Source organism: Roseateles sp. P2_H4 (assembly GCF_056403315.1).
Genome location: NZ_JBFUFR010000048.1, coordinates 1 through 44,715, shown reverse-complemented (window position 1 = coordinate 44,715; position 44,715 = coordinate 1). Strand labels below are relative to the sequence as shown.

General features: G+C 69.9%; 47 protein-coding genes. 24 read left to right on the top strand and 23 right to left on the bottom strand.

Translation table 11 applies throughout. The annotated features are described in order from the left end of the window. From AC1DW3_RS26520 to AC1DW3_RS26505, 4 genes are all read right to left on the bottom strand, one after another. Positions 1-453 (bottom strand): hypothetical protein (locus tag AC1DW3_RS26520; RefSeq protein ID WP_477936540.1); only part of this gene is annotated, 453 nt, incomplete at its 3' end. A 4-nt stretch (positions 454-457) separates the two neighbouring features. Beyond that, on the bottom strand, positions 458-2,272 hold the full coding sequence (gene sctC, locus AC1DW3_RS26515; protein WP_477936538.1) for a type III secretion system outer membrane ring subunit SctC: 1,815 nt from the start codon (positions 2,270-2,272) through the stop codon (positions 458-460). Then, positions 2,269-4,248 carry an FHIPEP family type III secretion protein gene (locus AC1DW3_RS26510; protein WP_477936537.1) on the bottom strand — a complete coding sequence of 660 codons (1,980 nt, stop codon included), beginning with the start codon at positions 4,246-4,248 and terminating at the stop codon, positions 2,269-2,271. The genes sctC and AC1DW3_RS26510 overlap by 4 nt, the downstream gene beginning before the upstream one ends. Next, positions 4,245-4,937 carry a lytic transglycosylase domain-containing protein gene (locus AC1DW3_RS26505; RefSeq protein ID WP_477936535.1) on the bottom strand — a complete coding sequence of 231 codons (693 nt, stop codon included), beginning with the start codon at positions 4,935-4,937 and terminating at the stop codon, positions 4,245-4,247. The genes AC1DW3_RS26510 and AC1DW3_RS26505 overlap by 4 nt, the downstream gene beginning before the upstream one ends. A 378-nt stretch (positions 4,938-5,315) precedes the next feature. Between AC1DW3_RS26505 and AC1DW3_RS26500 the strand changes: the two genes are divergently transcribed. From AC1DW3_RS26500 to AC1DW3_RS26460, 9 genes are all read left to right on the top strand, one after another. After that, positions 5,316-6,533, top strand: a complete 1,218-nt coding sequence (locus AC1DW3_RS26500; RefSeq protein ID WP_477936533.1) for an EscU/YscU/HrcU family type III secretion system export apparatus switch protein — start codon at positions 5,316-5,318, stop codon at positions 6,531-6,533. 4 nt (positions 6,534-6,537) lie between these two features. Beyond that, positions 6,538-6,831 (top strand): flagellar biosynthetic protein FliO, encoded by a 294-nt coding sequence (locus AC1DW3_RS26495; RefSeq protein ID WP_477936531.1) that lies wholly within the window; start codon positions 6,538-6,540, stop codon positions 6,829-6,831. After that, the gene (locus AC1DW3_RS26490; protein ID WP_477936529.1) at positions 6,828-7,457 is read left to right on the top strand and encodes a GNAT family N-acetyltransferase; all 630 of its coding nucleotides are present in this window, start codon (positions 6,828-6,830) and stop codon (positions 7,455-7,457) included. Before AC1DW3_RS26495 ends, AC1DW3_RS26490 begins: the two co-directional genes overlap by 4 nt. Continuing rightward, the gene (locus tag AC1DW3_RS26485; protein ID WP_477936527.1) at positions 7,454-8,149 is read left to right on the top strand and encodes a hypothetical protein; all 696 of its coding nucleotides are present in this window, start codon (positions 7,454-7,456) and stop codon (positions 8,147-8,149) included. The genes AC1DW3_RS26490 and AC1DW3_RS26485 overlap by 4 nt, the downstream gene beginning before the upstream one ends. Positions 8,150-8,310: 161 nt before the next feature. Continuing rightward, positions 8,311-9,033: a hypothetical protein gene (locus AC1DW3_RS26480; RefSeq protein ID WP_477936525.1), complete on the top strand. Its 723-nt coding sequence runs from the start codon at positions 8,311-8,313 to the stop codon at positions 9,031-9,033. Between the two features lie 143 nt (positions 9,034-9,176). Then, entirely contained in the window at positions 9,177-10,139 is a 963-nt protein-coding gene (locus AC1DW3_RS26475) for a TolB-like translocation protein (RefSeq protein ID WP_477936523.1), read from the top strand. 67 nt (positions 10,140-10,206) lie between these two features. Further along, complete coding sequence (locus tag AC1DW3_RS26470; protein WP_477936521.1) at positions 10,207-11,268, top strand: TolB family protein; 1,062 nt, start codon at positions 10,207-10,209, stop codon at positions 11,266-11,268. A 52-nt stretch (positions 11,269-11,320) separates the two neighbouring features. Continuing rightward, complete coding sequence (locus tag AC1DW3_RS26465) at positions 11,321-12,934, top strand: hypothetical protein (RefSeq protein ID WP_477936519.1); 1,614 nt, start codon at positions 11,321-11,323, stop codon at positions 12,932-12,934. A gap of 19 nt (positions 12,935-12,953) precedes the next feature. After that, positions 12,954-13,649, top strand: coding sequence for a DUF6683 family protein (locus tag AC1DW3_RS26460; protein WP_477936517.1), 696 nt, complete (start codon positions 12,954-12,956; stop codon positions 13,647-13,649). On the opposite strand, the gene AC1DW3_RS26455 is transcribed toward AC1DW3_RS26460, so the two are convergent. From AC1DW3_RS26455 to AC1DW3_RS26430, 6 genes are all read right to left on the bottom strand, one after another. After that, complete coding sequence (locus AC1DW3_RS26455; protein ID WP_477936515.1) at positions 13,646-14,446, bottom strand: hypothetical protein; 801 nt, start codon at positions 14,444-14,446, stop codon at positions 13,646-13,648. The genes AC1DW3_RS26460 and AC1DW3_RS26455 overlap by 4 nt on opposite strands. Position 14,447: 1 nt before the next feature. Beyond that, positions 14,448-16,061, bottom strand: a complete 1,614-nt coding sequence (locus AC1DW3_RS26450) for a TIGR02594 family protein (protein ID WP_477936514.1) — start codon at positions 16,059-16,061, stop codon at positions 14,448-14,450. Between the two features lie 126 nt (positions 16,062-16,187). Next, positions 16,188-16,748 (bottom strand): hypothetical protein, encoded by a 561-nt coding sequence (locus AC1DW3_RS26445; protein ID WP_477936512.1) that lies wholly within the window; start codon positions 16,746-16,748, stop codon positions 16,188-16,190. Positions 16,749-16,753: 5 nt separating this feature from the next. Beyond that, complete coding sequence (locus AC1DW3_RS26440; protein ID WP_477936510.1) at positions 16,754-17,407, bottom strand: hypothetical protein; 654 nt, start codon at positions 17,405-17,407, stop codon at positions 16,754-16,756. A 64-nt stretch (positions 17,408-17,471) separates the two neighbouring features. Continuing rightward, positions 17,472-18,590, bottom strand: coding sequence for a hypothetical protein (locus AC1DW3_RS26435; protein WP_477936508.1), 1,119 nt, complete (start codon positions 18,588-18,590; stop codon positions 17,472-17,474). 12 nt (positions 18,591-18,602) lie between these two features. Continuing rightward, positions 18,603-19,376, bottom strand: coding sequence for a DUF1521 domain-containing protein (locus AC1DW3_RS26430; RefSeq protein ID WP_477936506.1), 774 nt, complete (start codon positions 19,374-19,376; stop codon positions 18,603-18,605). Positions 19,377-19,509: 133 nt separating this feature from the next. On the opposite strand from AC1DW3_RS26430, the gene AC1DW3_RS26425 reads away from it, so the two are divergent. Continuing rightward, positions 19,510-20,031 carry a DUF1697 domain-containing protein gene (locus AC1DW3_RS26425; RefSeq protein ID WP_477936504.1) on the top strand — a complete coding sequence of 174 codons (522 nt, stop codon included), beginning with the start codon at positions 19,510-19,512 and terminating at the stop codon, positions 20,029-20,031. Positions 20,032-20,042: 11 nt separating this feature from the next. After that, entirely contained in the window at positions 20,043-20,450 is a 408-nt protein-coding gene (locus AC1DW3_RS26420) for a VOC family protein (RefSeq protein WP_477936502.1), read from the top strand. Between the two features lie 4 nt (positions 20,451-20,454). On the opposite strand, the gene AC1DW3_RS26415 is transcribed toward AC1DW3_RS26420, so the two are convergent. Next, complete coding sequence (locus AC1DW3_RS26415; RefSeq protein ID WP_477936500.1) at positions 20,455-21,135, bottom strand: PEP-CTERM sorting domain-containing protein; 681 nt, start codon at positions 21,133-21,135, stop codon at positions 20,455-20,457. A gap of 190 nt (positions 21,136-21,325) precedes the next feature. Here AC1DW3_RS26415 and AC1DW3_RS26410 point away from each other — a divergent pair, with 190 nt between their 5' ends. Continuing rightward, entirely contained in the window at positions 21,326-22,165 is an 840-nt protein-coding gene (locus tag AC1DW3_RS26410) for an alpha/beta fold hydrolase (protein ID WP_477936498.1), read from the top strand. Here the strand turns inward: AC1DW3_RS26410 and AC1DW3_RS26405 are convergent. Both AC1DW3_RS26405 and AC1DW3_RS26400 read right to left on the bottom strand, forming a co-directional pair. After that, complete coding sequence (locus AC1DW3_RS26405; RefSeq protein WP_477936544.1) at positions 22,135-23,436, bottom strand: ABC transporter ATP-binding protein; 1,302 nt, start codon at positions 23,434-23,436, stop codon at positions 22,135-22,137. The two genes, AC1DW3_RS26410 and AC1DW3_RS26405, sit on opposite strands and share 31 nt — an antisense overlap. After that, positions 23,433-25,160: an ABC transporter permease gene (locus AC1DW3_RS26400; RefSeq protein WP_477936496.1), complete on the bottom strand. Its 1,728-nt coding sequence runs from the start codon at positions 25,158-25,160 to the stop codon at positions 23,433-23,435. The genes AC1DW3_RS26405 and AC1DW3_RS26400 overlap by 4 nt, the downstream gene beginning before the upstream one ends. Before the next feature lie 284 nt (positions 25,161-25,444). Here AC1DW3_RS26400 and AC1DW3_RS26395 point away from each other — a divergent pair, with 284 nt between their 5' ends. Further along, positions 25,445-25,657: a hypothetical protein gene (locus AC1DW3_RS26395; protein WP_477936494.1), complete on the top strand. Its 213-nt coding sequence runs from the start codon at positions 25,445-25,447 to the stop codon at positions 25,655-25,657. A gap of 93 nt (positions 25,658-25,750) precedes the next feature. Here the strand turns inward: AC1DW3_RS26395 and ribA are convergent, their stop codons facing one another. Then, positions 25,751-26,356: a GTP cyclohydrolase II gene (ribA, locus tag AC1DW3_RS26390; protein ID WP_477936492.1), complete on the bottom strand. Its 606-nt coding sequence runs from the start codon at positions 26,354-26,356 to the stop codon at positions 25,751-25,753. 96 nt (positions 26,357-26,452) lie between these two features. Between ribA and AC1DW3_RS26385 the strand changes: the two genes are divergently transcribed. Further along, positions 26,453-27,148 (top strand): dienelactone hydrolase family protein, encoded by a 696-nt coding sequence (locus AC1DW3_RS26385; RefSeq protein ID WP_477936490.1) that lies wholly within the window; start codon positions 26,453-26,455, stop codon positions 27,146-27,148. Between the two features lie 30 nt (positions 27,149-27,178). On the opposite strand, the gene AC1DW3_RS26380 is transcribed toward AC1DW3_RS26385, so the two are convergent. Then, entirely contained in the window at positions 27,179-27,709 is a 531-nt protein-coding gene (locus AC1DW3_RS26380; protein WP_477936488.1) for a hypothetical protein, read from the bottom strand. 61 nt (positions 27,710-27,770) lie between these two features. After that, on the bottom strand, positions 27,771-30,881 hold the full coding sequence (locus tag AC1DW3_RS26375; RefSeq protein WP_477936487.1) for a ligand-binding sensor domain-containing protein: 3,111 nt from the start codon (positions 30,879-30,881) through the stop codon (positions 27,771-27,773). Between the two features lie 134 nt (positions 30,882-31,015). Between AC1DW3_RS26375 and AC1DW3_RS26370 the strand changes: the two genes are divergently transcribed. Then, on the top strand, positions 31,016-31,462 hold the full coding sequence (locus AC1DW3_RS26370) for a GFA family protein (RefSeq protein ID WP_477936485.1): 447 nt from the start codon (positions 31,016-31,018) through the stop codon (positions 31,460-31,462). A 264-nt stretch (positions 31,463-31,726) separates the two neighbouring features. Continuing rightward, the gene (locus AC1DW3_RS26365) at positions 31,727-32,062 is read left to right on the top strand and encodes a DUF3592 domain-containing protein (RefSeq protein WP_477936483.1); all 336 of its coding nucleotides are present in this window, start codon (positions 31,727-31,729) and stop codon (positions 32,060-32,062) included. A 30-nt stretch (positions 32,063-32,092) separates the two neighbouring features. On the opposite strand, the gene AC1DW3_RS26360 is transcribed toward AC1DW3_RS26365, so the two are convergent. Further along, positions 32,093-32,563: an Lrp/AsnC ligand binding domain-containing protein gene (locus tag AC1DW3_RS26360; protein WP_119039690.1), complete on the bottom strand. Its 471-nt coding sequence runs from the start codon at positions 32,561-32,563 to the stop codon at positions 32,093-32,095. A gap of 89 nt (positions 32,564-32,652) precedes the next feature. Between AC1DW3_RS26360 and AC1DW3_RS26355 the strand changes: the two genes are divergently transcribed. The 3 genes from AC1DW3_RS26355 (at position 32,653) to AC1DW3_RS26345 (ending at position 37,622) form a co-directional block, all read left to right on the top strand. Next, the gene (locus AC1DW3_RS26355; protein ID WP_477936481.1) at positions 32,653-36,210 is read left to right on the top strand and encodes an L-glutamate gamma-semialdehyde dehydrogenase; all 3,558 of its coding nucleotides are present in this window, start codon (positions 32,653-32,655) and stop codon (positions 36,208-36,210) included. Positions 36,211-36,305: 95 nt separating this feature from the next. After that, positions 36,306-37,175 carry a hypothetical protein gene (locus AC1DW3_RS26350; protein ID WP_477936479.1) on the top strand — a complete coding sequence of 290 codons (870 nt, stop codon included), beginning with the start codon at positions 36,306-36,308 and terminating at the stop codon, positions 37,173-37,175. A gap of 84 nt (positions 37,176-37,259) precedes the next feature. Continuing rightward, positions 37,260-37,622: a hypothetical protein gene (locus tag AC1DW3_RS26345; RefSeq protein WP_477936477.1), complete on the top strand. Its 363-nt coding sequence runs from the start codon at positions 37,260-37,262 to the stop codon at positions 37,620-37,622. Here the strand turns inward: AC1DW3_RS26345 and AC1DW3_RS26340 are convergent. The 4 genes from AC1DW3_RS26340 to AC1DW3_RS26325 form a co-directional block, all read right to left on the bottom strand. Next, positions 37,613-38,035, bottom strand: a complete 423-nt coding sequence (locus tag AC1DW3_RS26340) for a hypothetical protein (RefSeq protein WP_477936475.1) — start codon at positions 38,033-38,035, stop codon at positions 37,613-37,615. The two genes, AC1DW3_RS26345 and AC1DW3_RS26340, sit on opposite strands and share 10 nt — an antisense overlap. After that, positions 38,028-38,315 carry a hypothetical protein gene (locus tag AC1DW3_RS26335; RefSeq protein WP_477936473.1) on the bottom strand — a complete coding sequence of 96 codons (288 nt, stop codon included), beginning with the start codon at positions 38,313-38,315 and terminating at the stop codon, positions 38,028-38,030. The genes AC1DW3_RS26340 and AC1DW3_RS26335 overlap by 8 nt, the downstream gene beginning before the upstream one ends. A gap of 4 nt (positions 38,316-38,319) precedes the next feature. Further along, positions 38,320-38,646 carry a YbjQ family protein gene (locus AC1DW3_RS26330; RefSeq protein WP_477936471.1) on the bottom strand — a complete coding sequence of 109 codons (327 nt, stop codon included), beginning with the start codon at positions 38,644-38,646 and terminating at the stop codon, positions 38,320-38,322. A 74-nt stretch (positions 38,647-38,720) separates the two neighbouring features. After that, complete coding sequence (locus AC1DW3_RS26325) at positions 38,721-39,266, bottom strand: GNAT family N-acetyltransferase (RefSeq protein ID WP_477936469.1); 546 nt, start codon at positions 39,264-39,266, stop codon at positions 38,721-38,723. 43 nt (positions 39,267-39,309) lie between these two features. Here AC1DW3_RS26325 and AC1DW3_RS26320 point away from each other — a divergent pair, with 43 nt between their 5' ends. Next, positions 39,310-39,489 (top strand): oxidoreductase-like domain-containing protein, encoded by a 180-nt coding sequence (locus AC1DW3_RS26320; RefSeq protein ID WP_477936467.1) that lies wholly within the window; start codon positions 39,310-39,312, stop codon positions 39,487-39,489. Here the strand turns inward: AC1DW3_RS26320 and AC1DW3_RS26315 are convergent. Then, entirely contained in the window at positions 39,486-40,313 is an 828-nt protein-coding gene (locus tag AC1DW3_RS26315) for a hypothetical protein (RefSeq protein ID WP_477936465.1), read from the bottom strand. The genes AC1DW3_RS26320 and AC1DW3_RS26315 overlap by 4 nt on opposite strands. Before the next feature lie 70 nt (positions 40,314-40,383). On the opposite strand from AC1DW3_RS26315, the gene AC1DW3_RS26310 reads away from it, so the two are divergent. The 4 genes from AC1DW3_RS26310 to AC1DW3_RS26295 all read left to right on the top strand — a co-directional run bounded on the left by AC1DW3_RS26310 (position 40,384) and on the right by AC1DW3_RS26295 (position 43,488). Beyond that, entirely contained in the window at positions 40,384-40,662 is a 279-nt protein-coding gene (locus AC1DW3_RS26310; RefSeq protein WP_477936463.1) for a DUF2277 domain-containing protein, read from the top strand. Between the two features lie 44 nt (positions 40,663-40,706). Then, on the top strand, positions 40,707-41,102 hold the full coding sequence (locus AC1DW3_RS26305; protein ID WP_477936461.1) for an MAPEG family protein: 396 nt from the start codon (positions 40,707-40,709) through the stop codon (positions 41,100-41,102). A 52-nt stretch (positions 41,103-41,154) separates the two neighbouring features. Beyond that, on the top strand, positions 41,155-41,580 hold the full coding sequence (locus AC1DW3_RS26300; protein WP_477936459.1) for a hypothetical protein: 426 nt from the start codon (positions 41,155-41,157) through the stop codon (positions 41,578-41,580). 72 nt (positions 41,581-41,652) lie between these two features. Beyond that, entirely contained in the window at positions 41,653-43,488 is a 1,836-nt protein-coding gene (locus AC1DW3_RS26295; protein WP_477936542.1) for an ABC transporter ATP-binding protein, read from the top strand. A gap of 7 nt (positions 43,489-43,495) precedes the next feature. On the opposite strand, the gene AC1DW3_RS26290 is transcribed toward AC1DW3_RS26295, so the two are convergent. Then, on the bottom strand, positions 43,496-44,497 hold the full coding sequence (locus AC1DW3_RS26290; RefSeq protein WP_477936457.1) for a DUF1444 domain-containing protein: 1,002 nt from the start codon (positions 44,495-44,497) through the stop codon (positions 43,496-43,498). Positions 44,498-44,715: the final 218 nt, after the last annotated feature.

The window sequence follows — 44,715 nt, the reverse complement described above, 5'->3', positions numbered from 1 at the left end:
GAGCATGGGTCGGGGGCGCGGCGGGGCGATGGCGGGGCGCAGCCCCTGGGCGCGTTCGCTGGCGGGCAGCTCGGGGCCGTCGTGCAGCACGGGCTCGGGCCAATAGTCCTGGTCGGCCGGGCCGTAGGCCACCCGTGTGTCGCCCAGCTGCAGCGGCTGGCCCGGCAGCCAGGCGTGGACGGCGGTGCCCGGCAGCAGCGCCTTGTCGTCCAGCACCGCCTGCCCGGCGACGAGCTGCAGGCCGACGCGGCCCGGCGCGGCCGGCACCAGCCGCAGCTGGAAGTCGATGTCGCTGGCGAGCAGGATGTCGGCGAACTGGGTGTCGGCCTGGTTGGACGCGTTCAGCCCGCAGACCAGCAGCTCCTGCTGTGCATCGAGCCGCGCGCGTGCGCCGGCCTGGCGGCCGGCCAGCACGCGCAGTTCGAGCATCGAGGCGGGGAGGTTGGGCTTCATGGCATCACTCCTGCTGGACTGCACCTTCGCCACCCGCCGATCCCGCCGGGGCGGCCGGATTCACGAGAGGCTGGCGGGCCTTCTCCATCACGTCGGCGGCGGCCTTGCTGCTGGCCAGGCGCGGCGTGATGAGGAACATGCGCTCGATGCGCTGGCCGCCCTTGCGCTGGGTCTTGAAGAGATTGCCCAGCAGCGGGATGTCACCCAGCAGCGGCACCTTGTCGACGCCGGCCGTCGAGCTGTCGCGCACCATGCCGCCGATCAGCAGGCTCTCGCCCTCGGAGATCAGCGCCTGGGTGTTGATGCCCGAGCGCTCGACGATGGGCAGGTTGTCCACGCTCTGGCCGGTCAGGCCGCCATCCTCGATCTGCACCAGCAGCTTGATGCGCGCGCTGCCTTCGCCGTCGGCGCCGTCCTTGAACACATGCGGCGTGACGCGCAGCCGCGTGCCGGCGGTGACGTTGAAGAGGTCGACGTCCTCGCGGCCGGCGACGCGGACGTAGTAGGTCGAGCTGTTGTCGAACACCGCCTCGACGTTGGACAGCGTGACGACCTGCGGACTGCTGACGACCTTGGCCGCGCCGTCGCTCTGCAGCGCCGTGATGCGGGCCACGAAGGGGAAGCGGTCGCCGATGACGGCGGAGATGACGCCGCCCTTGGCGCTGGGTGTCGGGTCGACCTGGCCGTTGAGGCGGTTGTCGCTGGCCGTGCCGTTGCCCAGCATCAGGCTGGACAGGCCGTGGTTGTAGCGCCAGTTGATGCCGAGCTCGCGCATGCGGTCGGTGTTGATGTCGATGATGGTGGCCTCGATCTCCAGCGACTGGGGCTCGATGTCCAGCGACTTGATGAGGGCGGCATAGCGGTCCAGCCGCTCCGGCAGGTCGCGCACGATGACGGCGTTCAGGCGCGGGTCGGCCTCGATGCGCGGCGCGAAGTCGGGTGGCGCCGCGGGGTCGGCGGCCTCGGGTGCGGCCTGGCCATAGCCGACCTGCGTGAGGGCGGCGACGAGGGTGTCGGTGCCACGCACATTCGGCGCGGCTTCGTCGACGAGGCCCAGCGTGGTGGTGTTGCGCGCGCCGCCGCCGCGCACGCGCTGGCTGCCCTGGGCGCGCGTCGGGTCGGTGCTCACGGCGGCCGCGCGGGCCTTGCTGGGCTGGCCCGTCAGCGAGCGCAGGATGCTGGCCACGCCGGGCAGCGTGGTCTGCTGGCCGCCGAAGCTCATCGGCACGTCCTGGGCCCAGGCATAGCGCAGGTAGAAGATGCGGTAGTCGGGCAGAGGCTGCTGCTGTTGCGGCGCCCAGGCGCGCATGGCCGCGGCGGCCGTGGCCGGGCGCACCTGGCGCACCAGCTCGTCCACCTGCTGCACGAAGCGCTTGGCGCCGACGGCCAGCAGCGCGCCGTCCTCGCCGAACTTCAGCGTGTTGCGCGCGTCGGGCAGCTGCAGGGCCTGGGCGGCGCGCTGGATCTGGCTGGCCGCCGCGGGGGTGAGCAGATAGCTGCGCGTCTGCGTGTCGCTGGCCGGCGCGATGTAGAGCACGCCGCCGTCGTAATAGCTCAGCAGGTTGTAGGCGCGGCTCAGGTCGCGCAGCAGTTTGGTCGGCGTGCCGTCGAAGCGGCCGTTGACCTGGCCCTGCAAGCCGCTGGCGACGACGGGGATGTCGCTGCCCGAGAACAGCCCCTGCAGGAACTGCTCGATGGGCTGGTCGCGCGCTTCGAGCTTCACGACGCGCAGGCCTTCCGGCAGCGGAGCGGCCGACAGGGGCAGAGCTTGGGCCAGCAGCAGCGTGGCGGCGGCCGCGATCTTGAGGGTGGAGGTCATGCGGCGAGCAGCGCGGCTTGCGGGGGAAGCGCGTCCAGACGGGGTGGGGGCAGATGCAGCAGCGGCGTGAGTCGCAGCGTCGGCAGCAGTTCGTGGAAGGACAGTACGGGGGTGTCGAAGCACTCGTTCTCGATGAGCTTGCGCAAATGCCAGCGCAGGTCGACGGCGCAGACCAGGGCCTGCGGCCGCAGCGCCTGCACCTGGGCCTGCACCTCGAGCGCGAACTGGCGGGCCACGTCGGGCGAGACGGCGAGCTGGGTGACGCCGCCGCTGACATGCAGGTTCTGGCGCAGCAGCGTCTCCAGTTCGGGCGACAGCAGCAGGGCCTGCAGCTCGCCGCTGGCGCAGACGCGGTGGTGGGTCTGGCGGCGCAGCGCGATGCGCGTCATCTCCGTCAGCGCCTGCACGTCCTTCTCGCGCTGGCTGGCATCGGCGAGGGCTTCGAGGATGTCGCGCAGATTGCGGATCGAGACCTCCTCGGCCACGAGGCGGCGCAGCACCTCGGTGACCTTCTGCACCGGCAGGGCGCGCAGCACTTCCTTCACCACGTCGGCCAGCTCGGCCTGGGCGCGGGTCAGCAGTTCGCTGGTTTCCTGGATGCCGATGAAGAGGGCGGCGTTGCGGCGCAGGGCCTGGTGCACCTGCGCGGCCAGGGCTGCGGCGTCACCGACCTGGGCACCTTCCGACAGCGGCACCTCATGGGCGAGCAGCCGCCAGCCGCCGGTGCCCAGGCGGCCGTGCAGGGCCACGCGCGGCAGCGGCAGCCCCTGGTCGAGCTGCAGTTCGTCCAGCGTGGCCTCGATGGCGCGCGTCACGGCCAGACCGCCATCGCCGAGCAGCGACTGAGGCAGCTCCAGCAGCAGCGGCACGGAGGGGCGCAGGCGGGGTTGCGCCGTCTTGAAAGCGGCGGGCTCGGGCTTGCGGCGCGTGGGATTGAACCGGGGCATGCGCCGGGTCAGCCAGTCGCGGCCCCGGGGCATCAGCAGCACGCCGGCCGCGCCGAAGACGACGGCCAGCAGGCCGAACACCAGCGGCGGAAAGCCCGGCACCGTGGCCAGCAGCAGGCAGATGGCGGCGGCCATCAGGTGCACGCGCGGCTTGGCGCCGAGCTGCTTGCGGATGGCGTCGCCGAGGTGGCGGTCGTTCTCGTCGTCGTTGGTGCGCGTCACCAAGAGGCCCGCGGCCATGGCGCCGAGCAGGGCCGGGATCTGCGCCACCATGCCCTCGCCGATGGACAGGATGGAGTAGCGGTGCACCGCGTCGCCCAGGCTCAGGTCCTGCTGCAGCACGCCGATGGCCAGGCCACCCAGCAGGTTGATGAGGATGATGATGATGCCGGCGATGGCGTCGCCCTTGACGAACTTCATCGCGCCGTCGAGGCTGCCGTGCAGCTTGCTTTCCAGCTCCAGCGTGCGGCGGCGGCGCTTGGCCTCGTCCTTGTCGATGAGGCCGGAGCGCAGGTCCGAATCGATGGACAGCTGCTTGCCCGGCATGGCGTCCAGCGAGAAGCGCGCCGCCACCTCGGCCACGCGTTCGGCGCCCTTGGCGATGACGATGAACTGCACCACCGTGATGATGAGGAAGACCACCAGGCCCACCACGAGGTTGCCGCCGGCCACCAGCTTGCCGAAGGTCGCGATGATGTGGCCGCCGTCGGCATGCAGCAGGATCAGCCGCGTGGTGGCGATGGACAGTGCCAGCCGGAACAGCGTCGTCATCAAGAGCACGCTGGGGAAGACCGAGAACTCCAGTGGCCCGGTCACGTAGACGGCGATCAGGATCAGCACCAGCCCGGAGGCGATGTTGACGGCCACCAGCATGTCGATCAGCCACAGCGGCAGCGGCAGCACCATCAGCGCGACGATGGCCACGATGCCGGCGACGAGGAAGAGGTCGCTGAAGCGGGCGATCAGGCCCTCGCGCGGCTGGTCGGCCGCGGCGAAGTAGCCCGAGAGGCCGTCGGGACGGCTGCTCATGCCTGCACCCCGAAGCGGCGCCGCAGTTCGGCATACACGGCCATCACATTGCGCACATAGGCCTGGGTCTCGGCAAAGGGCGGCACGCGGCGGCCATGGCGCTCGACCGCGCCTTCGCCGGCGTTGTAGGCGGCCAGCACCAGGCGCAGGTCGTTGCCGAAGCGGGTCTGCAGCTGCTTCAGGTACTTGGCCGACGCCTCGAGGTTGGCCTGCGGTGTCAGCAGTTCGCGCTCCGCTTCGGCCAGCCCCAGGCCGCGGCCGGTGGCGGGCATGACCTGCATCAAGCCCCSCGCACCGGCCGGGGAGATGGCCTGGCTCTGGTGGCGCGACTCGATGTGGGCCACGGCATGCAGCAGCAGCGGGTCGATGTCGTGGCGCTGCGCCACCTCGGCCATCAGCGGCGCCAGCGCCCGGATGCGGGCCTGGCCGGCGGCGTCACGGGACGATGCGGGCCGGGTCACGGCGGCGGGCGGCGCCTGCGGCGCGGGTGTGGCAGGCAGCACCTCGACGGGCATGACCTCAGGCTCGGGCGGATCGACCAGCGCCGTGCGAGTCCTCACCAGGGTGGCCAGGCACAGCCTCTCGGTCAGCGCAAAGCCGCTGGCGCCCGCGGCCGGCGCGCTGTCCAGCAGCGCTTCGGCGGAGGGAGAGGAAGAGGGGCAGTTCGGCGCGGCGGCGAAAGCCCCCATCAGCGGGGCTGCGCCTAACGCACCGGTCGCCATGACCTGGCAGATCCGTTGGAGTCCGAACACTTGTCTTCCCTGCTTTTTGAACCGGGCGGACTATGGGGGCAAGCCTTGCCTGCTTGTTGACCATTGCAAGCAGACGTAACTGACTGACCCGTAGACATTGCTCCTTTGTATGTAGACCAGTGCCCCCCACGTTTACGCGTGGAAACATCTGCTGCACCGCCGCAATCCGAGACCGGGCATCGTTCGGTCCCGCCATGCCAACCACCCTGTGGACGACGTGGTGAATGGCCCCCTAGAAGTAGGGCTGGCCTCGGCACTGAAAACAAGTTTTCACAAACCCCGTTTGCACCCCCTAGAAATAGGTGTTATGGACCCATGGCCGACGACAGCGGCGACAAGACCGAGCAACCCACACAGAAGCGCCTGCTGGACGCCCGCAAGAAGGGCGACATCGCCAAGGGCAAGGAGCTGACGACCACGCTGACGCTGCTGGTCTGGCTGGTGATGGGCGCCCTGTGCCTGCGCATGGCCTGCGAGCGCGTCGCGGCCCTGTGCGAGGGCCTGTTCGCGCGCGTGTCGGCGGGCTGGCGCGAGGAGGGCTTCGGCCATGTCGCCGTGCTGCTGGGCTGGCAAAGCGTCGAGCTGACGGTGCTGCTGGTGGCCCTGCTCGTCATTCCGGTGGCGGTGCTGGGCACCCTGGTGGAGTTCCTGCAAGCCGGGCCCGTGCTCGCCTTCGAGAAGGTCGCTCCCAAGCTCGAGCATCTCAACCCGGCCGAGGGCATCAAGCGCATGTTCTCCATGGACAACCTGGTCGAGCTGCTCAAGGGCATCTTCAAGACGGCGCTGCTGCTCGGCATCGGCTGGGCGGTGGCGCGGCTGCTGCTGCCCGACGCGATGCGGCTGGCCTCGGGCACGGACCGGCCGGTCCAGCATTTCGGCGGCCTGGTCTGGGAGGGCACGGTCAAGGTGCTGGCGTGGACGGTGGGCGTGTTCGCCGGCGTGGCCTTCCTGGACACCGTGTGGACGCGTCACCGCTTCACCAAGAAGCTGCGCATGAGCATGCGCGACATCAAGCAGGAGATGAAGGACAGCGAGGGCGACCCGCAGCTCAAGCAGCAGCGCAAGCAGGCCCACGCCGAATGGAGCCAGCGCAACCAGCAGGCCGCGGCGCGCGGCGCCAATGCGCTGGTCGTCAACCCCACGCATGTGGCCATCGCCATCGACTTCGAGCCGGGCCGCTGCCCGGTGCCCACCGTCAGCGCCAAGGGCGAGGACCATGTCGCCCGCGCCATGCGCGAGGCCGCCGAGGACGCCGGCGTGCCCATCGTGCGCAATGTGCCGTTGGCGCGCGAACTGCTGGCGCGCTGCGAGGAGGGCGAGGTCATTCCGCCCGATCTGTTCGACGTGCTGGCCGAGGTCATCGTCTGGGCCGAGGGCGTGCGCGAGCAGCTGAAGTGGGAGGCCGCCCGCGCCGACCCGCATCGCCGCAGTGAGACACCCGCCGAGCCGCCGCGCGCGCGGCAGGCACCCGGTGAAGACCTGACGCGCCATCCCGACGTGGACCCGCGCGTCGTGCCCGCTGGAGCCCACTGACGCCATGCAGGCCCTGATGCTCAACCTCGCCAGCACCGTGGCCGCCCTGGCCTTCGTGCTGCTGCTCGCCTGGGTGCTGATCCGCGGCTGGCGGCGCCTGCAGAACCTGGGGGGCCGCGGCCCGGCCGACGATGGCCAGGCCCTGCGCTTCGTGCGCGCCCTGCCGGTCGGTGCGCGCGAGCGTGTCGTGCTGCTCGACCATGCCGGCGAGCGCTGGATGCTGGGCGTCACGGCGGGGGGCATCAGTGTGCTGGCGCGCTGGCCGGTTACCGACGCGACGGCGGAGCGCCAGCCATGACGCCGTTTTCCCACCGCAGTGACAAGCTGCTGCTGCGCGAATTCGTCCCGGGCGACGCCGCCGACGTCATGCGCCTGCACGCCGACCCGCGGGTGCGCGCCCTGCTGCCCGACGAGCAGCCCCTGCACGAGGCGCGCTGGGCCGAAGCCTTTGCCGATTGCCTCACCGGCTTCTACCGCCGCCACCCGGGCCTGGGCATCTGGCGCTGCGCCGTGCCGTCGGGGCGAACGGAGAGCTTCGCCGGCTGGTTCAGCCTCATGCCCCTGCAGGCTGGCCCCGGTGTCGACGTGCGGCCTGGCGACGTCGAACTCGGCAGCCGCCTGCGGCCCGAGCACTGGGGCAGTGGCCTCAGCCTCGGCGGCGGCGAGGTGCTGCTGCGCCATGCCTTCGAGACGCTGGCGCTGCCCACGGTCTGGGGCGTTTGCCACCCCGACAACCGCGGCGCGCGCGTCTGCCTGGAGGCCCTGGGCTTCACGCCGCGCAGCCGCGCGCTCTACGAGGGTCAGCCCTCGGATTTCCACGCCCTGGATGCGACGACCTGGTCGGCCGTCCAGACCCTCAGCCGCCGCGAACGCCTGCGCCAGGTCCGGCGCGCCGGCGGCACTTCAACCCTCGCCACGCCATGACCACTTCCGCCTCACCCAACCCCTGGCAATCCGCCCTCGGCCGTCGTCTGGCGCAGGCCCTGGAGCAGTCGCGGTTTGCGCACGCCCCGCTGGCCGATGACGCTGCTGAACGCGACGCCAATGCCACGCGCTGGCGCCTGCCTTCGCGCGTTGCCGAGCCCGTTGCGGCAGCGGCCGCGTTGAACGAGATGCTGGGTCTGGCCAGCCAGGCCGGGCTGGTGACGCGCTGCCTGCAGCACTACCGCAACCAGCTGGCCGCGGGTCGTGCCGAGGACGACCTGGGCGTGGCCCTGGCCGCCTATCTGGGCGCCTGCCGCCAGGCCTTCGATCACGAGGCGCTGACGCCGCAGCGTTGGCTGTCCATCACGCAATGGGTCAAGGCCTGGGTCATCGACGAGCTGCCCTGGGAGGATGCATCCCTGTTGCAGCGCCAGGATGCCTTCGAGCGTTTCGCCGTACTGACCGTGGCGTTAGGCGAATGGACGGTGCAGGCCAGCCGCCAGGGCACGGCGCAACAGGCATCGGCCACCTGGATGGCCCGCAACAGCCTGCGTGGGCAACTGGGCCTGGACCTGCCGGCCCTGTGCGCGCTGCTGCGCCAGCTGGACGGCGCGACTGCGGCCAACCCTAGCGCGCCGGGCGCAGAAATAGGAGCAGCCGCATATAGGCAGCCCAAGCAGGACCCCGTTTAATGAAACCTGTCAGCGCCGCAGAGTTTGGTTCGAAACCTTAGCGACAAGACACGCAGCGGATCCGGTGTTTTTCAGTCGCCACCTGATCCAGATGCCTCGCAAATTCAATCAATCACTGCGGCAGGGTTTGCCGCAAACCCCTCACATTTTTGGAGATCGACATGGGATCAGCAGTTAGCAGCATTTTCGGCGGCGGTGGCTCGGGTGGCATCCTGGGTGCCCTGGGCGGCATCGTCGGCGGCATCTTCGGTGGCCCGATCGGCGCCATGATCGGCCAGGCCATCGGCGGCATGCTGCAGCAAGCCGTCGGCAACGCCTTCAACGGCGCCGTCGACAACATGGTCAAGGAACACGGCATGCCCAAGTTCCTGGGCGACGAAGTCAAGGCGCGGGCCGGCGAAGTGCTCGGCGGCATCGGCAACGGCAGCCCGAGCCACGAAGCGCAGCAGATCGCCCATGACCGTTTCGGCGGCGCGATCAACCGCTTCGAGCAGAACCTCACCGACACGCTGACGGGCCTGATGTCCGATGCGATCGGCAAGAAGGGCACCGCTGGCAAGACGTCCGCCAAGGGCTGGATCCAGGCGATCGCCGAAGCCATGGGCAAGGCCCTGGGCGACAAGGCCAAGGAAATGGTCAAGCTGTCCGACGAGATCAGCAGCCTGGCCGGCTCGGGTGCTGAAACGACGGCCCAGATGCAGGGCAAGAAGGGCGAGGAACTCGGCCAGCTGCAGTCCAAGAAGCAAGACCAGGCTCAGGAATTCAACATGAAGATGACCGAATTCCAGGCCACCAGCCAGGAATACAACATGCTGAACAACGTGTTCTCGACCGCCATCAAGTCGATCGGCGAATCGATGTCCTCGATGGCCCGCAAGCAGTAAACCTGCTGCGTTCCCGGGAAGCCGCGCTGGAAATGCCAGCGCGGCTTTTTGCCCATCGAACGCAGCGCCCCGACGTGTCGATCTTGCTAACCGCCCTTCTCCCCCCTCCAGGACCGCGCCGTCGGCCAGGGATGCTGGTGTGCGTGGGGCTGGCATTGGTCGCCCAGCTCGGATGCGCCGGCGACGCCGCGGCGGCAAGGCTGGGCAGCCTGTTGATCACCCTGCCCGACAGCGAACTGCCCCAGGTCGTGAACCTGGACAACCCCGAACGCCTGACCGTCCACGCCGACAGGAATGCCGGCGACGCGCGCTTCTACGGCGGCAACAGCCACTACTTCAAGATCCGGAACATCGGCTTCAAGCAGGACGCCTTCACGGTGTACTCATCGGCCACCGGGCAGGTCGAATACCTTGCCAGGAGCGTCCCCAGGGTCTCGGAAGCCCAGCCCTCACCCACCGCTGCCGGCGTGTTTTCCTTCGTCTTCCTCGACACCGCCGGCGACACCGGCCTCTTCGCCGTCGTGGACCTGTCCCTGGAGCAGCGCGTCCTGGCCAGCTACAAGGGCCAGGTGGGCAAATACCTCCACTGGTGGATGCCGGATGGTTCGATCAGGCGCCTTCACGCGCACACCGGCGAGCTGTCGACCTGGCGCGGCAATCTCCAGGGCGCCAACGAGCGTATCGAATGGCAGACGACAGGAGCGATCCCCCCGCCGCTGCCCGGCGTCATCTTCGGCATGGCGTCCCTGTCCCCCACTGGCGATGAGCTGGTGCTCTCCACCGTGGATGTCCGCACGCGCAGGGTCGACCTGTGGATGACGGACTTGCGTGGCGCCGGTCTGCAGAGGATCACGAAAGACGGCTTTGTTTCCTTCGTGACCTGGGCTCCGGACGGCAAGCATTTCCTGCTTCAGCGCAGCAATGTGTCCTCCATCAACACGAGCTTCCGCGGCCAATGCTCCTACTGGATAGCGCCCGGCAGCGTCCGCGATGCCGCGGGCATCGTTCCCGGCGTGCCGCATCCCGCGCTCAGGCAGGTGTTCTACGGCAGCCAGCAGGCCCCCAACTCGCTGCCATGCGGAAAAGTGGCCGCGTGGATCAAGTAGTCATGGGCGGCGATCCCGCCGCCGTTGCATCAACGCGCGTCCCGCGCATCCATCCATTCCGTTGAACATGAATATCCAGCTCTTCTCTCGGTCGCCCCGGTTGTTGATGAAGCGGGCCTGGCAAGCGGGCCTGGCGATCTGCCTGGCGGCCAGCCTGGCTGCCTGTGGTGGTGGCGGCGGTGGCCCCAGTGACACAACGCCGTCCACGCCGGGCACGCCGCAGGTGCCTCCTCCCGATCCGGTGCACCCGTCCGGCTGGCTATGGCATGACAACTACGCACTGGATTCCTGGGACGGCATGCAGATGGCCTCGCTGGATGGACAGGCGCCGATCCACGTCACCAACAAGAAGCTGGCCCTGACGCCATGGTCCGACGGTCGCCAATTCGTGACGACGGAATGGAATGTCGCGGGGGGCTACACCGATCTGTCGGTGGTCGAGCGGAGCAGCGGCAACACGCTGTACGCACTGCGCGCCGATGGCTACCTGCGCGGCGCGCTGCCATCGCCGACCGACAAGAAGCTGGTCAAGGTGATGCTGGGAACGGACTCGGTGTCCGCCTTCAGCGAATTCATCCTGGATCTCGACACCCGGCGCGCACGCCACCAGATTGCGGCACAGGATTGGTTTGCCTGGATGCCGGATGGCAAGTTCCTGCTTGTGAACCCCGAGGCCGGCACCATCCGGGTCGGCAGCGTGGATTCCAGCGACGAGGTGACGGTGGGGCAGTTCCAGCTGCCGGCCGACCGGCGCATGGGGCCGATCTGGGTCAGCCCCTCGGGCAAGCAGTTCGTCGTGCGCCTGCCGCGCATCAGCGCCACCGGGGAAAGCGATCTCTGGATCGCGAACATCGACGGCTCTGCGCTCGAGCAGCTGACGGATTCGAAGCGGAGCTTTGAAGCGCAGTGGTCACCCGACGGGCGCTATGTCGCCTACGACACCGATTCGAGCCGCGCCTGCACGGGTACGGTGTGTTCCGGCACCTGCCAGCTCTGGTACACGACGCCGGATCTGCGCAAGGTGCAAGGACTGAATGGCACATCGGGCAGCGGCGCGTTCCGCGTCAACGATCGCAACGGTGCTGCCGCGACGCCCCTGGGCTGCCGGCTGGTGGGCTGGACGCCCTGAGGAACGGTGCGCGCCAGCCGGTCTGGCAATGATGGCCGGATATCTCGCCCTCATGGCGGCCGCCTGCAGCGCCGGCCTGGCGCTGGCCGCCACGTCGCAGACTGACCTGGCGGCCAACGCCGCCGCCCTGACCGAACTCGTCAATGCGGTCAGCCTGGACGTGATGTCCGAGGCTGCGCTCGAGGCCTGCGACGACGTCGGCGCGCCGTCCACGCCGCAGATGCGCGCGGCCTGGGTGGCCTGGCGCGACAAGCACCAGCTCGCACCGCTGCGCATGGTGGTGATGGAGCTGAAGCGGCGCCAGGGCAGCAGCGTGCCGCCGTGGACGACCATCACCGAGCCCATGCGCCGCCGCGTGCTGGGCGACCCGGCGCCCGACAGGGTCTGCGCCGGCCTCATCAACGACTGGCAGGGCCCGGCCATGGATGCGTCGGCGCAGTTTCCGCAGGCGCGTGCCGCGGCCATGGCGCTGGTCAAGGCCAAGATGGTGTCGGCCCCGGAGATGCCCGCCGTCGCGCCGGGTGCCGTGCGGGGCCAGTTCTTCCTGCCCAGCCAGATGCCAGCGCTGGCGGCGCAGCAGAAGCACACCTGGAGCGCCATCTCCGATGAGGCCGCCGAGCGTGCGCTGGGCCAGATCTACATCAAGGGCCGCGTCGAGCGCTGGGGGACGGAGAGGGACCGCTTCCAGCTCGCCCAGGAGCAGGGCGACCGGCGCGCCCCGCTGAGCATCAACCTGGGCATCGATGCCGAACCCTGGGTCGGCCGCGAGGTCGTCATGCGCGGCCTGGTCACCTCCTTGAGCGGCGGCTACGTCAAGCTGTCGGCTGCCGCCGTGGTCAGCGACCCCTCGGGCCTGACACCCTCGCCGCTGCCGCAGGTGCCGCTGGAGCGCAAGGAGGTCCTGCTGCAGCGGGTGCTGAAGGCGCCTGGGCAGGGCTTGCCCGAGAAGGACCTGGCGGCTGTCGTCATCCATGGCGAGAGCAACTTCAACAACGGCACGCACTGGGACGAAGACGTGCGCTTCCTGCTGCGCGACGGCACGGTCTACCGCCGCACCGAGATGCCGCCCGACCAGCTCAACGTCGCCGCGTCGCGCCAGCTCGAGCCGCAGCGCTGGGGTCGCTGGCGCGCCAACGGCAAGGGCTATGAGATGCAGGCCCAGGACGACAACGGCCGCCCCGCCGGCGACTGGAAGGCCGAGAAGCATCACGCCGTCAGGCCCTGGCCCAAGGACACGCGGCTGGAGGGCAGTTTCAGCCGCGGCAGCTTCAGCGGCAGCCTGGTGCTGGGCGGCACCTCGGCCACGCGCACCATCCGCTTCACGCGCGACGGCCGCTTCGAGCGCAGCCACAGCTCGTTTTCCGGCTCGGGCACGCTGGCCGCCACGCTGAACAACACCAACATCGCCGCATCGTCGTATGGCGACGGCAAAGGCAGCAGCAGCACCGGCGGCGGCGCGGTGGGCACGCCCTTCGGTACGGCTGGCGCGGTCAGCTCGCGCAAGCAGGACGACGGCGCCAGCCGCCGCGGCCGCTACCAGCTCAGCGGCCATGTGCTGCTGCTGGACTACGACGACGGCCACCAGGAGCGTCTGCTCAGCTTCCCGGTGCACGACGACAACAAGACCGTCTATGTGGGCAGCGGCAGCCTCAGCCTCGACAAATGAACTTCAGGAGATTCAAGTGATGCAACTTTCCCGCACCGTCGTCCTTGCGCTCGCCTGCGTCGCCGCTCCGGCGCTGGCCCAGGTCGCGCCTTCGCTCAGCCTGGCCGACCAGATGCGCGGCATGCTGGGCAAGCCCGCCGCGACCCCGGGCGCGCCCGCCTTCAGCCCCGCGCCGGCGGTCACCTCGGCCAGTGCCCTCGCTGCCCTCAATGCGCCCATCGTCGTCAACGGGCCGGCCCAGGTCCGCCAGTCCGCCACCGAGCTGGCGCAGCGCTTCCCAGCCCAGCACCGTGGCGCGATGACCAAGGCCTACGAGGAATCCTTCGTGTTCTGGCAGAAGCTGGAAACCCAGCTCGGCCTGACGCCCAACGACGTCGCCGCCGGCGTGGCCGCCTTCATCGCCGGCAACTACAGCGCCTTCATGCAGCAGCAGGTGCCGGACGAGGACTTCAAGTCACTGATCCTGCAGATGCAGGGCATGCTGGCGCGCAACCCCGCCTTCACGCAGAGCAGCCCGGCGGCCAGGCGCTCGATGTTCGAGCAGCTCGCCATGGTGGGCACCTTCATGGTCGTTTACCGCGAGCACCTCAACCGCCAGCCCAACGCCAACGAGGAGATCAATTTCCGCAATGCCGCCAAGGCCAACCTGGAAGTGGCGCTGGGGCTGCCGGTGGAGCGCATCCAGATCGGCCGCCAGGGGCTGGTTGCGCGCTAGCGTTCGGGACAGCTGGAAAAGACGTCGCGGCTGGCGTTGAAGCCAGCCATGCGCCAGCCCTGCGGCGTCCATTTCAGGTCCATCGCGCCGGCAAAGTCGATGCGCGCCTCGCCCTTGCGCGACAGCGGCGGCATGTCCAGGCGTGGCGGCGTGTCGCCGGCGATCATGTCGCGGATCTCCAGGCGCTGCGTCGTCGCCGTGATGCGCGGCAGGCAACGCGCCGCGCGGCGCATGACCGACGCAGGCGCCTTGACGATGTCGGGCCCCTCAACGAACTCCAGTTGCGGCAGCGACAGCTGTTGCAGCAGCTCGCCGTCGCCGCGGGCCAGCGCATCGCGCAGCTGGCGCCAGAACTGCGCGAAGGCACCGTCGCGGTCCACCGACGTGGTGCAGCCCTTGGCGGTGGGCGTGAGGGTTGCCGTGGCCGGGATCTTCAGCGCGCCGCAAGCGGCCGGTTCGAAGGCAAGGGTGTAGCCCTCGCTGCCGGCGCGCTTCACGTTCACGCGCTGCTGCTGGCCCAGGGTCTCGTCCTTCCACTCGAAGCGCCAGGTGCCGTCTGCCTGTGCGGTCGGCGCGGCGGCGCTGGAAAAGTCGCATTCACGCGCGCCTGCGGCGATGCTGAAGCTGACCTGCAAAGGAGCGCCCACGGCGTCGCGGCTGAGGCGGAAGCGATGGATGCCGTCGGGGGTGCAGACGAGCTGCGTGGGCGGCGCTGGCAACGCCTGTGCTGCGAGCGGGAACACCAGTGCGAGGAAGGCGAGACGCATGGCCGGCATCATCGCCCAGGGGTCGGGCATTTCAAGGTGCGCGACGCACGCCGATGGCGGACGAGAGCGAACGATCTGAATAGGTCACGCCGTCATAGTTCTCGCCGCGCACGCCCTGGTTGCCGCCGACGACGCGCACCAGGCCGTTGTCCAGCACCTCCGACACGATGGCCACATGGCCCTGGGCAGGGTTGTTGCCGCGCGGGAAGACGATGACGTCGCCCGGCTTCACATGCGCCGCATCCTTGGGCACGGCCTGGCCCCAACTCAGCCAGCTGCGCGCCGCGGCGCTGTTCGTGCCGCGCACGCCGGCCTGCTGCATCGTCCAGTTGACGAAGGACGAGCACCAGGAGGTCTCGTCGTTCTTCGCCTTGAGGCTGGTGGCCTGGTGGTATTCGATGACGCGCGGGTTGTCGCTGCCGCCGCGGATCTCGTGGGTGCCGAGCTCGCCGCGGGCGATCTGCAGATGGCGCGGCACGCCGCCGGTCGCTGCGGGCGCAGCGGCCACGGCAGCAGGCGCCTGCGTCAGCAAGCCCTGGCGCTGCAGCGCGCCTTCGACGGCATTCGTGCGGCGCAGCTGATCGGCGCGGATGACGGCTTGCACCTGGGCCTCGGTGGGTGCGCGGCCGTGCTGCTGGCGCTGCGCGATGTTGGCGAAGCCGCTGCCGGCCAGGCCGCCGCTGTCCAGGCGAAATCGCTGGCCGGTCGAAGCGTTGACGAAGCTGCGAAACCGCAGGTTGGCGATATGGGCCACGTCCAGGGGCTGGCCGCGCAGCGTCTCGAGTTGGCCGACGAAGCGCCCGGCCGCGCTGGGCGACTGGTTGAACAGGTCCAGATAGGCCGAGGCGAGGCGGGCGTCGGCGGGGTCGAGTCCGGCACGGCGTGCGGCGGCTTCGTAGGCGGGGAGATGGTCGCGCAGGGTCTGCAGCTGGCGCCGGTCCGCGTCGGCGGGGCTGGAGGCTGCGTGCTGGTAGGAGAAGGAGCCTCGGTTGTGGGCCGCATTGCCCGGGTCGGTGTGGCCGCCATAGGCTGCCGTGAAGCCGCCATCCGGCCGGCGTGTGCCCTCGGCGGTGCCGATGACGATGGCCGCGGCGGCGTTGGACGCCAGGGCCGGGTTGGTGAACTGCTGCAGATCAAGCCAGGCCTGGCGATGCCCGGCAATGGGAGCTGCCGCCTCCTGGGTCGCCCGGTCCGCTTCAAGGCGCACGCCGAATCGCACGGCGGATTCACCCGTCCCCTGCGGCGCCGGCTTGGGACGGTGGATCAAGTCGCCGATATGCAGCAGGTCGGGGTCCTGGCCACGGCCGTGGCCGGCATGGGCGCCGAGCTTGCCGGCGTTGAACTGCGGGTTGGCGGCCAGCAGCTCCTTCACGCTGACGCCCCAGCGGTCGGCGATGCCGGCCAGGGTTTCGCCGGCGACAACCTGGTGCTCGCGCTCCAGGCCCGGCGTGGCAACGGGAATGACGAGCTGCTGGCCGACCTGCAGCCGGTCGGGGTCGTGGGCACCGCGGCCCATGCGGCCGTCGGCCTGGGCCGCGTCCATGTGATTGGCGCGCATCAGGGCCTCGGCCGACACGCCGTGGCGTTGGGCGATGCCGGTGACGGTGTCGCCGCTCTGGACGCGATAGTTCTGCACTGCGCTCATGGGGATGTCCTTCACCGCCGACGCCGGCGGGTTGACGCCCATTTCAGACGCAACGCGCGCCTCGCGCCAGCTGCGGCTGCCCGCAATTCGGGGCAGCCGCAGCTAGGGTTGGCCGCAGGCGCCGCCTCAGGTGAACATGCCGGTTGCGGACATGTGCAGCCGCCAATGCGCGTCAGCCAGCCAGTTCGATCGGCGGGCGCCGCGCAGGGCGCCGTCGGCCTGCATGCCGCGGGCCCAGGACAGCATCTCGCGGCGGGCCTCGTCGGCATCGCCGCCAAACAGCTGCTGCGTGAAGATCCAGAAATCCGCGTCGCTGAAGACCTCGGGCGCCGGGCTGCGCAGCAGCACCCGGGCCTGGGTCCAGGGCGTGGCCAAGAAGGGCCGTTCGGGGTCGAAGAGCTTCTGGGGATAGGACGGACCGTCATGCCCCTGGGGCTCGCCGCGGGCATCGCCCAGGTGCGCGGCGAAGAAGGCTTTGTCCCGCTGGCGGCGCTCGCGTGCCCAGCCGGGCCGCCACCAGCGCGCGGCGGGCCGCCACGGCCAGAGCTGGTCGGGCCAGATCGGGGCTGCGTCCAGGCGGGCGGGTGCCAGCAGTGCGCGCCGCTGGGCCTCGGGGCAGCCCGGCCAGGCGCGTTGCAGCGCGGCTTGCAGTTCGGGCGGCAGGGCCTGCAGGTCCAGGTCGGGCACGACGCTCAGTTGGCGTGGTAGCCGCCGGCGATCGCGTCGGCGACCATCGTGGTCCAGGGGTCGAGGTGAACGAAGTCCACCGAGTCCGGGAAGCGGTGGGCGGCGAAGAGCAGGGCCTCGGGGTCCAGCACGGCCTCGCGGGTCTCGGGCGTCGGGTGCTTGAGATCGGCCAGCAGCACGACGCGGCGTGCCGTGGCCATGTCGTCGGCGAGATCGGTGGCGTCCAGGTTCAGTCCCCAGTGCCAGTCGGGGTTGCCGTGGCGGATGGCCTCGCCCAGGCTGGTGCCCAGGTCGCCCAGCAGGCTGTTGACGATGAAGGGGCCGCTGCGAGTGCAGTCCGGCCAGGGCTTGTGCCGGGGCAGGCGGCTGAAGGCCGGCAGCTGCGGCCAGTGGGCCTTGGCCCAGGTGTTCAAGGCCTTGGCGTAGGCGGTGCCGTGCAGGGCCTGCGGGTCGGGGCCCTGGTGGGCGACCAGCCAGTCGCGCAGCTGCCGCTGGCGCTCGCCCAGCGTGGCCTCGAACCAGTCCAGGTTGGCCTGGGCCTGGCTTTCGCTCAACGCGCGGCCGGAGCCCGTATGCGGCAGCTCCCAGGCGGGGTAGTCGCTCAGGTCCCAGGGGGCTGCTTGGTCGCCGGCAAGCCAGCGCTGGATCAGGTTCAGCATGGTCACTCGCGCAAACGAAGATGGGCGGCCTCTTGCGGCCGCCCATCAGGAACAGGCCGAAAGTTCAGAACCAGCCTTTTACCGTATCGAAGACGCCGCGCCCGGCCGCATCGCCGGCGAGGGCGCCGCCTATGCCACCGATGATGCCGCCCACCACGGTGCCGACACCCGGGAAGATGGCCGTGCCGATGGCAGCCCCCGCCGCTGCCCCGCCCCAGCCGCCCAGCGCGCCGCCGGTGATGCCGGATGCCGTGCGCCCGGTGTTCTCGCCGATGCGGCCGCCGTCGGCCTGGTAGGCCTGGCCCAGCGAGATGGCGTCCAGCACGAGGCCGACCGGCCGCGCCACCTTGCCCACGCCTTCGAGCACGCGGCCGGAGCCGCGCAGCATGCGGTTGGCGCCCAGCGCCTCGGCATCGCGCGCCACCTGGCCGCGGATCTCGCTGTCCAGGCCGGTGCGGCCGACCTTGGACTCCACCTCGATGCGCTGGCGCATGCGCGGGTCGGTGGCGGTCGGCTCGGCCACCACGTCCACGCGGCGCGCGCCGCCCAGCACCGGCACCTCGGTGCGCGCCGGCACGCCGGCCGCGCGGAAGCGGTCGGCGATGGCGTCGCGCGCCAGGGCGCCGTTGGTGTTGTTGGCCACGGCCGAGCGCACGCCCGAGCTGCTCGTCAGCGAGCCGGGCGGCGACGGGTGCACGGTATGGGCCACGTCGATGCCGTTGGCGTTCAGCAGCTCGGTCAGCCCGCGCGTGAAGCCGCCCTTGCCCGTCCACGCGCTGGTGGTCGCTTCCCAGCGCTTGACCAGGATGGGGTTGTCGATCAGCAGCTGGCTGCCCTGCCGCGCCCAGGTCTGGCCGGCGGCCCAGAGGCCACCGGGCGCATGGTCGGGCACGAGGCTGAAGGGCTGGGCCGGCTGCTCGCGAGCGGCCTGCAGCAGGTCCTGGTGGTAGTGGGCGACGTCGCCCGGGTGGCCCGACGCCAGCAAGTGCTGCTCGATGGCGGCATGGGCCGCCTCGGCGCTCTGCGGGTCGCTGCGGCGCGCGTCCACCACCCAGTGCGCGAGGCGCTGGGTGTCGACGACGCCGCTGCGCGGGTCGGTGGCGCGGGCAACGACGTCCGCGGCGGGATTGCTGGCGGGCGGCGTTGGCCGCGCGCCCGATACTGAATCAACGGCAGCAAGCATGGCGGCCTCCCGTCAGAACTCCAGGCGCGCCACCGTCAGCGAGAACCGGTGAGCATCGCGCGAGGCGTGATCCCGGTTCTCGCCGCCGTGGTTGCCCAGGGCATGCAGGAAGGCGCCGCTCAGCGAGGCCGACAGCAGGCCCGAGAAGGCGCTGAAAACCTGCTGCAGGAAGTTGCCGGCCTGCTGCTGAGTGCTCGGGTCCAGGCCGGGGTTCTTCACCAGGTCGGTCTTGTTGATGTAGTTCTGGTCGACCTTCTGGATGGTGCCGTTGCCGTCCACGGCCAGGAAGCCTTTGCCCGCCGGGTTTTCCTGAAGCACATTGCCGTCGTCATGCACCCAGTCCAGCGTGCTGCCCCAGCCGGCGGCCTCGTTGATCTTGAGGTCGCCGACGGTGTTGGTATCCACGCCGCTGATCTCGACACCGTAGTCGCCGTTCGTGATGGCGACCTTGCTGGCGAGGGTCATGCCGTTGCCGGCATTCCAGGGCGTGGTTTCGATGGTGACCTTGGTGCCGTCCTCGAGCGCGAAGGTCGTGGTGCCCCAGAAGTCGAAGGCGTGCTGGCCGTCGATGTTGACGTGCGGGTCGCCCCAGATGTTGTAGTTCTCGCCGGTCTTCTTGTTGAAGATGTTGACGGTGTTGTTGTCACCGGCGGTGATGCGGTAGTTGTCGTTCTCGAACACGGCCTGGCCGCCTTGCATCGAGGTGCTGGCGTGGGTCGGGTTGGTGCTCGGCAGAGCGGAGGTGGCGGTCAGCGACGTGGTGCTGGCCGTCTGGATGGTGGTCATTGGGAGCTCCTCGGAAGGGGTGTTTTCAGTCGCTTGGCCATTGCATGCGGACTCGCCCGAGCCCGCTAGCTGCGGCCACCCGCAATTCGGGGCAGCCGCAGCTAGGGTCGGCCGCAAGCCATACTCCGTCCCCATGCCCCGTTATGTCGCCTTGCTGCGTGGCGTCAGCCCGATGAACGCCAAGATGCCGGAACTCAAGCGCTGCTTCGAGGCCGCCGGCTTCACCGACGTGAAGACGCTGCTGAGCAGCGGCAATGTCGTGTTCTCCACGGCCCGCTCGGCCTCGTTGGCGGCGCTGCAAAAGCGCGCCGAGAAAGCCATGCTGGACGGCCAGGGCCACAGCTTCACGACCTTCGTGCGCTCCACGGCCTATCTGCAGCAGCTGCTGGCTGCCGAGCCCTTTGCCCACTTCAAGCTGCCGCCCGGCTCCAAGCGCGTCATCACCTTCCTGCCGGAGCCGCTGGCGGCCAGCCCCGTTGCGCTGCCGGCGCTGTGCGGCGAGGCGCGCATCCTGGCCGTGGACGGCGGCGAGGTGCTGTGCAGCTATGTGCCCGAGGCCAAGGGCCCGGTCTTCATGCACCTGCTGGAGAAGACCTTCGGCAAGAACATCACCACGCGCACCTGGGACACCGTCTCCAAGTGCGCCGCGGCTTGAGGAGATTCGCCATGCCCGCCGTTCTCGACCACCTGCTCATCCCTGCCCGGGACCGCCGCGCCGCCGCCGAGCGCCTGGCCGCCATCCTCGACGTGCCCTGGTCGGCGCAGGCGGCCGTCGGCCCCTTCAGTGCCGTCTATGTGTCGGATCAGCTGACGGTGGACTTCGATCAGGTCGAGGCCGGCGCGGTGGTGCCGCTGCAGCACTACGCGTTTCGCGTCAGCGAGGCGGAGTTCGATGCGCTGCTGGCGCGGCTGCAGGCGCTGGGCATCGCCTGGCGCAGCACGCCGATCGGCCCGGACGACTTCCAGGTCAACACCTCGGTGGGCGGGCGCATCGTCTACTGGCGCGAGCCCGACGGCCACGCCTGGGAGGCGCTGACGCAGAGCTACGCGCGCGAGCCAAAGGCGGGCGGTTGAGTCGTTAGCGGCGGCGGCGCAAGCCCAGCCCCGCCAGGCCGAGGGCCATCAGGGCCAAGGTCGTCGGCTCGGGCACCGGAGCCGCCAGGCTGGCGGTGATGGCCGCGCCGCGCACGCTCTCGTAGGCGAAGGCGTTCAGCGTGACGCTGTAGTCCTTGCCCACGGTGATGTCGGCAAAGCCGTAGAACACGTCGCTGGCCGAGGCGCCGCTCGCGTCGCGCAGCGTCAGGCCGAGGAAGCCGCGGCCGGGCGCGAAGTTGCCGAACACCGGCCCGATGTCGGGGAAGCCGGCGCCGGGGCTCTGGTAGCCCGTGCCGGCACCGATGCTCTGGCCTGCGCTGAACGAGGCCGGGTTGAGGTTGCCGCTGGAGGCATAGATGACGCCGTTGCCGCGCGAGAAAAAGCCCTGCGTGAAGATCATGGCCTCGGGCGTGGCTTGCGACGCGTCAAGCAGCAGGAAGAACTTGCCGTCCTCGAACAGCGGGTTCGGGAAGAAGAAGCCGCGCGCCTCGGCATAGCCGGTCAGCGGGTTGAACCAGACGCCGGTGCCGTCGTTGTTGCCGCCCCCGGGGTTGGGTGCGGTGGTCAGCGGTGTGGCCAGCGGCGTGTAGACGACGGCGGCCGGCGCGACGCCGGAGGCGCTCAGCAGCGCCGCGAAGGAGAGGCCGGACAGCAAGGCGCGCATGGGAATTCCTTTCGAGGCGATGGAGGCGAAGCGATGGGGCCCAGTCTGCCCAGGACCGGCTCGCCAGCGCATCGCGGCGAACCCGAACGAACGGCCTGTCCCGCCCGCATGTCGTTTCGTCGCTTGGACCTTGAAGCCGGTGGCGGGCGCCGCCGAGCATGGCCGGATGACACATCCACCCCATCGCTCCATGTCACTCTTCTCCCATGTTCGCGCCGGTGCTTTCGCCGCGCTGGCTCTGGCTCTGTTCACCGCGCAAGCCGCGCCGCTGGCGTCGGTGGACGTCGTGCAAGGCCGCCAGGTCGAGTCCCTCGTGGCGGGTGCGCCGCAGCGCGGTCCGGTCATCGTCTTCGAGAACGGCGCGCGCATGACGCTGGACACCTGGACCGCGGTCGCCGAGGCCATGTCGCGCGACGTCACCGTGTTCGCTCACAACCGCGCCGGCTATGGCCGCAGCGAGGCAGCCGACGGGCCGCGCAGCGGCGAGGCTGTCGTCACCGAGTTGCGCGCCTTGCTGGCGGCCAAGGGCCTGAAGCCGCCCTATGTGCTGGTCGGCCACTCGCTCGGCGGCCTGTATATGCAGTGGTTCGCGCGCCGCTACCCGCAGGAGGTGCAGTCCCTGGTGCTGGTGGACTCGCTCTACCCGCGCATCATCAAGAAGCCCGAGGACTTCCCCTGGTATGCGCGCCTGGGCAAGCGCTGGCTGATGCCGCGCGCCGTGTCCGACGAGGTGGACCAGATCCACGCCACCGGCGAGGCCATGCTGGCGCTGCCGGCCTTCGACGACAGCCGCGTCGTGCAGCTTTTCAACGTGCCCACCGACAAGACGGCCATCGCGGTGGATTTCGGCGTAAACAACGACGACCCGGCCACGATCGCCTTCGTGAAGGGGCTCTACCCGCGCTCGCGCAAGCACATCGTCGACTCCGACCACCAGATCCAGACCGACAAGCCCGAGCTGGTGGTTGCGGCCATCCGCGAGGCGCTGACGCTGCGGCATCAGGCCGGCTCGTCCGACTCCGGCAGATGAATCAGGCCGGTGTGGAAGTCGTATTCGAAGACCTCGCCATAGCGCGCCCATTCGATGGCCACGCGCAGCACGCGCTCGGCCTCGGCGGCGTCCATGCTGTCCATCAGCAGCTTCAGGAAAGGCTCCTCCTTCAGCTCGCCGTGGGCCTCCTGCTCGAGGCTGGCGCGGATGAAGGTGGCCAGCGGCACGTGGGCCAGCAGCTGCTGGCCGAAGATCTCGCGGCGGAACTCGTGGCCGCCCTCGACATAACGCTGGCCCAGCGGCGTGACGAGGAGATCGCCGCCGCTGAGCTCGGCCAGGCCCAGGCGGTGCAGGGCGTCGGCCAGCGGCAGCATGGCCTCGTCGGTGAGTTCGCTCTCCTCGGCCAGTTGGGGCAGGTCAGCGCGGCCATTGAAGCGTTCGTCGGCCAGCAGCTCCAGCAGGCTTTCCATGCGGCCGACGTCGGCCTCGGGCAGGCGGTCGCTGAGATGCGGCTTGGGCGCCTCCTCGACGGTGCCGGCCACGTGAGTGGCGCTCGTCATCAGCCGATAGACCTCGTCGATGAGCAGGCGCACCTCGGGGCTGTCGGCGCGGCGCGGGCGCGGCAGCGTGATGGGCAGCTCGGCCCGCACGCGGCCCGGGTTGCTGGCGAAGATCAGCACGCGGTCGGCCATCATGACGGCCTCCTCGATGTTGTGCGACACGACGAGCATGGCCTGGGTGGGCATCTGGCCGCCGTCCCACAGCGCCAGGATCTCGTTGCGCAACCGCTCGCCGGTCAGCACGTCCAGCGCCGAGAAGGCCTCGTCCATCAGCAGCACCGCCGGCTGCATGACCAGGGCCCGCGCCATGCCGACGCGCTGGCGCATGCCGCCCGACAGCTCGCGCGGCAGCGCGCCCTCGAAACCGGCCAGGCCGATCAGCTCGATGGCATCGTTCGCACGGCGGGCGCGTTCCGCCGCGGGCACGCCGGCGGCTTCCAGGCCCAGCTCGACGTTCTGCTGCACGGTCAGCCAGGGGAACAGCGCGAAGCTCTGGAACACCATCGCGATGCCGGCCGCCGGCCCGAACAGCGGTTGGCCGCCGTAGTGAACGTCGCCGGTGTCGGCCGGGATCAGGCCCGCCATGATGCGCAACAGCGTGCTCTTGCCCGAGCCGCTCTGGCCCAGCAGCGCAACGATCTCGCCCTTGTCGAGCCGGAAGTCCACGCCCTCCAGCACCGAGCGCAGGCTGCCGTCGTTGGACTTGAAGCCTTTGGCGACGCCCTTCAGTTCGATCAGCGTGGTCATCAGAAGTGCATCCTTTCTTCAGCTATTGCGTACAGGCGCCGCCAGACCCAGTGGTTCATCGCCATGACGAAGACGCACATGACGCCGATGCCCAAGGCAATGCGCGGAAAGTCGCCCGCCGTCGTCATCTGCTGGATATAGCTGCCCAGGCCCTGGGCCTGCAGATGCGTGTCGCCCCAGCTCACGTACTCGGCCACGATGCTGGCATTCCACGACCCGCCGCTGGCCGTGATGGCGCCGGTGACAAAGCTCGGGAAGATGGCCGGCAGCAGATAGCGCCGCCAGGCCAGCCAGCCCTTCAGCCCGAGGTTCTTGGCGGCCATGCGCAGCTCGGTCGGGATGGTCGACGCGCCGGCCACGACGTTGAAGAGCAGATACCACTGCGTGCCCAGGATGATCAGCGGCGACAGCCAGAGGTCGGGGTCGAGCTTGTACTTGACGATGACGAGGACGGCGACCGGGAAGACGAGGTTGGACGGGAAGGCGGCGAGGAACTGGGCCACCGCCTGCACGCGGCCGGCAATGCGCGGGTTCAGGCCAATCCACACGCCGATGGGCACCCAGATCAGCGAGGCCACGGCGATCAGCACCAGCACGCGCGCCAGCGTGTACAGGCCCAGCTTGAACACATGCGCCGCCTCGCCCCAGCCGACCTCGGTGTGAATGAAGCTGACCAGGCGCCAGACGGCGAACAGCACGGCCGCGGCCAGCAGCGCATCCCAGGCGCGCGTCCACAGCGGGTTGGGGGCTTGAGGTCGGGCGCGGATGGAGCGGCCGTCGTAGCTCTTCTTCAGCGGCGCGAAGCTGGCCGTGATCCAGCGCCCTGGCCACTCGCCCAGGCGCTGCAGCAGCTGGGTGCGGCGCAGCCAGGTCAGCAGCCAGGACTGCGGCGCCTGCTCGCTGCTGCCTTCCTCGAAGCGGAAGCGGTCGGCCCAGGCCAGCAGTGGCCGGAAGAACAGCTGGTCGTACAGCAGGATGCCGACCAGCATGCCCAGGATGGCCCAGGCGATGGCGCCGAGGTCGCGCGCCTCGATGGCCACGGCGATGTAGGAGCCCACGCCGGGTAGCTTGATGTCCTGGCCGGCCACGGAGATGGCCTCGGACGCGACGACGAAGAACCAGCCGCCGGACATGCTCATCATCATGTTCCACAGCAGATTGGGCATCGCAAACGGCAGCTCCAGCCGCCAGAAGCGCTGCCAGCCCGACAGCTGGAAGATGCGCGCCGCCTCCTGCAGCTCGCCCGGCACGGTGCGCAGCGACTGGTAGAGGCTGAAGGCCATGTTCCAGGCCTGCGACGTGAAGATGGCGAACAGCGCGGCCAGCTCGACGCCGAGCAGATTGCCCTGGAAAAGCGCGATGAAGGGCGCGACCGCGATGGCCTGGAAGCCGAGGATGGGGATGGACTGCAGGATGTCCAGCAGCGGCACCAGCACCTTCTCGGCGGCGCGCACCTTGGCCGCCAGCACGGCGAACACGCAGGCGAACACCACCGAGGCGGCCAGCGCCAGGAACATGCGCAGCGTCGTGCGCAGCAGGTAATAGGGCAGCCAGGCGACGTCCAGGCTCAGCGGCAGTGCCTCGCCAACGTGAAAGGGCCGCGCCATCGCCGCCGCGGCCATGGCCAGCAGCACCAGCACCGCCAGCACGAGGGGCAGCAACGCCCAATCCCAACGATTGAACGTGGCCTCGACGGCAGGGCGGGTAAAGAAACGACGGTCGGACATGGCGGGGACTGCAGGAGGGCTCGCAGGCTAGGGGAGCCGTGTCTCTGGCTCGTGAAGCGCCTGTCGCCAGGCTTGCACGGGACTGGCGGCAGGCCACACGGCAGGTTGCAGTTGTAGCCGCTTGGGCGGCCCTCGTCGCCTAACGGCACAACTCGTCTCCGCGGCTTGCGATTCGGGGATGTATCCGGCGCCTTCTCCTACAGGGATCTGCCCTGTGCGGCCTAAGGTTGTGAACGCGACGGCGCAATGGGGTGCCGTCCAGGCTTCACAGTGAAGGAAAAGCCATGTCCAACCAGCAACGTCAATCCGGCAAGCAGCAACAGCAGCCCGAAAGCGGCCAGAACATCCAGCAGGGTGGTCAAAGCCGCGATCAGAGCCCGGGCCAGCAGAGCCAGTCCGGTGGTGGCAGCCAGACGCCCCAGCAGGGCGGTGGTCAGGCCAGCCGTGACCAGCAGCAAGGCAAGCCCGGCAATCAGCAGGGTTCCAAGAACCGCTGACTGCGCAAGGGCTTGCGGGTGAAGCGCCGTGAGGCGCCGACCATGATTTGACCGAACACCAGGCCAGGCGCCCCTGCAACGGCCCTGGCCTGTCTATTCGAACAAATGACCCAGGTCGTGGTGACCCATGGACTCGGCCTTGGTGCGCAGGTATTTCTCGTTGTCCGGACCCGGCTCGGTCAAGGACGCCTCGCGTTCGACGACATCGATGCCGAACTCTGCCAGCGCCGCCATCTTCAGCGGGTTGTTGGTCAGCAGCCGGATGCGGTGCACGCCCAGGGACCGCAGCATGCAGGCGGCGGCGTCGTAGCGGCGCGCGTCGATGGGCAGGCCCAGCTGGGCATTGGCCTGGATGGTGTCGGCGCCGGCATCCTGCTCGGCATAGGCGCGCAGCTTCTGCACCAGGCCGATGCCGCGCCCTTCGTGGCCGCGCATATAGACGATGGCACCGCGACCCTGCGCGGCGATGAGCTTCATCGCACCCTGCAACTGCGGCCGGCAGTCGCAGCGCAGCGAGCCGAACACCTCGCCCGTCATGCATTCCGAATGCACGCGCACCAGCGGCGGCACGTCGCCCGTCAGCTCGCCCATGCTCAGCACGACATGCTCCTGCCCGCTGTCATCCTCACGGAAGCCATGGATGGCGAACTCGCCATAGGGCGTCGGCAGGCGGGTGGAGACGATGCGTTCGATCTTCATGGTGTGGGGCGTCAAGGGGGCCATTGTCGCCCTCCCGGGGAAAACCCCGTGTCGCGCAGGTTAGGCTGTCGCCTCCACCCCCCCGAGGAGACCTGCATGGCCCAGACCGTCCAGTTCACGCGCCCCGATGGCGCACAGGTGTCCGGCTATCTCGCCGAGGCCGCCCAGCCGCTTGGGGCCGTGGTCGTCATCCAGGAGTGGTGGGGCCTGAACGACCAGATCCGCGGCGTCGCCGAGCGCTTTGCCAGCGCCGGTTTCACGGCCCTGGTGCCGGACCTGTACCGCGGCAAGAGCACCGTCGAGGCCGAGGAGGCCAGCCACCTGATGGGCGCCCTGAACTTTGGCGACGCGGCCGCGCAGGACGTGCGCGGCGCGGTGCACCACCTCAAGGGGCTCAGGCTCGGCAGCGGCAAGGTCGGCGTGACGGGCTACTGCATGGGCGGCGCGCTGACGGTGCTGGCCGCGACGATGGTGCCCGAGGCCGATGCCGCCGTGATCTGGTACGGCATGCCGCCGCTGGAATATGTGGACGCCAGCAAGATCAAGATGCCGCTGCAGGCCCACTGGGCCACGCAGGACGAGTCCTTCCCGATTGCCGGCGTGGACGGCCTGGAGGCCAAGCTGAGCGAGGTCGGCGTGCGCTACGAAGGCCATCGCTATCTGGCCCACCATGCCTTTGCCAATGAGACGGCGCAGGGGCCGGGGCGCATCGCCAAGACGCAATACGACGCCGTCTGGGCCCAGCAGGCCTGGGACCGGACGATGCGCTTCCTTGGCCAGCACCTGGGCTGAGCGTCTGGCGCCCAGCTTGCAGGGGCGGACTCAGTCCGCGCGATCAGGCTTGACGGCCTGGCAGCGCGCGATGAGCTCCCGGACCCGGCCGTCATAGGCCTCACGAGCCGCCGGGGCCTGCAGCACCTGGCGGGTGAGCAGGGCCTGGCCGGCCGGCGTGGCCGCGAAGGCTTCGACGGCCTTGGACTCGGCGAGCAACAGCGCGGGTGCGGGTTCGGGCGGCGTCTCGCCCAGGGCGGTGTAGATGCCCAGCAGGCCCTGGGTGGCGTATTTGCGCCCCGGCACGGAGCTGAAGAACTGCTCGGCGGCGGCAAGTTCGGTGGCGCTCAGCGACGTCGTGACGACGCGCTCGGTCGTCGCGTGGAACTCGCTGGGCTGCAGGGCCTGGATGCAGGCGTTCTGGGCCGCCGGCAGGGCGCCCTTGGCCTGGCGGTGCTTGGCCGACAGCTGCAGGCCCAGCAGCACCGATTGGGCGGTGATCTGCGCCGTCGTCGAAACCGCCTCGGCGGCGAAGCTGGTGGCCAGCAGGCAGGCCAGCAGCGCAAGGGAGCGGGGTGTCATGGGCAGTGCGGTCTTGAAAACGCGCATTGTCCGAGCCGGGGGCCGGCGGCCGACGCGCGGTTTACCCGCCCTCGGAAACCGTGACCGGTTCCCGGGCGCTGCGCTGCACCTGCAGGCGCGGCTCACGGGGCCAGGCCAGCGCGTCGGGGCCCAGCTCGTCGGGCTTCAGGCCGTCGGCACGCAAGGCGCCCACATAGCCGTCGCGGCCCTGCTTCTTGGCCGCATACAGGGCGGCATCGGCCAGGCGCAGCGTGGCGTCCCAGTCCCAGGCCCGGGGCGCTTCCGGGTCCAGCGGGAAGACGGCGAAGCCGATGGACACGGTGACGGGCAGGGTGCTGCCATCCGGCAGCGTGAAGGGCTGCTCGCGCACGCTGGCATTGAAGCGCGCCGCCAGCTCAGCCGCGCCACCGCGCGCACCGCCGCGGGCCAGGGCCAGGAATTCCTCGCCGCCCCAGCGCACCAGCACGTCGCTCTCGCGGAAGACGGTGCGCAGCCGGCGCGCGAACTCGATGAGGACCTGGTCGCCCGCGGCGTGGCCGTGGCGGTCGTTGATGCGCTTGAAGTGGTCGAGGTCCATCAGCATGACGAGCAGATCGGCCTCGTCATCGGGGTTGTGGTGGCGCGTCTCGGTGTAGTGGCGCAGGCAGAGCTGCAGGTCGGAGGCGACGCGTGAATCCAGGTAGCGGCGGTTGCGCAGGCCGGTCAGGGAGTCGGTGGTGCTGGCCTCGCGCAGCTCCGTGGTGCGTTGTTCCACCAGGGCCTGCAGCGCCATCTCGCTGCGGCGCAGCTGCGCGGTGCGCCTGGCCACGCCCCAGCGCAGCAGCACCCAGGCCAGGCCCAGCAAGGCCAGCAGCGCGGCGGCCTGGGCCCAGCGCGTCTGCCACCAGGCCGGCAGCAGCTCGATGTCGAGCAGCAGCGGCCGGTCGCCCCACAGGCCGTGGTGGTTGGTGGCATAGACCTCCAGCCGGTAGCGGCCCGGCTGCAGGCCGCCGTAGCTCGCAAAGCGGGCGCTGGCGTCGGTGAAGGTCCACTGCTGGTCCCAGCCGGCCAGCCGCATCATGTAGCGCAGCTTGGCCGGGTCGATGTAGTCCAGTGCAGCGAACTCGACGGCGAAGCTGCGGGTGCCGGCCGGCAGCTTCAGGCCTTTTTTGAGATCCTGCTCCGGCTGGAAGAGCTGGCCGTCGCGGCGCAGGCTGCTGATGACGACCGGCGGCGCATAGCGCGAGGGCATGAAGGCCGTCGGCTCGATGACGAGCAGGCCGCGGCTGCCGCTGAAGAGCAGGCGGCCATCGGGCAGGGCGGCGTCGGCGAAGAAGCGCGGCGTGCCCATGGGCGGGCCCTCGGCGCCGCTGAGTTCGTCCAGGCGCTTGGCGATGGGGTCGTAGACGGACTGCTGGGTCCACACGCGGCCCTTGCTGTCCTCGTGCAGATTGACGCCGAAGGGCCGGCCCGGCGCGCCCATGCGCTCGCTGATGCGGTCGAAGCGTGCGCGGCCCTGTTCGTCGTAGCCCTTGAGGCGGTGCAGGCCGCTGACGGCGGTGTCCACATAGAGGCTGCCGTCGCGGGTGTGCAGCAGGCCCAGCACGGCGGGGAAGCCCAGCGTCTCGCCCGGTGCGCCCTGCACCTCGACGAGGCGCTGGCCATCCCAGCGGAACAGGCCGGCCAGGGCGCCCACCCAGATCTGCTGGCCGCCGGGCCCCAGGCGCAGCGCGTGCACGCCGCCGCGCAGCGGCTCGCCATCGGCGCGCTTCACGCGCTCGATGCGGCCCTGGGGCGAAGCCAGGCGGTAGAGGCCGTCCTGCATGCCGACCCAGACCTCGCCCCCGTCACCGCTGGGCAGCACCAGCACGCGGTGGGCGCGGCCGCCCTCCAGCATCCAGCTGGCGAGCAGGCGGGCGCTGCGCGGCTCGCGGCGCTCCAGGCGGCCGTTGGCCACCAGCCAGACGCTGCCGTCGGGTCCCTCGGCGAGGCTGTCCACCGGCGTGTCGGCCTCGCGCGGCCAGCGGCCGACGGTGCGCAGCTGCGCATCCAGCAGGGCCACCGGGCCGCTGTGCGTGGCCACCATCAGCAGGCCGTCGCGGCGCGGCAGCAGGCCGCGCAGATCGCTGCTGGCCAGCGGGCTGTTCGGGTCGGCGTCGGGGCCGCGCACGGCCAGGGCCGGGTGCTGCTGGTGGCGCTGCAGGCCCACGCCATAGCCGCCCGCCCACATGGCGCCGGTCTGGTCGCGCAGCAGCACGTTGACGTCGTTGCCGGCCAGGCCACCGGGCAGGTGGGGGTTGTGGCGCAGCTGGCGCAGCAGCGCGCCGCTGCCGCCATCCAGCCAGGCGATGCCATCGGTGAGGCCGGCCCAGACCGTGCCGTCCAGTCCTTGAGCCAGGGCCTGCACGCCGCCCTTGAAGCGGACCGCGAGCCAATGCGGCTGGCCACCGGCCTCGAGGCGGCCGACGCGGCCGTCCACGCTGCCGAACCAGAGCCGCCCATCGCGGTCTTCCAGCAGCGTGCTGATGCCGATGGCGCCGTCTTTGTCGGCGCCGGGCAAAGCCAGCGCCGTCCACTTGCCGTCGGCGCCGCGGCGTGCGAGGCCGCGCCAATGGCCGGCCCACAGCGAGCCGTCGCCGCTCACGGCCAGGGCCAGCACGCGGCGTTCGGCCTCGCCATCGACCAGCAGCGGCTCGGTCTCGAAGCGGCCGGTCCTGGGTTCATAGCGCAGCAGGCCCTGGCCCAGCGTGCCCACCCAGACGTGGCCGGCGCCGTCCTCCGCCAGCGCGCGGATGGGCGTGGCGCGCTCGCTGCCGCTGCCAAGCATCTGCACGCGGTCGAAGGCGGGTTCGTAGCGGGCCAGGCCGTTGACCTCGGTGCCAATCCACATGCCGCCGTCGGCCGCTGCCGCCAGTGAGCGCACCCAGCCCAGGTTGCGCTGCACCGGCGTGGCGCCTTCGCGTTCGATGGGGCGCAGGCGGTAGCCGTCGAAGCGCGCCAGGCCGTCGCTGGTGCCTATCCAGATCAGGCCCTGCCGGTCCTGGGCCAGGCTGCCCACGACGTCACGCGGCACGGCCACGGTCGCGAACTGCGGCTCCAGCGCACTCGGCACCGGCGGTGCCGGCTGCGCCATGGCCGCCCGGGCCAGGACGACCAGCAGGCAGGCGGTCAGCGCAGGGAGGCGGGGGATCATGGGCGACGCGGTCTTGAAAGCGCGCATTTTCCGAGCCAGACCCGGGGCGCTCGCGCCATGTTTACCCGCCCTTGGAGCGCCAGCGCGTTCGTCCTCGCGGACGTCCATACCCACACCGGGTGCTAGATTGACTCATGCCCTCACCCACCTCACCCGCCGCTCATAGCGAGCTGAACGAAGTTCGCGGACGCTGCGCCTGCGGCCAGCTTCGATATGACGTGACCGGGGGGCCGCTGCAGGTCGTGGCCTGCCATTGCGACCTTTGCAAGCGAATGAGCGGCGCCCCGTTCTCCGTCTATGTCGTGGTCCGCGAAAAGGACTTCCGCTTGACCGCTGGAGAAACCAGCGGCTACAGGGCCACCGATCGCACCACCAAGCACTTCTGTGCTTCATGCGGCACGCCGGTTTTCAATGCCAATCCGGCCACCTACAAAGGCCTGGCGATGCTCTACCTCGGCACGACCGAGCACCCCGAGAGCTACGAGCCCAGGATGAACATCTTTTGCGAGAGCAAGCTGGAATGGGTTACGCCCAACGTTGGCAGCCAGCTGTTCAGCCGGTCGCCCGGTGAGGGCCCCTAAGCTGGATTGAGCCGGCGAGCTGCGGCGTCAGATCGGCAACGCGCTGATGGACAGCGAGTAAAAATGCAAGTCCGGACTCGGGCCGATCAGCGTCACGGCATGGCTTGGGCCCGAAACAGGGCGGCAGAAGTTCCTTTCCATCTGCGGCTGGATACGCAAATCCAGACAGCGGATGAAAAGGCGAAGGCAGCTGCGGCCCATCGTGAGATTGCGCCCGACTGCATCTAACCGCCGGCGAGCGCCAACGCCAAGAAGTGGCCTGCTGTGGACTATCGAATCTGGTTCCCTCTCATCGGTCTCGCCGTGCTCTCAGTCCTTGCGGGATTGCACCGTGCCGGCAGGGCCGCTGCGAACAAACGAATTCTTGAAAGAGGCCTGAAGGTAGAAGGGCAAATAGTGGAAAACCGTCGGGACGGACGAGTGACTACCGTCGTGTATCGCTATCAGCCCGAAGGTGCTTCACTGCCCATCACCGTGGAGCGCCGAATGAGCGGAATGGTGAACTTGGTCTCGGGCCAACGTGTACACGTCTGCTACCTGCCGTTGCACCCGCAGGTCTCCATCCTGGTCGACTTCGCGCACCTGCACGACGCTTCTTGACGCCATCAATCGGCCCAGTCTGCCTCGCTGTCAGATCGGCAGCGCATTCGTCGACTTCACCTCCTCCATCACCGCATATGTCCGCGTCTCCCTCACCCCCGGCAGCGTCCAGATCACGCTGCCGATGAACTCGCGATAAGCGCCCATGTCGCGCACCCGGGTCTTGAGCAGGTAGTCGAAGCCGCCGGCCACCAGATGGCATTCCAGGATCTCGGCGCGGGCCTGGACGGCGGCCTTGAAGTTGTCCATCACGTCCATCACCGTGCGGTCCAGATGCACCTCGATGAAGACCAGCATGGCGGCACCCAGCTTGGCCGGGTTGAGCCGCGCCTCGTAGCCGAGGATGAAGCCGTCGCGGGTCAGGCGCTTGACGCGCTCCAGCACGGCCGTGGGCGACAGGTGCACCGTTTCCGCCAGCTTGAGGTTGGAAATCCGCCCATCGGCCTGCAGCACGCGCAAGATGCGCTCGTCGATCTTGTCGAGTTTGGTTTCGTCGTCCATCTGGATTTTTGTCGGCTGCTCTTGCAATCCTTGGAATTTAATCCAAGTCGAGCGTCGATAAAGTGCAGATCCTCACCAGGAGACCCGCCATGCCCACGCCCTTCGCCGCCCCGACCGAACAGCCCCGCCTGCCCGATCCCTACCGGGCCGAGCATGGCGTCGTGCAGGCCCTGGCCGAGCGCGTCGGCGGCGCGCTGGACTGGCCCGGCGTCATCGCCATGGCCGCGCCCTGGGTCGATCAGGTGCGCAAGAACCCGGCGCCCTTCTGGGCGATGGAATCGCTGCTGCGCGAATACCCCATCACCAGCGCCGAAGGCCTGGCCCTGATGCGCCTGGCCGAGGCCCTGCTGCGCGTGCCGGACGTGCCCACGGCCATCGCGCTGACGGCCGACCAGCTCGGCCGCGCCGACTTCGACGGCGCCAGCGAGGGCAGCCCGCACAAGATGCTGGCCGCGCTGTCGGCCTCGGCCATCTCGATGTCCAAGCGCTTCCTGCCGGGCGGCGAGGACGACAACGGCCTGTTCAAGCGCCTGGGCGCGCAGACGGTCGTCGCCGCCACCGTGCGCGCCATCCAGCTGCTGGGCCGCCAGTTCGTGCTCGGCCGCAATATCGGCGAGGCCATGAGCGAGGCCGACAGCGCCCGCAAGGCGCAGAAGCAATTGCGCTTCAGCTACGACATGCTGGGCGAAGGCGCCCGCACCGAGGACGACGCGCGCCGCTACCAGGCCGCCTATGTCGGCGCCATCAAGGCCATCGCCGCCGGCCAGCGTGCGGATTCGCCGGAAGCCTCCGACGGCATCTCCATCAAGCTCAGCGCGCTGTTCAGCCGCTACGAAGTGCTGCAGCGCGAGCGTGTGTTCGCCGAACTGCTGCCGCGCGTATGGCAGCTCATCGAACTGGCCGCCAGCGCCAACATCAACCTGACCATCGATGCCGAGGAGGTCGACCGCCTGGAGCTGTCGCTGGACGTGCTGGACACGCTGGCCGCCAAGATCGCCGTCGTCTACCCGCAGTGGCGCGGCTTCGGCCTGGCCGTGCAGGCTTACCAGAGCCGGGCGCTGGCCGTCGTCGACGAAGTGGCGGCCATCGCGCGCAAGCATGGCCTGCGCTTCATGGTGCGCCTGGTCAAGGGCGCCTATTGGGACGGCGAGATCAAGCGCGCCCAGGAACTCGGCCTGGCCGAGTACCCGGTGTTCACGCACAAGCAGCACACCGATGTGAGCTACCTGGCCTGCGCCCGCGCGCTGATCCAGCATGCCGACGTCATCTACCCGCAGTTCGCCAGCCACAACGCCGGCACCATCGCCGCCATCGTGCAGATGGCCCGTGCCACCGGTGCGCCCTTCGAGATGCAGCGCCTGCACGGCATGGGCGAGGGCGTCTACCGCGAAGTGCTGAAGGACGGCAGCATCCCCTGCCGCGTCTACGCCCCGGTCGGCGAGCATCGCGACCTGCTGGCCTATCTGGTTCGCCGTCTGCTGGAGAACGGCGCCAATTCCTCCTTCGTGCATCAACTGGCCGATCCCAGCGTGCAGGTGCCCGAGCTGCTGGGCTCGCCGCTGGCCGAGGTGCGCAACACCAGCGCCTTGCCGTTGCCGCCGGCCCTCTACCTGGACAGCGAAGGCCGCGGCCGCGCCAACTCCACCGGTGCCGACCTGACGGCCCCGGCCCAGCGCGCACCGTTGCAGGCGGCACTGGAAACGACGCCCGTGCATGCCGTGCCCGAGGCGTCGGCAGCTGAAGTCGATGCCGGCATGCAGCGCCTGCACGCCGGCTTCCCGGCCTGGAACGGCACGCCCGTCGCCCAGCGTGCCGCCATCCTGCGCCGCGCCGCCGACGACCTCGACGCCCGCCTGGCCGAGTTCTGCGCCCTGCTCGTCAAGGAGGCTTTCAAGACGCAAGCCGACTGCGTCGCCGAAGTGCGCGAGGCCGTCGACTTCCTGCGCTATTACGCCGACCAGGCCGAGAGCGACGCCACACTGATGCAGGGCCGCGGCGTGTTCGTCTGCATCAGCCCCTGGAACTTCCCGCTGGCCATCTTTGCCGGCCAGGTCGTTGCCGCGCTGGTCGCCGGCAATGCCGTTGCCGCCAAGCCCGCCGAGCAGACGCCCTATGTCGCGTTGAAGTTCGTCGAGCTGCTGCACGCCGCCGGCGTGCCGGCCGATGCGCTGGCGCTGTTGCACGGCCCCGGCGAGACCGTCGGCGCTGGCCTGGTCGCGCATGCCCACACGGCCGGTGTCTGCTTCACCGGTTCCACGGCCGTGGCGCAGATCATCAACAAGGCGCTGGCGGCCAAGCCCAACTCGCCCGTCCCCCTCATTGCCGAGACCGGCGGCCTGAATGCGATGGTGGTGGACTCGACGGCCCTGCCCGAGCAGGTCATCGACGCCGTCGTGCAGAGTGCCTTCCGCTCGGCCGGCCAGCGCTGCTCGGCACTGCGCCTGCTGTGCGTGCAGTCCAGCATTGCCGAGGGCGTCATCGAGATGCTCAAGGGTGCGCTGCAGCAGCTGCACGTCGGCCAGCCGGCCCATCTGGCCACCGACGTCGGCCCCGTCATCGACGACGAGGCCCACGCCAGCATCAGCAAGCATGTCGAGCGCCTCAAGCGCGATGCCAAGCTGCTGGCCGAGGCGCCCGTGGCCGAGCCCATGCCGCGCCAGATCCGCCCGGTCGCCTTCGAGCTGCCGCGCATCGCCCACCTGGGCGAGGAGATCTTCGGCCCGGTGCTGCACGTGGTGCGCTTCGAGGACTCGGTCGACGACGTCATCAAGGAAATCAACGCGCTGGGATATGGCCTGACGCTGGGCATCCAGACGCGCATCGACAGCCGCGCCCAGCGCCTGGCCGACGAGGCCCGCATCGGCAACGTCTACGTCAACCGCAACATCATTGGCGCGGTGGTGGGCGTGCAGCCCTTTGGCGGTGAAGGCCTGTCGGGCACCGGCCCCAAGGCCGGTGGCCCCGACTATCTGCGCCGCTTCTGCGCCGAGCCGCAGATCGACGCACCGCTGCCGACGCTGGCCATGGATGGCCGCAGCGAGGCGCTCGCCGTGGCCGCCGACGCGGGCTGGCGCGACACGCCGCTGGCCGAGCGCATCGCCACGCTGCGCCGCGCCGCCGACACGCTGGACGCGCCCGCGTCGCTGACGCTGCGCGGCCTCTTCACCGCCGCGCAGACGCACCTCGCGGATGTGGTCCTGCCGGGGCCCACCGGCGAGAGCAACACCTTGCGCCACCATGCCCGCGGCGTCTTTGTCGTGATCGGCCGCGACGAGGCGGGGCTCGCCGCCGTCGTCAGTGCCTTGCTGGCGGGCAACAGCGCCATCTGGCTCGGCGGCGACGAACGCGCCCGCCAGGCCCTGCTGCGTGCCGGCCTGCCCACCAGCGCGCTGACCCTGCTGCCCGACGCGACCTTGACGGGACTGCTCGCCGCGCCCCAGCTGGCCGGCGTCGCGCTGGCGTCGTCTGACGCTGCGGCCGCCCATGTGCTCGCCAAGAGTCTGGCCACGCGCTCCGGCGCCATCCTGCCGCTGGTGACCGCGGCGGGCCATGTGCGCCAGCTCTATCGCTTCACGGCCGAGCAGACGCTGACGGTCAACACGGCGGCGGCGGGCGGGAACGCAGCCCTGCTCGCGGGCGTTCACTGAGGTGCCGGTGCTCAGGGCGGGCTTATCCTCGGCGGCACACCCGCCCCGAGAGAAGAGGCCCGTCGTTGAGTGCCCTGTCCGTCCCCGCCAATTGCTTGTTTGACGAAGCCCGGCTCGGGCGCCGCGGCCTGCTGGGTTTGACGGCCGGTGCCCTGCTGCCCGCCTGGGCGGCGGCCGAGCCGCTGCTGCCGGCCCTGATCCCCGACGATGTGCTGCGGGACTACCAGGCCTTCCTCGCCGGCCGCGACCCGGTGGCCGTCACCGACTACGGCGGTCCGCTGTCGCGGCGCGACGTCGTCGAGGTGGTGCTCATCCACCAGGCCCTGGCCCGGCAGGACCGCAAGCTGCGCCTGAGCATGTCTCCCATGCCCACCAGCCAGCGGCTGCAGACGGAGTTGCGCATCGGCCATGCCGCCTGCAGCGCCACCACCTACTGGCGCGAAGACTTCCCCCAACCTGACGGCCTGTTGTTCAGCGAACCACTGCTGCTGGAAGGCGAGTTCGAGGCCGGGCTCTACACCACGCCCGGCAATGCGCAGGCGCTGGCAGCCCGCCAGCTGCGTGATGTGCAGCAGCTGCGCGTGCTCAGCAACAACACCTGGCGCGTGGACTGGCTGACGCTGGAGCAGCTGGGCATCGCCAACCTGCAGCATGTGGCCAGCTGGAACCTGATGCCGCGCATGCTGCAGCAGGGCCGAGCCGACCTGCTGCTGGCGCCCTTTCAACCCACGCCCGACCTGTCCCTGCTGGTGGACGGCGTGCGCCTGGTGCCCATCCCGGGCTTGAAGGTCAGCATGAAGGGCACGCGCCATTTCCTCGTGTCCGCCACCCACGCGCTGGGGCCGCGGCTGCGCGACCAGCTCAATGCCGGCCTGGCCTGGCTGCGCCAGCAGGGGTTGGTGCGGCGGGCCTATGAGCAGAGCGGGTTCTTCAATGCCAAGGTGGCGGGGTGGACGCGGCTCTGACGCCGCAGGGTTAACTTGCTGGCTTCACGGGTGTGAGCCACCATGCCGCCAGGCGCTCGCTGTCAGGGCGTTTGGGAGGACAAGATGTTTCCTTGGTTCTGGCTCTGGGCGCCCCAGCTGCGCCTGCCTTTCAGCGGTGACGTGATGCAGGACATCGAGCCGCGGCTGGACTGGTTCTTTGCGGGCATCAAACCGCAGGCCGGCAATGCGCGCATCGAGGCCCGCGCCTTCGATGTCGCCACCTATGGCGACCAACTCGGCGTCATCACCAAGCTGTTGATCGAAATGGCCGAGCGCCAGCCGGCCGAAGTGCAGGCGGCATCTCAACCCCTGCAAGAGTTGCGCGGCATCCGCGACCGCATCGAGGCCATCAAGGACGAGGAATGCGAGCGTGAGCTGGCCATGCTGGAGGCGCGGGTGCAGCGCCTGCGCGAACGTCAGAAATAGCCGTCCAGGAAGGCAGCCGTCTCGTCACGGAGGCCGACGATCTTGTTCGTCGCCTGCCGGTAGAACTTGAAGTTGAGCTCCGTCTCGGGCCGGCCGTCGTCCCAGTTGGCAAAGGGCTTGAGTTCGGCGCGGCCGAGGCGGCGCTGGGCCGAGGCCGTGCGCTTGACGGTGATGCTGACGCGCGGCGTCTGCCTCTCCACGTCCGGCAACCGTGGCGTGTCCTCAGCCGACGTGACGACGCCGCGCGCCACCAGGCCGGTGCCGCCCTCGTTCTCGCTGGCGAAGAGGTAGATCACGTCGCCCACGGCGATGCGCTTGCCGTCGTACATGGTCTTCTGCGCGGCAAAGGCCCAGCCGCCGGCCCGCGGGTCGGCGATCTCGGTCTTGATGGCATAGCTGGAACGCTCAGGCATGCGGGTCGGGTTCGTAGCGGCGCTCGCCGGTGCGTGGGTTGTACAAGACCTGGACCGTCTGTCCAGACTCCGGATCGACAAAGCGCTCCTCGGTCTTCTGCCAGTCGCCGCTTTCGGCTGCGTTGCGTGACCGATAACGCCAGCGCTCCGCCAGCACGGCCGCGGCGATGAAGCAGCCCCAGATGGCAAAGGGCGCCGCGTCGCGGTACCCGGCCAGGCGCGCGCCCGCGCCGATCAGGCCCATGGCCAGGGCCACGACGAAGAGCAGCTTGCGCAGCATGGCCTCAGCCCGGCAGCTTCTCGACGACCACGGCCGTGCCGTAGGCCACGATCTCGCTCATGGTCTGGCCCATCTCCGATGAGTCGAAGCGCATCATGACCACGGCATTGCCGCCCATCAGGCTGGCGTTCTTGACCATGCGGTCGATGGCATGGCGGCGCGCCTCTTCCAGCAGCTGGGTGTATTCCGTGATCTCGCCGCCGATGATGGACCTCAGCCCGGCCAGGATGTTGCCGGCCAGGCCGCGGCTGCGCACGACGACGCCGAAGACCTGGCCCTTGATCTCGGTGACGCGGTGGCCGGCGAGGTTCTCGGTGGTGACGATGAGCACGGGGCTCTCCTTCTGAATGGGGTGGCGTGATCCTCGGCTCGCGGGCATCAGGAAAACATAAGTGCAGCCCGGTATCACGCCATGCCCGCACCGGGCGGCACGACATGGGCAAACATCCAGAAGTCGCCGGGCCGGCCCCCGACCAGGCGGTAGCTGTGCAGCAGGCCCTCGCGCTGGAAGCCGCAGCGCTCCAGCACCTTCATGGAACGCGCGTTGGAAACCAGCGCCGTCGCCTGCACGCGCAGAACGCCGACATGGCCATGCGCCCAGTCGACCATCGTGCGGGCCATGTGGCTGGCAATGCCCTGGCCCCAGACGGTGGGCGAGAGGTCGTAGGCCAGCTCGGCCGTGCGGTTCTCGGGCGAGACGGTGTGAAAGCCCATCGAGCCGACCATCTGCCCCGTGGCGCGGTCCGCGATGGCCAGGCGCAACACGGAAGCCGGCGTATGGGCGGGCTGAGCGTGATGCGCCAGCTCGGCCACCGCCTGCGGCCGCCAGCTCGTGTGCTCGTGGACGAGGGGCAGGGACAGATAGCCGAACCAGACCGGGAGGTCGGCCGCCGCTATCGGGCGAAGCATCACGAGCGGGTGATCGGATTCGGGCAGGGTGGTGAACTGCATGGGGGCATTCTGCTCACCCGCACAATGGCTGGCGATGCTGCCGATGACACCGCCCCCCGTGCCCAACGCGGACCCCAGGCCCGAGCCGCCGCCGGAGCCCGATTTCGATGCCTGCTGCGGCAACGGCTGCGATCCCTGCATCTTCGACCTGCACGACCTCGCGATGGACGACTACCGCCAGAAGCTGCGCGCCTGGCGCGAGCGGCATCCCGAGGCCGTCTAGATGTCGTGCGTCGGGTTGCGCCCGCTCAGCACCTCGTAGCCCGAGCCGCGGCGGCGCAGGACCAGGGCTTCGTCGACGAGCCTGACCGCCGGCTTGCCGGTGCGGGCGTCCACCGCGGCCTCGCGGCCGCTGAAGCGCACCACGACATCGGCCGTTTTCCGCCCCGTGGGCGTCGCGAGATGCCAGCGGCCGGCGACCCGGTAGCAGAACTCCGCGTCATAGCGTTCGGGCAGGGCCCGCAGCCGACCCGCCAGCCAGTCCCGGCATTCCTCGGTTGCGATCGTCGAGTCGGAGCGGATCATCAGCTGCAGGACCGATCGCGCCCCTTGGGGCGTGACGGCGTAGAGCCCCAGCCATTCGCCGCAGACCCCTTGCCAGCAGCTGCCGTTCTCGACGGCCAGACCGGCCTGGCCCGGTCCGAGCTTGACCGCACGCAGCGCGCCCACCTCGCCCGAGAACCCGGTCCAGGCCACCGAATCCTGGGCGCTGGTCCTGACCCAGCGTTCGCCCCGGCGCGTGAAGCCGTAGAGGCCCAGGTTGCCCGCGGCGGCATGCCCGGCCGATTCGGTCTTCGTGCCGTTGTTGGGCACGCCGCTGACGACAAGGCTGCGGTGCCGATCATCCAGCTGGAGCACGAGGCGCGGCGTCACCGCGATGCGCACCGGGCGCGAGTCGCTGTCCGTCACGGTGATCGCATGGAACTGGCCTGGCGCCCAGCCCGGCAGGGCTTCGCGCGCCAGCGCCTCCAGGCTGTCATCGGAGGCGCCCGAGGCCCAGGCCATCGAGGTCGACACGAGGAGGAGTGAGGCCAGGGTGCGCTTCATGCCAACACGATAGCGGCAGTCGCGCGGGTGCATCGTTAGGATGGATCGCCCACCGCTTCCTCGCCACGCCATGTGCCGCAACATCCGCACCCTCTTCAACTTCGAGCCCCCGGCCACCGAGGTCGAGATCCGCGACGCGGCGCTGCAGTTCGTGCGCAAGCTCAGCGGCTTCAATGTGCCGTCGCAGGCCAATGCGGCCGCCTTCGACCATGCCGTCGCGGCGATTGCGGATGAGGCGCGGGCGCTGATTGCGTCGCTGGTGACGACGGCCGAGCCCAAGAATCGTGAGGTCGAAGCCGAGAAGGCGCGGGTTCGCTCGCAGGCGCGTTTCGGCCAACCGGGCGGATGATGCGCCGCGCGTCGAGTTGACGCCGCCACTTCGGAGGAGATCCCATGCCCAAGCTGCTGTCTCTCGTCGTCTGCATGACCCTGCTCACCTGGCTGACCGTGCTCGCCGCCAGCCTGATCCGCGCCCAGGCCTGGACGCCCAAAGGGCTGATGCTGGCCTTCGGCAACCGCGACAACCTGCCCGAGGCGACGCCGCTGGCCTGTCGCCTGCAGCGCGCGGCGGCCAACAGCCTGGAGAACCTGGTGTTCTTCGCCGCTCTCGCTCTGGTCGCCCAGGTCGCCGGCGCGACCAACGAACGCGTGCTGCTCGGCGCCCAGGTCTTCCTGTGGGCCCGTCTCGTCTATGTGCCGATCTATGTGATGGGCATCCCCTTCGCGCGCACCGGCGTCTGGGCGGTCAGCATCGTCGGCCTGGCCATGATGCTGATGGGCATGCTTTGAGCGACCTCTGCCTGACGCACAATCGCCGCGCCCCGGCTTCCCTGACACCGCCATGCGCTTGAAGCTCTCCCTGTTCTTCGTCGCCCTGCTGCTGCTCGTCGCGGCCTGGTTCGCCTTTGCCTGGCACTGGAGCTACTCCGACGGCGAGCGCGCCGGCTGGGTGCAGAAGTTCTCGCGCAAGGGCTGGGTCTGCAAGACCTGGGAGGGCGAGCAGGCGCTGGTGTCGCTGCCGGGCACGGCCAGCGTCGAGAAGTTCTACTTCACCGTGCACGACGAAGCCACGGCCCTGGCCATCAACAAGGTCATGGGCCGGCGCGTCAACCTGCACTACGAGGAGAAGGTCGGCCTGCCGGGCTCCTGTTTCGGCGAGACGCGCTACTTCGTCACCGGCGTCACGCTGGTCGACGAGATCTCGCTGTCGCCCGGTGTCGTCGTGCCGGTTCCGCCGCCTTCGCCGGCCTCCGCAGCCAGCCAGTAAGCGCGAGGCTGTTGCCACGCCTTGGCAGCGTTGTCAGGCGAAACTAGCGGGATGGCTTCGCTGTTCCAACCGCTGGTGGCTCGCTTCGAGCGCCTCGTCGACCCTTATCCCGAGACTGCCGGCACCGCCCCGCCGACACGCTTCTTCGCCTTCCTGTGGCGCTGCGCCGATGGCGTGCGCCGGCATCTGTTCGCCGTCACGCTGTTCACGGCCGGCATCGCGGCGGCCGAGGCGCTGCTGTTCAGCCTGATGGCCTCGCTGGTGGACTGGCTGTCCACCATCAAGCCGGCCGAGCTGTGGGCCAAGCCCCAGCCCGTCGTGCTGATGCTGCTGGGCGTGCTCGCGGTCAGCATCGTGCTCGCCTCGGCCCAGGCGCTGCTGAAGTACCAGGGCGTGTTCGGCAACTTCCCGATGCGGCTGCGCTGGATCTTCCACCGCCGCATGCTGTCGCAGAGCCTCGCCTTTTTCGGCGACGAGTTCGCCGGCCGCATCGCCACCAAGGTCATGCAGACGGCCCTGGCCGTGCGCGACACCTGGCTCATCGTCGTCGACATCCTCGTCTACGTGGCCGTCTACTTCGGCACGCTGGTCGCCATCGTGGCGAGCTTTAACGCCTGGCTGATCGCCCCCTTCGCCGGCTGGCTGGCTCTCTATCTGCTGGCGCTGCGCTACTTCGTGCCGCGCCTGGGCAAGATCGCCCAGGCCCAGGCCGACGCGCGCAGCCTGATGACGGGCCGCATCACCGACGCCTACACCAACATCGCCACCGTCAAGCTGTTCGCCCACGGCCGCCGCGAGGCCAGCTATGCCAAGTCGGCGATGCAGGACTTCATGCTGACGGCCTATGGCCAGATGCGCCTGGTCACCGGTTTCGAGGTCGTCAACACGCTGCTGTCGGCGCTGCTCGTCGGCAGCACGGCGATGTTGTCGCTGTGGCTGTGGGGCGTGTCGGCCATCGGGGTCGGCGCCGTCGCGGCGGCCACCGCGATGGGCATGCGCCTGAACGGCATCTCGCACTGGGTGATGTGGGAGATGGCCTCGCTGTTCGAGCACATCGGCACCGTGCAGGACGGCCTGGCCACGCTGTCCAAGCCGCAGACGATTGCCGATGCGGCCGGTGCGACGGAGCTGACCGTACCGCACGGTGAGGTGCGCTTCGAGAACATGCGCTTCGCCTACCCCAACGGCAAGGTCGTCGTCGATCAGCTGAACCTGACCATCAAGCCCGGCGAGAAGATCGGCCTGGTGGGACGCAGCGGCGCGGGCAAGAGCACGCTGGTGAACCTGATGCTGCGCCTGTACGACCTGCCCGCCGATGGCGGCCGCATCACCATCGATGGCCAGGACATCGCCAGCGTCACGCAGGACTCGCTGCGCCGCCACATCGGCATGGTCACGCAGGACACCTCGCTGCTGCACCGCTCCGTGTCCGAGAACATCCTCTACGGCCGCCCCGACGCGAGCGTAGACGACATGCAGCGCGCCGCCGTGCGCGCGCATGCCGACGAGTTCATCGCGACGCTGTCCGACCCCAAGGGCCGCACCGGCTTCGAGGCCTTCGTCGGCGAACGGGGCGTCAAGCTGTCGGGCGGCCAGCGCCAGCGCATCGCCATCGCCCGCGTCATGCTGAAGGACGCGCCCATCCTGCTGCTGGACGAAGCCACCAGCGCGCTGGACAGCGAGGTCGAGGCGGCCATCCAGCAAAGCCTGTACACGCTGATGGAAGGCAAGACCGTCGTCGCCATCGCGCACCGGCTCTCCACCATCGCGGCGCTGGACCGCCTCGTCGTCATGGACGCCGGCCGCATCGTCGAGCAGGGCACGCATGCGGAGCTGCTGGCGCAGAACGGCATCTACGCGCGGCTCTGGGCGCACCAGAGCGGCGGCTTCCTGGGGCTGGAAGACTAGAGGGCGCTCATTCCAGGACGGTCCAGCGCCCGTCGCGCCGGCGCAGCAGCTGCTGGGTGATGGCCCCCTTGGCATCGGGCCCGATGCGCCGGCTGGCCTCGCGCAGTGCGGCGATGCCCGCGGCCGAGTTCGCGTCGCAGAAGGCCAGCACGTCGCGCGACGGGATGGAGACGACGGCGCCGTTGGGTGTCTTGTCGGCGAACAGGTGGTCCCACAGGCCGTCCAGCAGCACCAGGCAGGCCTCGTGGTCGCCGTCCAGCAGCAGGCCGTAGTAGGGCGGGTGCTCCACCAGGCGCAGGCCCGGCTGGCCTTTGACCAGCGTCATCAGGTTGGACAGGGCCTGGCGGTGCAGCACGTTCAGGTTCATGCCCGCCGCGCGCATCTCGTCGCGGCCGACCGATACCCAGTGCGAGCCGGCATCGACGTGGTAGCCCACGACGAAGACGCCGGCCGAAGCGCGCGTCGGCGGCAGCATGCCGGGGTCGTTGGGGATGTCGGGCGGCAGCTGGCCGGGGACGATCTGCATGCGCACTTCCTCACCCTCGGCCCAGTTGCCGTTGGCCACGCCGCGCAACACCGGCAGGGCCTGCTGGACCGGCGCCCGGGTCGGGGCGGGTGCGTCGGCCGGGGCAGGTGCCGCCGGCCCCGCACGGCGCTCGCGCAGCTGCGCCTGGCGGATTTGGACCTCCAGGCTGGCGCGCGTGTCTCGCGCGGCCAGCAACAGATACAGGGGCGCCACCAGGCTCACAAAGGGCAGGGCGCAGCTCAGGAAGAGCGGGTATTTGACGAGGGCTGAGGTGCCCAGCAGCGGCGCCGCGCGGCTGATGACGTGGGTGCCGATCAGCCAGCTGCCCATCCAGCCGACGACGGCCAGCGCGGCAACCTGCCCGACAAAGCCCACCATGGCCGCAATCGTCAGCCCGAACAGCAGCCAGATGCGCCCGTTCAGCGCCTTGAGTGCCTCGTCGACCAGCAGCAGCTCATCGAGGTCGGCCGTCGTCGCGTCCATGCAGGTTCTCCCGGCTTTGCGGCGGGAGTGTAGGCAGGCCGCCCGCGGGCTCAGCGGGGCGTCAGCAGCGCACTCGTCGGCATGGCCGCGCCCCGCAGGCGGGCATCCAGGAAGGCGGCGCTGAGCCGCATCGCTTCGTGCAGATCGGCCTGGGCCGCCTCGGTGGCGCTGCCGCTGCGCGGCCCGCGCGGCGCACCGCCGGCCGGCCCGTGCGGGGC

Excerpts from the sequence above, each read along its gene's own strand:
- AC1DW3_RS26460 (WP_477936517.1), top strand. The coding sequence starts at position 12,954 with ATGCAACTTTCCCGCACCGTCGTCCTTGCGCTCGCCTGCGTCGCCGCT.
- AC1DW3_RS26500 (WP_477936533.1), top strand. The coding sequence starts at position 5,316 with ATGGCCGACGACAGCGGCGACAAGACCGAGCAACCCACACAGAAGCGC.
- AC1DW3_RS26400 (WP_477936496.1), bottom strand. The coding sequence starts at position 25,160 with ATGTCCGACCGTCGTTTCTTTACCCGCCCTGCCGTCGAGGCCACGTTC.
- AC1DW3_RS26355 (WP_477936481.1), top strand. The coding sequence starts at position 32,653 with ATGCCCACGCCCTTCGCCGCCCCGACCGAACAGCCCCGCCTGCCCGAT.
- AC1DW3_RS26490 (WP_477936529.1), top strand. The coding sequence starts at position 6,828 with ATGACGCCGTTTTCCCACCGCAGTGACAAGCTGCTGCTGCGCGAATTC.
- AC1DW3_RS26435 (WP_477936508.1), bottom strand. The coding sequence starts at position 18,590 with ATGCTTGCTGCCGTTGATTCAGTATCGGGCGCGCGGCCAACGCCGCCC.
- sctC (WP_477936538.1), bottom strand. The coding sequence starts at position 2,272 with ATGACCTCCACCCTCAAGATCGCGGCCGCCGCCACGCTGCTGCTGGCC.
- AC1DW3_RS26420 (WP_477936502.1), top strand. The coding sequence starts at position 20,043 with ATGCCCGCCGTTCTCGACCACCTGCTCATCCCTGCCCGGGACCGCCGC.
- ribA (WP_477936492.1), bottom strand. The coding sequence starts at position 26,356 with ATGAAGATCGAACGCATCGTCTCCACCCGCCTGCCGACGCCCTATGGC.
- AC1DW3_RS26340 (WP_477936475.1), bottom strand. The coding sequence starts at position 38,035 with ATGCCTGAGCGTTCCAGCTATGCCATCAAGACCGAGATCGCCGACCCG.
- AC1DW3_RS26465 (WP_477936519.1), top strand. The coding sequence starts at position 11,321 with ATGGCGGCCGCCTGCAGCGCCGGCCTGGCGCTGGCCGCCACGTCGCAG.
- AC1DW3_RS26370 (WP_477936485.1), top strand. The coding sequence starts at position 31,016 with ATGCCCTCACCCACCTCACCCGCCGCTCATAGCGAGCTGAACGAAGTT.
- AC1DW3_RS26440 (WP_477936510.1), bottom strand. The coding sequence starts at position 17,407 with ATGCTGAACCTGATCCAGCGCTGGCTTGCCGGCGACCAAGCAGCCCCC.
- AC1DW3_RS26325 (WP_477936469.1), bottom strand. The coding sequence starts at position 39,266 with ATGCAGTTCACCACCCTGCCCGAATCCGATCACCCGCTCGTGATGCTT.
- AC1DW3_RS26480 (WP_477936525.1), top strand. The coding sequence starts at position 8,311 with ATGGGATCAGCAGTTAGCAGCATTTTCGGCGGCGGTGGCTCGGGTGGC.
- AC1DW3_RS26345 (WP_477936477.1), top strand. The coding sequence starts at position 37,260 with ATGTTTCCTTGGTTCTGGCTCTGGGCGCCCCAGCTGCGCCTGCCTTTC.
- AC1DW3_RS26430 (WP_477936506.1), bottom strand. The coding sequence starts at position 19,376 with ATGACCACCATCCAGACGGCCAGCACCACGTCGCTGACCGCCACCTCC.
- AC1DW3_RS26410 (WP_477936498.1), top strand. The coding sequence starts at position 21,326 with ATGTCACTCTTCTCCCATGTTCGCGCCGGTGCTTTCGCCGCGCTGGCT.
- AC1DW3_RS26395 (WP_477936494.1), top strand. The coding sequence starts at position 25,445 with ATGTCCAACCAGCAACGTCAATCCGGCAAGCAGCAACAGCAGCCCGAA.
- AC1DW3_RS26415 (WP_477936500.1), bottom strand. The coding sequence starts at position 21,135 with ATGCGCGCCTTGCTGTCCGGCCTCTCCTTCGCGGCGCTGCTGAGCGCC.
- AC1DW3_RS26425 (WP_477936504.1), top strand. The coding sequence starts at position 19,510 with ATGCCCCGTTATGTCGCCTTGCTGCGTGGCGTCAGCCCGATGAACGCC.
- AC1DW3_RS26510 (WP_477936537.1), bottom strand. The coding sequence starts at position 4,248 with ATGAGCAGCCGTCCCGACGGCCTCTCGGGCTACTTCGCCGCGGCCGAC.
- AC1DW3_RS26380 (WP_477936488.1), bottom strand. The coding sequence starts at position 27,709 with ATGACACCCCGCTCCCTTGCGCTGCTGGCCTGCCTGCTGGCCACCAGC.
- AC1DW3_RS26495 (WP_477936531.1), top strand. The coding sequence starts at position 6,538 with ATGCAGGCCCTGATGCTCAACCTCGCCAGCACCGTGGCCGCCCTGGCC.
- AC1DW3_RS26315 (WP_477936465.1), bottom strand. The coding sequence starts at position 40,313 with ATGAAGCGCACCCTGGCCTCACTCCTCCTCGTGTCGACCTCGATGGCC.
- AC1DW3_RS26320 (WP_477936467.1), top strand. The coding sequence starts at position 39,310 with ATGACACCGCCCCCCGTGCCCAACGCGGACCCCAGGCCCGAGCCGCCG.
- AC1DW3_RS26375 (WP_477936487.1), bottom strand. The coding sequence starts at position 30,881 with ATGATCCCCCGCCTCCCTGCGCTGACCGCCTGCCTGCTGGTCGTCCTG.
- AC1DW3_RS26455 (WP_477936515.1), bottom strand. The coding sequence starts at position 14,446 with ATGCCCGACCCCTGGGCGATGATGCCGGCCATGCGTCTCGCCTTCCTC.
- AC1DW3_RS26485 (WP_477936527.1), top strand. The coding sequence starts at position 7,454 with ATGACCACTTCCGCCTCACCCAACCCCTGGCAATCCGCCCTCGGCCGT.
- AC1DW3_RS26450 (WP_477936514.1), bottom strand. The coding sequence starts at position 16,061 with ATGAGCGCAGTGCAGAACTATCGCGTCCAGAGCGGCGACACCGTCACC.
- AC1DW3_RS26305 (WP_477936461.1), top strand. The coding sequence starts at position 40,707 with ATGCCCAAGCTGCTGTCTCTCGTCGTCTGCATGACCCTGCTCACCTGG.
- AC1DW3_RS26360 (WP_119039690.1), bottom strand. The coding sequence starts at position 32,563 with ATGGACGACGAAACCAAACTCGACAAGATCGACGAGCGCATCTTGCGC.
- AC1DW3_RS26385 (WP_477936490.1), top strand. The coding sequence starts at position 26,453 with ATGGCCCAGACCGTCCAGTTCACGCGCCCCGATGGCGCACAGGTGTCC.
- AC1DW3_RS26290 (WP_477936457.1), bottom strand. The coding sequence starts at position 44,497 with ATGGACGCGACGACGGCCGACCTCGATGAGCTGCTGCTGGTCGACGAG.
- AC1DW3_RS26300 (WP_477936459.1), top strand. The coding sequence starts at position 41,155 with ATGCGCTTGAAGCTCTCCCTGTTCTTCGTCGCCCTGCTGCTGCTCGTC.
- AC1DW3_RS26470 (WP_477936521.1), top strand. The coding sequence starts at position 10,207 with ATGAATATCCAGCTCTTCTCTCGGTCGCCCCGGTTGTTGATGAAGCGG.
- AC1DW3_RS26310 (WP_477936463.1), top strand. The coding sequence starts at position 40,384 with ATGTGCCGCAACATCCGCACCCTCTTCAACTTCGAGCCCCCGGCCACC.
- AC1DW3_RS26335 (WP_477936473.1), bottom strand. The coding sequence starts at position 38,315 with ATGCTGCGCAAGCTGCTCTTCGTCGTGGCCCTGGCCATGGGCCTGATC.